Here is a 57,354-nt window from a genome sequence, read left to right as displayed (position 1 = left end):
AATCGTGCGTGTTCCTGAATACGCAGATTTCACCCCGCCTGCTGAATTGACTCATCGCTGATAGAGATGTGCAATTAAAAACATTAGTAAAACCTGTAACTCCTTCATTTGAAAACAGTCAGCTTTTTTAACTCACACTTTCATAGTAATAATTTTGATCAAGATCAATATATGTCAGACATTCAATTAAATTAACTACAAATCAGTGCATTACATTTAAATAAAAAGATTAGATGACTAATGATTTCAGAATAAACCATAATAAATAAATTAATTAGCTGCTCATCAAATCATAAATAAGATTAAAGGTTCACTTCCTCCTGACGATATAAAGATCATCTTTAGCATTATTTAACTTTTTTACGTTTTCCTCTGCTTCTGAATCTCATTAAAGGTGAACCTCATGGGTCTTACTCAACGCATCTCCGATATTAAAATCGGGAAAAAACTGGGCGCCGGTTTTATCGTCGTCATAGCCGCCTCCCTTGCCATTACCTTTATGGCTTTTGATTGTTTTCGCAGTATCAAAGACAACTCAGCCCGGCGCACAATCACAGTAGAAATGGTTAACACCTTAAGCAAAGCACGTCTTAACCGTACGCTTTACCAGTACACCAAAGATCCTAAATTTGCGTCACAGAACGTTCAGGCCCTGAAGGATTTAGAAGCACTTTATAAACGGCTGGATGGATTCAAATGGGATGAGACTGGTCAGCAGAAAGTCACCCTGATGGGACAGCTGCTCAACGACTATAAGAACCAGCGTGAGAAATTTGTGGCATCTGCGGAAACGACCTCCGCCGCTCTCAATGCGATTAAACCCGGTGCCCTGATCGGTTTTGCACATCAGTTTGAATCGCTCGATATGGCTCAGTCACCGGATGCGGCCCTGCCCGTCATGCATCTGGCTGCCGCCCTGTTTGATGCCGCCAATGTTGAAAAAGCATTTCTGGATAAACCCACAGAGGCCAGCAGAGATGCGGTCCTGGAAGAATACACTGCGATTAATACGCTGAGTGAGCAGCTGGATATTTTTGCTCAGCCCACCATCAGTGATGCCACACGAAATTTACTAAACTCGCTTGCGCAGCAGCGCCAGGCTTTAACGCGCTATATTGATGCTTCAGAGAAAGAAAAAGGCGAATCTGCGGACCTTACTGCTGATGCTGAACGGCTCAATGCGGCAGTCTCTGATACCTTTGCTTTCCAGTCTCAGCTTTCTGCAGAGTTCATTAAACAGGCGGAGTGGCGTATTGCGTTTGCCGCGCTGATTTGTGTTTTTCTGAGCCTCCTGATTGCCTGGCGAATTACCCGCAGCATAACGCTGCCTCTGAAAGAGACGCTGAATGCCGCGCAGCGTATCGCCAGCGGTGATTTAACAACCTCGCTGAAAACCACGCGTGGCGATGAGTTAGGTCAGTTGATGCAGGCCGTGGATGCGATGAACATCAGCCTGCAGAACATCATCACCAACGTGCGTGATGGTGTCAGCAGCGTGGCGCGCGCTTCGGCAGAAATTGCCGCAGGCAACACCGACCTGTCATCGCGCACTGAACAGCAGTCTGCCGCTGTGGTTCAGACGGCTGCCAGTATGGAAGAGCTCTCCTCGACGGTGAAACAGAATGCGGAGAACGCCCACCATGCAAGTCAGCTGGCGACCGATGCCTCGGTGAATGCCGGACGCGGTGGTGAAATTATCCGGGATGTTATCGTCACCATGGACAGCATCAGCCAGAGTTCAGGGAAAATTGGCGAAATCATTCACGTCATCAATAGCATCTCTTTCCAGACTAACATCCTGGCACTCAACGCTGCCGTGGAAGCAGCACGCGCAGGTGAACAGGGTCGCGGGTTTGCGGTGGTTGCGGGTGAAGTGAGAAATCTGGCCCAGCGCAGCTCACTGGCCGCTAAAGAGATTGAAACGCTGATTCGCGAGTCACTTGACCGGGTGCAGGATGGCTCTGCGTTTGTTGAACGCGCCGGTACCACGATGAATGACATCGTCCGCTCAGTCAGTCAGGTTAAAGACATTATGGGTGAGATTGCTGCCGCATCTGACGAGCAAAACCGCGGTATTTCTCAGATTGCCACGGCCATGGCCGAAATGGATACCACCACGCAACAGAACGCCGCGCTGGTTGAAGAGTCTTCCGCTGCAGCCAGCTCTCTGGAGTCGCAGGCAGATGAACTGGAAAAAACAGTGGCTGTGTTCCGTCTCTCTGCCGTGCAAACCCGGACTCCGGTCCTGACGCCACGTTTAGTGCCTGCTGTGCCTGTGGCGGCATCCTCAGACGCCAGCTGGGAGAGTTTTTAACCCGTAGCAACGCGTCAATCTGACCTGCACGTTAATTCAGCCAGCCTTGTCACAACGAGGCTGGCTGAAATAGTCATTATCTTCAGACAACCAGACAGTCGATATACAGAAAGGCTACCGCAACGGCTGCCGCAGGCACGACGCGAGATCTTGAATATGAAGACAGCGATACAATCTGGCTGGATGGCCGGAGCGATGTGGCTCTCGCCTGATTTGTATCAGACTGGCAGTTTGCAGGCAGAAAGGGATCTGGCAGGTTGTAGTAGAAAGGGATGATGTCGCGAACAAAGGTGCAGTTTTCGAGGGCAGGAGAAGTGTCGTCCATGACATTATCTCCGGCCGGTATACGCTCTCGCGCAACCGTTGAGGTTGTCCGCTTCGTCGTTTTCCGGCCGGAGCCGGACTACGTCCACTGGCGTCAGTTCTATCGGGGCTAGTTCAGCTCTTCGTTCAGGCCTGCAAGCGTTCGCAGGTACGGCACCTGCTGCTGGGCAACCGCTGGTGACGTAAAACTACTCAGCCAGCTTCTGGCTTTGTCGATTTTCTCCAGTCGATCAGCGTTGCTCTCAGATTTCGCCATCAAACCCAGCTGAGTAAAGAGTGATGCGATACTGATTTCTTTCTCACCCAGGGCAAGGCTTAGTGCCGCTTCGCCAATAATTACGTGGCCTTTCTCGTCGTTTTGAATTAACACAGAAAATCCTCCATTTGGTACGAATTGATGACAACCTCACCAGAGACTATAGTCGTTAAGGCGAGACTTGCCCGAATAAATCACTAAAAATCGTGCAAGTTGCTGTTCAAATGTACTAAAAGTTTTTTTCCGGATTGTTCTGTTTGTCTCTGTCACCGTTCCTGCCAGACTGACTGCCCTTATCAGCACTGGATGCAGCCATGAAACTTTCTGTTCTTCTCACGTTGTTAGCCGCGACGGTATGCTCAGTATTTGTTGCTCAGGCGGGGTTCGGAACGCATCAGGCCAGCCAGTCGCTCGCCACACAAAGCGGTGAAACCATCACGGGAGAATAAAGGCCCGGCGAAGTCTGTCGTCGTCGTCAGTGACCGGGCAATAGGTTATGATCTCCAGCCCTTTGTCTGCCGGTTGCACCATGTCTGCCATTATCGATACGTTTATCGCCCCACCCTGCTTTGATGAGATCACATTTCTCTTTCAGGATGCACATCTGCTGGTGATCAATAAACCCGGCGGATTGCTGAGCCTGTCAGGTAAAAATCCTCAAAATCTTGATTCGGTGCATCACCGGCTGGTCGGCCTTTTCCCTGGCTGCACGCTGGTGCATCGGCTCGACTTCGGCACATCCGGCCTGATGGTTGTTGCACGAAACAAGGCGATTAACGCTGCTCTGTGCCAGCAGTTCAGCCAGCGTAGCGTGAACAAAACCTACCAGGCCCTGCTGTGCGGCCATCTGTCCGATGATGAGGGAGTCATTGATGCTGCCATCGCGAAAGATCCGGCGTTGTTTCCCCGAATGACGATATGCACCATCAGGGGCAAACCCGCACGCTCACGCTACCGGGTCACTGAACGCGGTTATTATCAGGGAAGTGAAGGAGACGCGTTGCCGGTCACACGGGTTGAACTGACGCCCGAAACCGGACGCACCCACCAGCTGCGTATTCACTGTCAGCAGCTGGGGCACCCGATTCTGGGCTGTGATCTTTACGGTGGTCTGTTGATGCCGGGCGCCGAAAAGGCAGAGAGACTGATGCTGCACGCCAGTGGGCTGACGTTTATTCATCCTGTGAGCGGCGAGGTAATGCAACTCTCTGCCGCCAGCCCGTTCTAAATGGGTCAGAACACAATTACCACATCAAATCATCAGGCACTTTGAAATCAGCATAAGGATCATCTTCGTCCTGTGCTTCTTCGCTTAATGCGCTGTTTAAAACGATGGCGCTGGCATCACGCTGCGCAATTTTATCCGCTACGCTGGCCGGGATGATAGCGTACCGGCTCTCACCACTGGCGTCAGCAGCCAGGCGAGCAATGGCGAGACGACCATTAATCAGCTGCGTCTGCGTCGGCTTGTCCACCATGATCTTTTTAATCAGGTTATTGTCGGTAAAGTTGAAGGTGATGTTGCCTTTTGCCACATCAATTTTGTTCATCTCAATCAACTGCTTGACCTGGGCTTTGTACTCTTTCGACAGCACAGCCAGCTTCTGCTGTTCGTTCAGCTGCTTATCCCGCTCAAGCTGCGCCTTTTTGTTGTCTTCCACCGCGGCTCTGGCTTCGCGCGCCTGAACACGGGATTTTTTAGCTGTGCGCTGAACCTTGTCCATTTTTTTGCTGGATACCAATCCCGCTTTCAGCATCTGCTCTTGCAAGGTGAGTTTTGTCATTGTGGTCTCTGAGTCGTCTCTGAAGCTGTGAAATTCTATCCGGGATTATACCTGCAATCGTCCGGCGTGTGCCAGGTTGCCGCATCTGCTGCGCCTGCGGTTGCAGGCAGCCACTCAACACTGTGCTAACATTCCCCGGTCAGAATCACTTTATTGAGCACCATGTCAGAACTAACAAAACGTAAAAATGACCCTGAAGGGCTGAAAAAACGCATCATTGCCGGCGCACTAAAGACGTTTGCAGAATTTGGTATGCAGGGTGCGCGGCTGGAGCAGATTGCTGAGCATGCGCAGACCACGAAACGCATGGTGGTCTATCACTTTGGCAGTAAAGAACAGCTTTATATCGACGTGCTGGAACAGGTTTATCAGCAGATACGTCAGCATGAAACGGGCCTTAACCTGGCGGCGATGGAGCCAGAGCTGGCCATGACCCGGCTGGTGGAAGCCAGTTTCGATTACCATGTCGAACATCCCGATTTTATCCGTCTGGTCTGCAGTGAAAACCTGCTGCGCGGTCGCTATATTTCCCAGTCGGCGCAGATAAAAGCACTGAACCGCAGCGCGCTGGATCTGCTGGATGATATCCTGGCACGTGGTCAGCAACAGGGCGTGTTTACATCCGGCGTGCAGACCATTGATGTTCATCGCCTGATCAGCAGCATCTGCGTTCACCACGTTTCGAACCGTTATACTTTCAACGCCCTGTTTAGCCCTGATAACAGCGAGGCGGAGAGTATTCGCCGCAATCGTCAGCTGGCTGTCACCGCAACGTTACGTTACATCCGTAAATAATTACCGGCATTCCTGACTGCATTTGGCAATAGTCTACGCTTAGTGATACTTGTCTTTTAAATGCAATAATAAGGAATGCTGTTGTGACCAGAGACGCACGCCTCTATCCGCTTCGTCAGACCCATATTAAACCCGATGATGATGCACTGTGGAACTGGGCGCAGAACGCGCAGATCGGTCGTCGTCAGCAGGTTCAGCGTCCCGCCAGTGAAGCGGAATTACAGACACTTCTTCGGGAGTCACGCGGTCAGATTCGGGTGATTGGCAGCAAGTTGTCGCCAGGCCGCATGCTGCACGTCGCTGATGATGATGTGCTGCTTGATCTCAGTGCACTGAGTGGCCAGCTCGCCAGCGATGAAGAGAGCGTGACCTTTGGTGGCGCGACCCCGCTTGAGCAGGTTTATCGCAGCCTGACCGAAATGAACCGCATGCTGGCGTCTTCACCAGGTGTTATTGCGATTCAGACGCTGGCCGGTGCGATGGCGACCGGCACGCACGGCCAGGGTTTGCAGCAGAGTTCGATCGCCGATGAGGCGCTGGCAATCCGGATGGTGCTGGCCGATGGCAGCGTGCGCGAATTTGTTCGTGGTGAAGCTGACTTCCCGGCCGCGCAGGTTTCTCTTGGGGCGCTGGGCATTGTTACTGCGGTAAAACTTCGTACGCAGCCGTTTCGCATTTTCACCTGCCACAAGAATGCCGTGTCCGCCGATACGCTTGAAGAGGATCTGTTGCGCTGGAACAACGACTATCCACTGAGTAAAGCGTGGTGGTTTGTTGACGACAACGTGATGCATGTCTGGAACGCCCATGAAGCGAGTGCCGAAGAGCGTGATCGCTATGAAGCACAGGGTCGTCAGGTGGTGGAACATGAGGGTGAGGTTGATGAGAGTCTTAATGACACTATCGACCAGACGCTGGCGCATATGCACCGCGATACTCAGATTGAGGGCAAAGGGGGAAAACAGTTCCGCACCGTTACCCGTTTTCGTGATTTCACTGATGTTACCGGTGACATCTACCAGCTCTTCTGCCGAGGCATTGCAGTTCCCCAGATCAATGTGGAAATCGGCGTACCGCTGGCAAAAACGCCGGCCATTATTCGCCGGATCAAGCAATGGTATGCCGAAAACCGTCCGCATATGCACTACCCGATTATCCTGCGCTGCACTGGCGCATCGTCAGCCTGGCTCAGCCCGGCAACTGACCAGCCCACCTGCTTTTTCGGCTTTGTCGTCTATTACGCCGATGATGGCTCGCTGTCTCAGGAAGGGCTGCACTTCCTGACTGAAGTGGAAAAATTGCTCGCCGAGGAGGGTGGACGCCCGCACTGGGGCAAGTATTACGACGAAGAACGCTACAACTGGCGTGAGATCTATCCGAAGTGGGACGCCTTCCGCGCCCTGCGCAGCCAGCTCGACCCGCAGGGCCGACTGGGTAACGACTACATCACGCCACTTTTTGACTGATTGAGGAAAGCTATGTTTGCCTGGGTAACGCTGTTAACACAACCCGATTATCTGGTGGGCGTGAAAGCGCTGCACCGTTCGCTGAAAGAGAGCCAGAGCCAGTGGCCGCTGGTGGTGATGACTACATCGGCGATTTCAGACGCTGACTGTCAGATTCTGCAAAATGAAGGCTGTGTGATTAAACCAGTCGATCCGCTCTATCCGCGTGACGATCTCGATCAGCATTACGCCTCGGCTCAGTTCGGTGAAGTCTGGACCAAGCTGCGCGCCTGGCAGCTCACCGATTATCAGCGCGTGGTGTTCCTGGATGCGGATATGCTGGTCCTTAAAAACATGGATGAGCTGTTTACGCTGGATCTGGGTGAAAACCCGCTGGCTGCCTGTCACGCCTGCCGCTGTAATCCCAACCAGATTGCCTCTTATCCGCCAGAATGGCAGCCAGAGCAGTGTCATTACACCTGGCAGGCGCGCGGTGAGCAGGCCCCGGAGAGCGTCGACTATTATCTGAACGGCGGTTTTCTGGTGCTAAAGCCTGACAACGCAATGTTCGACGCGCTGGAAAAACGTATTGCCGCCATTGATGATCTCAGCTCTTATCCTTTCTCTGAACAGGATCTGCTGAATGAAGTGTTCGCGGAACGCTGGAAACCGCTCTCTTATATCTACAATGCGTTAAAAACGCTGCCCTTCCAGCACCGTGGCCTCTGGCAGGATGATGAGGTGAAGAACCTGCACTATATTCTGGCGAAGCCGTGGAAACGCGATCTCAATCAGCCTGAGAGCCAGCGTGACCGGTTCTATGCGCTGGACAAGCTGTGGTGGGAAAAAAGCGGCTTGATCTGATTACGTCAGGGCGGTGAACCCAGGTTCCCGCCCTGCCCGACGGCATTCATTGCCGCAGCGGCAATTTCCTCTCACCTGTGACGCTACATTACACCTCGATCCAGCGGCGCTGCTCTGCGGAGTGCGCAATCGCTTCCAGGACTTTCTGCACCTGCAATCCCTCTGCGAAATCGGGCCACATGCGATCACCCGCTGCGATACCGTTGATCAGATCGCGGATCTCCACCGTTTTTTGATCGTTAAATCCGATGCCGTGCCCGGCTGAAACACAGAAGTTCGCGTAATCAGGATGAGCTGGCCCGGTGAGAAGTGTTTTGAAACCCTGCCGTCCGGCGGGATCGTCATGCAGATAAAGCTCAAGCTCCGCCATGCGCTCCTGGGTATACCGCAGTGTGCCTTTGGTGCCGGTGACGACGTAGGTCAGCCCCATTTTTGCGCCACAGGCGATGCGTGAGGTTTCAATCACGCCGTGTGCGCCATTAGAGAAGCGCAGCAGCGCGCTGGCCTGATCTTCGTTTTCAACCGGTAACTGCCGGGCAGAGTCTTTGGGATCGGGACGTGAGGTGATCACTGTCATCATGTCACCGCTGACCTCTGCAATGTCACCGACCAGGTAGTGCGCCATATTGACGATGTGCGCCGCCAGATCGCCGAGCGCACCCAGACCGGCCAGCGCTTTCTGGCAGTGCCAGTCGAGCGGGGTTTCCGGTCTGGCGAGGTAATCTTCGTTGTGGGTGCCGTAGAAATGCACCACGTCACCAATTTCGCCATTGGCAATGATCTCTTTTGCCAGCTGGCTGGTGGGGTTTTTCATATAGTTGAAGCCGACCAGCGTTTTTACCCCTGCGGCTTCAGCCGCCGCGACCATCTCCTGCGCGTCCGCCACGCTCAGCGACAGCGGCTTTTCTGAATAGACATGTTTGCCGTGGCGTATCGCCTCCAGCGCCATCTCTTTATGCAGGAAGTTAGGCGCGCAGATATCCACCACATCAATCGCCGGATCGCTGACCAGCGCGCGCCAGTCGCCGGTTGAACGCGCAAAACCAAAGGTTGCTGCCTGTCGGGCCGCCAGTTCAGGATTCACTTCGGCCAGCATCTCCCGCACAATTTCGCCTTTGAGCGCGAAGACGGTGGGTGCCTGGGCGTAGGCAATGGCGTGGCAACGCCCGATATAGCCGCTGCCGATCATGCCGATTCTGACTTTGTTCATGTCAACTCCGTATATTCTGTTCAGGATTGAAATGAAATCTACGTTTCGTTTCTGTTGCTGACAAAGCGTGAATAGAGACTTTGTGACGGCCGTAAAAAACTATCCGCTTAAATCACGCGCACAGCAGTCTGACAAGCGCTTTGCACCATCAGAACACCTCATAAACACCTCAGTTTTGCGTGCCTCTTTTTCCGCATGAATGCTCCTTGCAGCACGTACTGTCACGGCATAACACGCGATAGTGGCGACTATTTCAGCAGTTGCGCGAATTTATGAAAAAGAGCTTTGACATGCTCCGGCGTGGCCGTTACTATGCGCCCCGTTCAAACGATTCCTCTGTAGTTCAGTCGGTAGAACGGCGGACTGTTAATCCGTATGTCACTGGTTCGAGTCCAGTCAGAGGAGCCAAATTAGAAAAGCCTGCTTAGGAAACTAAGCGGGCTTTTTGTTATTCATCAACTGGCCCTGCAATTAACCCATATGCCGACATAGCTTGCTCCATCTGTTTATCGCTGCGGCGAATGGCGTATTGCCCAACAAACAGAGATTAATTTCAGCAATAAAACCAGCCCCATTTCCCCTGACGTTAGAGCCATCAGCGGTATCCGCTATTCATCACGTGGAATAAAAATGAGCATGCCTGAGATTGTGCCATTGCCTGGACAGGCCACCAGCTTAAGTAAGAAACATTAAACTCCGTCAATCAGGAAATCTATTGCCGCCTTTACCTGAGTGCGGTACTGCGAAGCATCACAAAACACCGCACCTAAGGCATGGACAGGGATACTTGCCAGCTCGTGGGTCATTACAGCGTATTCTTTGCCATCCGTCAGCCTGACGACGGGGACAAGGCGATCCGGTCGGCGGCCTGCCGGATACTTTTCAATAGGGAGCAATGGGATCACTATCCGACGATTTAATTGCCCAATAATATCGCTCGTGACATCCAGCAACAGCGGGTAAACGACGCTTTTCCCGGTATTACCGTATACAGTGAATTGCATAATTAAAACGTCCTGTATTCATCGCTGAAACACCCCTGCTCATCATGAAAACGATTTAATGCTGCGAGAGCCTCTCTGTTTTCTTCCTGCCATTTTTTCGCTTCATGAGAGCGAAGCTCTGCATCCAGGGCAGCTGTCAGGGTAGCACTCAGATTAATGCCCGCTTCACGCGCTCTTACCAGTAAGGCACGCTCTACTGTCATGGTCACGCTCTGCGTGTTGCGTTGTTTCGCGGTCATGGTTTCTCTCCTAAATGAAACACGTGCGCATTACACGGGGAAATACACTTATCATAACACCAAAAACAGGCTCTGTTACCGTTGCAGTTCTGCAAACATCACTGGTAATTGCCTCATCAGCGACCATATTTAAGGTAAGTACCCTGTTTTTGCCCTCTTTTCACACAACCTGAAAGCGAGCCGCACCCAAACAGGGCAGTTCATCCCCTTTTTCCCTGATTTTCAGCCCATTTGCACCCTGGCACACTTTATGCCTGATCGTCAGTGTTATTGAACGATTCAATTGCAGCCTGTCCTGTTTGTGAGGTGATGATGATCAAGATTGACCTTTCCGATTCACCCTTTTTTGATGAAATGTTGATGGCTGAAGGTAAACACCGCAGCCATTATCAGGACTACTGGCAGTGGTTACAGAAAGCCGATCAGCAGGCCGTCCAGCGCAAAAAAGAGGAAGCTGCGCTGTTGTTTCACCGGGTGGGGATTACCTTTAATGTTTATGGTGAAGACGATGGCGCGGAACGGCTGATCCCGTTCGACAGCGTGCCACGTATTATTCCGGCCAGCGAATGGCAGATGCTTGATCGCGGGATTCGTCAGCGGGTTCAGGCACTCAATGCGTTTCTGCATGATATTTATCACGACCAGAAGATCCTTAAAGCAGGGATCGTCCCCGCTGAACAGGTGCTGGCCAACGAGCAGTATCAGCCCTGCATGCAGGGTATCGACCTTCACCGTGATACTTACGCCCACATTGCCGGAACCGACATGGTGCGGGGAGGCGATGGCGAATATTACGTGCTGGAAGATAATCTTCGCACGCCCTCTGGTGTCTCTTACATGCTGGAAAACCGCAAAATGATGATGCGGTTATATCCCGAACTGTTTGCCGGGCAGCGTATCGCGCCGGTTTCCCGCTACCCTTCTCACTTACTGCAAACCCTGCGCGAAAGCACCACCGTCAACGATCCGACCGTTGTGGTACTGACACCTGGCCGCTTTAACAGCGCCTATTTCGAGCACAGCTTCCTCGCACAACAAATGGGTGTTGAATTGGTTGAAAGTGTCGATCTGTTCGTGAAAGACGGCGCGGTGTTCATGCGCACTACTGCAGGTCCCTGCAGAATTGACGTGATCTATCGGCGTATCGACGACGCCTTCCTCGACCCGCTGGCGTTTCGCGCCGATTCCATGCTCGGCGTTCCCGGCCTGCTGTCGGTCTACCGATCCGGTGGTGTGGTGCTGGCGAATGCGATAGGCACCGGCGTGGCAGATGATAAATCGATCTATCCGTACGTCCCGGAGATGATCCGTTACTACCTTGCTGAGGATCCCATTCTCAATAACGTGCCGACGTGGCAATGCCGCAAAGAGAGCGATCTCTCTTTCGTACTGGCAAACCTGGAAAAAATGGTGGTGAAAGAGGTTCATGGTGCAGGCGGTTACGGCATGCTGATTGGACCCAAGGCCAGCAAGGCGGAAATCGAACGCTTCCGCGAATTGTTGCGCACCCGCCCGGAAAATTACATCGCGCAGGAAACGCTGGCGCTTTCCACCTGCCCGACCTTTGTCGATAACGGGCTCGCACCGCGTCACATCGACCTGCGGCCCTTTGCGCTGACCGGCGCCGAAATTCGTCTGGTACCGGGTGGATTAACCCGTGTAGCACTGGAAGAAGGCTCACTGGTGGTGAATTCCTCTCAGGGCGGCGGAACTAAAGATACCTGGGTACTGGAAGAAAATGCGACGGAGGATGACGCATGCTAAGCAGAACAGCCAGCGAACTGTACTGGATGGCACGTTATCTGGAACGCGCCGAGACAATTGCACGCCTGCTGGACGTGACCAATAAGCTGTCGATGATGTCGATCCGTGATGTCCACGCACGCGATGAAAACAATGATTTGCTGGTCCCGCTGACCATGACCGGCACGCGGGAGCTGTTCGACGAGCACTATCCGCAGGCGTCGATGGGGAATCTGCTTAATTTCTTCGCACTGGACAGTTTCAACCACAGCAGCATTTTCAGTTGTCTGCAAATGGCCTGGAACAATGCGCATGCGGTGCGCGGCAGTCTTTCCTCTGAAGTCTGGGAAAGCATCAATGCCACGTGGATAGAGATGAAACTGATTCGCCGCCAGGGCGTCGGTTCTGCCGGTGCAGACGCGTTCTTTGACTGGGTCAAAGAGCGTTCACATCTGTTCCGTGGGGCGATGTTTGGCACCTTGCTGCGCAGTGATGCACAAAACTTCATCCGCCTCGGTACCCTGCTGGAACGCTCAGACAGCACCGCGCGCCTGCTGGATGCTAAAAATCAGCTGTTGAACGCCGATGAGGATCCGGTGCGTGAATACTACCGGATGGACACGCTATTGCGTGCAGTCAGCGCCCGCGAAGCGTTCCACACGCTTTATAAGCAACAAATCAGCCAGAGAGGTATCGCCGAGCTGTTGATACTGCGCCGCGAGCTACCGCGTTCTCTGCTTTCCTGCATCGAACTTATGGCCCAGGAGCTGGATGAGATCGGTGGCAGCGCGGGTAATCAGCCCCGTCGTCGCGTTCATACCCTTTACGCTCAGCTGCGCTTCACTGAAATGGACGAAATTGTTGAGATGGGTCTCAGTCCCTGGCTGATGCAGTTTCTGGATCAGACCAATGCCATCGCTGAGTGCATTCATCAAACCTATCTGGAGGCTCAATAATGAAACTGAATGTCACGCATCAGACGCACTACAGCTATGCGCAACAGGTTAAACACAGCACGCAATATCTTCGCCTTACGCCACAGGATTCCAGTCATCAGAAGATATTGTCGTGGGATCTGACCTTGCCGGAATACGCCACCCGCACGCTGGATGCTTATGGCAATATCCTGCATGTTCTGACACTCGACCAGCCCCATCAGGCCATTACCATTGTCGCCAACGGCGTGGTGGAGATTGAAGATAATACGGAAGACGATAATTGCGGGCATCTCTCACCACTGGTGTTTCTGCGCACCAGCCCGCTGACGCTGGCCGATGGCGCGATCCGCGATTTCGCCAGTCGTTACTACCGGCCGCAGGCACAGCATGAGAGTCTGTGCAATCTGATGGGCGAACTGCTGCTGAAAATGCCCTATAACCCCGGCAGCACCACGGTAAAAGACAGCGCTTCCCAGGCCTTTTCCGCCCAAACCGGCGTATGTCAGGACCACACGCATGTTTTCCTGGCCTGCTGCCGAAGCCTGGGTATCCCGGCGCGTTATGTCAGCGGTTATCTATACTCGGAAGACTCCGCACATGTGGCCATGCATGCCTGGGCGGAAGCCTGGCTGGATGACCGGTGGCAGAGCTTTGATGTCACCAATAACACCTGCCAACCGAATCAGCATTTGAAACTGGCTATCGGCATAGATTATCTTGATGCATGCCCGGTCCGCGGTATCCGGTTAGGTGGAGGAAGCGAAGACATGCGCACTGTTGCCGCCGTTGCCATGCTCGACGTTCCGCAATGATCCTGAATACCTGAGGAAGCCATTTTATGACTTACTGTGTGGCCATGCGCTTGTCCTCTGGCCTGGTGTTTGTTTCAGATTCACGCACCAATGCCGGAGTGGACCATATTTCCACCTTCCGTAAACTGCATGTGTTTCATCAAAGCGATGAACGGGTGCTGGTGATTCAGAGTGCCGGAAATCTGGCGACCACACAGAGCATTATCAGTCTGCTGCATCGTCGCTGCGCAGACGATGAGCGGGAAAACCTGCTGAACGTGACGTCCCTGTATGATGCCGCCAGTTTGCTGGGTGAAACGGTGCGAGAAGTGATCGCCCGGGACAGCGGCGCAAATCAGGGCGGCAATACAGATTTCAGCTGCAACCTGTTGCTCGGCGGACAGATTAACGGGGAAGGTCTGCGGCTGTTCCACATCTATCCGCAGGGGAACTTCATCGAAGCCACACACGACACGCCCTATTTCCAGATTGGTGAGAGTAAGTATGGTAAGCCGATTATCGATCGCGTACTGAACTACGACACCGCACTGGATCAGGCGATGCAATGTGCACTGATTTCGATGGACTCCACACTGCGCAGTAATCTTTCCGTGGGCCTGCCGCTGGATGTGATGACCTACCCCAAAGACAGCTTTAGTGCCGCGCAGCAGCACCGGATTACCGAAACGCACCCCTATTTCGACATGATCCGCAAAGGCTGGGGCGAAGGCCTGCTGAGCATTTTTGCGCAGTTGCCGCCGCTGAAACTGGACGAGTAATTATCTGCCACACCAGGTCTGAGTAAAAAGGATCGCCTCAGAGCTGCCATCAGAAGCATAGCGCGCAAAAAAAACTGCACCCTACTCAGTTGGATTACCAACTTTTGGGGTGCAGTCACTTGTCAGCGTTTTACCGCGTTAACACCAGTCAGATATCAAACCGATCCAGATTCATCACTTTGGTCCAGGCGGCCACAAAGTCTTTGACGAATTTTTCACGGGCATCACTGCTGGCATAGACTTCCGCCGAGGCACGTAACACCGCGTTAGAACCGAATACCAGGTCGGCGCGGGTGGCGGTGAAACGGGTTTCCCCATTAACACGATCACGTCCGGTAAAGTGCTCGTTGCTGCTATCAGTCGCTTTCCATTCGGTACGCATATCCAGCAGATTGACGAAGAAATCTGTGTTCAGCGATCCCACATGGTGCGTGAAGATACCGTGCTGGCTGCCATCAAAGTTAGCACCCAGTGCACGCATCCCGCCCACCAGCACCGTTAACTCCGGTACAGTCAGCGTCAGCTGTTGCGCTTTATCGATCAGCAGACTTTCAGTCGTGGTTTTACCAAAGCCCGTGCCGTAGTTGCGGAAACCATCAGCACGCGCTTTCAGCAGATCGAACGACTCGATGTCGGTCTGATCCTGACGCGCATCAACGCGGCCCGGCGTGAACGGAACCTCAATCGCGACGCCAGCCGCTTTCGCCGCCTGCTCAACGCCCACAACACCCGCCAGCACGATCACATCTGCCAGTGAAGCCTTGTGTGCTTCGCGCTGGATCGCTTCCAGCGTCGGCAACACGCGTGCCGCGATGGCATTGACCTGCCATTCACGTTGCGGCAGCAGCGCCAGTCGGGCACCGTTGGCACCACCACGCTTGTCGCCACCACGGAAGGTGGATGCCGAGGCCCACGCAACTGACACCAGCTCGCTGACGCTGAGACCGGATGCTGCAATCTTCTCTTTCAGCTGGGCGATATCTGCCACGGTTGGATGATAAACCGGTGCAGGCAGCGGATCCTGCCAGATCAGATCTTCCTGTGGCACTTCCGGACCGATGTAACGCGCTTTTGGCCCCATATCACGGTGCGTCAGCTTAAACCAGGCACGGGCAAAGGCTTCATTGAACGCCTGCGGATCGTTGTGGAATCGACGCGAAATTTTTTCAAATTCCGGGTCAAAGCGCAGCGTCAGGTCAGTGACCAGCATGGTCGGTTTGTGTTTCTTCGTGGAATCAAACGCATCCGGGATGATTTCCGGTGCATCAGCCGCTTCAAACTGAATAGCGCCCGCCGGACTGCGCGTCTGGACCCACTCATATTTGAACAGGTTCTCGAAGAAGTAGTTGCTCCACTGGGTAGGCGTCTGAGACCAGATGACTTCCAGGCCAGAGGTAATCGCATCTGCACCGACACCCGTGCCGTGGCTGTTAACCCAGCCCAGGCCCTGCGCTTCAATGGGCGCGGTTTCGGGATCGACACCGACGTGGCTGGCGGGTGCGGCACCGTGGGTTTTACCCAGCGTATGACCACCTGCAATCAGCGCGACGATCTCTTCGTCGTTCATGCCCATGTTGCCGAAGGTGGCACGAATAGCCGGGGCCGCAGAAGCAGGATCACCGCTGTGTTCCGGACCTTCCGGGTTCACGTAGATCAGACCCATTTCAGTGGCGCCCAGTGGTGACTGCGCCAGAGATTCCGGATGACGGTGTTCCAGCCAGGCCGCTTCTTCGCCCCAGTTCACATCCATATCCGGTTCCCAGACATCGTCACGGCCGGCACCAAAGCCAAAGGTGCGGAACCCGGAGTTTTCCAGCGCAACGTTACCCGCCAGAATATAGAGGTCGGCCCAGGAGATTTTCTGACCATATTTCTGTTTGATTGGCCACAGTAAACGGCGCGCTTTATCCAGGCTGACGTTATCAGGCCAGGAGTTTAACGGGGCGAAACGTTGCTGACCACGGCCCGAACCACCGCGTCCGTCCACGGAGCGATAGGTTCCGGCGCTGTGCCAGGCCATGCGAATAAACAGACCGATATAGCTGCCCCAGTCAGCGGGCCACCAGGATTGTGATTCGGTGAGCAACCCTTTGATGTCAGCTTTCAGTGCAGAGTAATCTAATTTGGCAAATTCTTTACGGTAATCGAAGGATTGATCAAGCGGGTTCGAACGGGATGAGTGCTGGTTCAGCAGGTCAACCCGGAGTTGATTCGGCCACCAGTCACGGTTAGTTGTTCCGCCACCCGGCGCCTGATTTGACTGAGGTGGTTTGCCCGCGTGAAAAGGACATTTGCCCTCAGGCGCTTCGCGATCGGCTTCGACAATAGGCTTTGCATCTTTTGCATCTTCATCAACGGAATTGCTCATGGTCACACCTCTTTTTTGTATTTTCATCGCTACTCTATAGAGGATTTTCAGGATCGCACACCTGTCTCATCCTATATGTTTGATAGCTTTTACCTTTTTATGCACCTTCTTCAAAAGCTTAAGACAATGAACCGACGGCCGCCGCTGTGCTTAAAAAAAGCAGCGAAGCGGCAACCGCCACCCTGAGACTATTCCGACAGCGCCGGTTTCACAACTGCCGTTTTACTGTCTGGCAGACGAATACGGAACCAGATCGCATACATCGCGGGCAGGAAAACCAGCGTGATTAAGGTACCGCCCAGCGTGCCGCCAATCAGCGTGTAGGCCAGCGTTCCCCAGAACACCGAGTGGGTGAGTGGAATAAACGCCAGCACCGCTGCCATCGCCGTCAGTAACACGGGACGCGCACGCTGTACGGTCGCTTCTACCACCGCAGCAAAAGGTGCCAGCCCCTGCTGTTCGTTGTGGTGGATCTGCCCTATCAGGATCAGCGTGTTACGCATCAGGATGCCTGACAGGGCAATCAGCCCGACCAGCGCATTGATACCAAACGGCTGACCGAACAGCAGCAGCGTCGGCACAACACCTATCAGCCCGAGAGGTGCGGTGAGAAATACCATCACCATCGCCGACAGAGAACGCACCTGCAAAATGATGATTAAAAGTGTGATCGCAATCATGATCGGGAACAGCGGTGCCATCGCCTGTGTCGCTTTACCGGACTCCTCTATCGCACCGGCCAGTTCAATGCGGTAGCCCGCAGGCAGCGTTGCGATGATCGGTTGCAGGGTTTTATTCAGCGCCGTGGAGACATCCGGCGGCTGCAGGGAATCGGCGATATCACCCCGGACGGTAATAGTGGGCGTACGGTCGCGCCGCCTCAGCAGGGGATCTTCCATTTTCACCTGCACCTCACCAATCTGCGACAAGGGGATACGTTGCCCCGCCGCACCTGCCAGCGTGAAGTCAGCAATCTTAGCCGGATCGAGCCGGATATCTCCGGCAGCACGGCCCACGACCTGGACCGCGCGGATATCTTCCCGCACGGTGGTGACCGGCACGCCCGTCAACAGAAACTGCAACTGTCGGGCGACTTCACTGGAGGTCAGGCCCACGGCCTGCAGTCGGTTTTGATCCAGCGAGAAATGCAGTGTCGGCACGGGTGCGCCCCAGTCGGTGTTCACCGTCCTCATCATCGGGCTGGCACGCAGTACGGCTTCCACCTGATTAGCGATAACATGCAGGCGTACCGGGTCCGGCCCCATCACGCGCCACGCCACTGGATAAGGTGAATAAGGGCCAAATACCAGTTGCGTCACGCGAACCTGCGCTTCAGGCACCAGGCCGCGGGCGATTGCGGTGCGAAGCTGCGTTTTTAACGTCTCGCGTGCATCCTGACTGTCGGTCAGTATGACCAGCTTGGCAAAGGCAGGATCGGGCAGTTCGGGCGCCATCGCCAGGTAAAAACGCGGCGGTCCCTGACCAATGTAGGTGGTGACGATTTTTGCCTCACGCTGCTGTTTAAGCCAGGTCTCAATCTTTTTAGCCGCAGCCGCTGTCTGTTCAATGGCGCTGCCGTAGGGAAGCTGAACTTCAACCAGCACTTCAGGCCGATCTGAGGTCGGGAAAAACTGCTTTTTCACCAGCGTCATTCCGAGCACAGCGGTGATAAACAGGGCAATGACCACGCCTGCTACCCAGCCTTTACGAGCAATCACGCTGGTCAGTAGCTGGCGAAAGCGATTGTAGTTACGGGTGTTGTAGATGGCTGCGTGACCGCCTTCCACCGTTTTGATGTCAGGCAGCAGCTTTACCCCGAGGTAAGGCGTAAATACCACGGCCACAATCCAGGAGGCGATCAGGGCGATGCCCACTATCCAGAACATATTGCTGGTGTATTCACCCGCCGTGGACTGTGCAAAACCATTGGGCATAAAGCCCACGGCGGTGACCAGGGTTCCGGCCAGCATCGGTGCCGCCGTATGACTCCAGGCATACGCAGACGCCTTGATGCGGTCGTAGCCCTCCTCCATCTTCACGACCATCATCTCAATGGCAATAATGGCATCATCCACCAGCAAGCCCAGCGCCAGAATCAACGATCCCAGCGTGATGCGGTCAAAGTTTTTGCCGGAGGCTTCCATCACCACAAATACTACCGCCAGGGTGAGCGGAACGGCCGCCGCCACCACTACTCCGACACGCCAGCCCATGCTGACGAAGCAGACCACCATCACCACCAGTAATGCCACGACGAACTTAATCATAAATTCATCGACCGCTGAGCGGATATTCACGGACTGATCGGTGACCTGAGTCAGTGACATCCCTAACGGCATCGCCTGATTAATGCTGACGGTTTCAGCAGCCAGAGCCTTGCCCAACGCCAGACCGTTCCAGCCATCACGCATCACAATACCGAGCAGCAATGCGGGTTCACCCTGATGACGAACCTTAAACGTGGCGGGATCTTCATATCCCCGCGTCACGGTAGCCACGTCTGCCAGCTTGAGGCTTCTCCCCTGCGCCACAATCGGTGTCTCACGAATTTTTTCCAGCTTATCAAAAGCGCCCTCAAGCCGGATAAACACCTGGGGTCCCTGAGTATCGATCGAGCCCGCAGGCGTCAGGACATTCTGGTCGTTCAGTGCCGCAAAAATTTCCTGTGGGGTAATACCGAGCGTCGCCAGCCGATCGTGTGAAAACGAAACATAGATGCGCTCACTCTGCTCGCCGATGATATTGACCTTTTTCACACCCGGCAGATGCAGCAGTTGCTGACGCAGTGATTCCGCCTCACGCACCAGCAGGCGCTGCGGTTCCCCTTTTGCCTTCAGCGCCAGCAGCGCAAAGGTCACGTCAGAGAACTCGTCGTTGATCATCGGCCCGATGACTCCGGCGGGCAGATTTCTGCTCTCATCGCCCAGCTTCTTACGAGCCTGGTAAAACTCCTCCTGAACCTGGGAGGGCGGCGTTTTGTCCTGCAGGGAGAGCATGGTGAACGCCAGGCCAGGCCGCGTATAGGTTTCGCTGCGGTCATACCACCGCAGCTCCTGCAGCCGCTTCTCCAGCGGTTCGGCCACCTGATCCTGCATCTCCTGCGCCGTCGCACCTGGCCACGCGGAGATAATCGTCATCTGTTTTACGGTGAACGGCGGATCTTCTGCCCGGCCCAGTTCGAAAAATGACAGGATGCCCGCCACGGTAATCAGGATGATCAGAAACAGCGTGATGGCGCGTTCGCGCACGGCCAGTGCTGACAGATTAAAGCGTCCGTGGCTCATGGCTGGCTCCCTGTCATTGCTGCGTCATCAGATCGCACGCGCTCGCCCTGCTGCAACAGATGTGCCCCAAGAGCCACGATCCGATCGCCTGCATTGAGCTGCCCCGTCACAGTCGCCGCCTCGTCACTGATCGCGATCACTGTTACCGGCCGCCAGGTAACAGTGGCAGGCAGACCCGTAATATCCCAGACGCCTGGACCTTTACCGGCATCATAGATCGCAGCCAGCGGCACCTTCAGCTGCGGTTGCACGGGTTTATTGGTTAACGAAATTGTGACGGTAGCACCCAGTGGCGCGCTGGCCAGTGCGCCCTCCAGCACATATCTCGCCTCATAGGTGCGCGTCATCGGATCGGCTGCATCCGCCAGTTGCCGAAGCCGGGCTGACACGGGCGCACTACCCGCACCATAGAGCGTTGCCTGCGCCTCGCTGCCCACTGCGGGACGAAGCGTCTCTGGCAACTGTACGCTCGCCTCACGCTGCCCGGCTCTGGCCAGTCTGACAACCGCCTCACCGGCGCTCACCACCTGGCCCGGCTCCGCCAGTGTTGCCATCACCACACCGTCGTCATCCGCCAGTAACAGCGCATATCCACTGGCATTAGTCGCCACGCTGGCCTGCGCCTGCGCGGCTTTCAGATCGGCCAGCGCGGTGGCCGCAGCGGCCCGAATCTGGTCATAGGCCGACACGGAAACCGCGCCGGTTGCCACCAGTGTGCGGTAACGCGCTTCATCGGCACGGGTCTGTCTGACGCGTGCCTGCGCAGCGGCAACACTCTGCTGTGCGGCCTGGGCCTGCAGTCGCAGATCGACCGGGTCAAGTCGCATCAGCGGCTGACCACGCTTCACACGCTGGCCGCTGTCCACCAGCCTTTCGAGGATTTTGCCCGATATCCGAAAACCGAGGTCGCTCTGAACCCGGGCAACCACGATGCCGCTGAATGCGCGACTGTCATCAGCAGCGCTGAGAACTTTCGTGACCCTGACCAGCGGCGGCTGGGTGCGCGGATCCTCTTTGGACGCGTTGTCCCGGCAGCCCACCAGCGCCAGTGGCAGCAGACAAACAACCAGGGTGGCGGGAATGAACCTGAGCATAGATGACCTTCAACAGTAAGCAGGAGAGTGCCGCCATTTTGTAATCATGTGACCAATGTTGTCAATGGTCACTAATTACGGAAAGGCATTATCCGTTGCGCCGACCTTTAAAGAGCAATGAGCAGCAAAGGCTTAAGCAGAAGATTTGCTGAAACGCTGACTAAGTGGATGCGGCTCCCTTCCGGCGCAGGCGTGACTAAAATAGGGAAAAGTCACCACTCCAGAAATCGCAGGTATTAACTAAGAAAGGGTGAGTGAGTGAGAAGTGCCCTGTCAGGTCGGGAGACCTGCCAGCGATAAACGCAGAGGGAAAAAGCTAAAGAATCAGAAAGTGATGACACGCACAGGCTGCAGAGATATTACAACGAACGCGCATCATTTGTGGGCAAGGTAAACCAGATAGCGCCCTGCTTATCCAGGGCGCTGGGTCACTTAACGCCAGCCGAGTTCCGGGGCGACATACTTCAGAATCGCCTCAATCACATGGGCGTTGTAGGCGACACCGAGCTGGTTAGGCACGGTGAGCAGCAGCGTATCCGCTTCGGCAATGGCTTCATCCTGTGCCAGCTGCTTAATGAGCACTTCAGGCTCTGCGGCGTAGCTGCGGCCAAAGATGGCTCGGGTTTTCTCATCCAGAAAACCGACCGAATCCTGGTCGTTACCACTGCGGCCGAAATAGGCGCGGTCCATATCATTCACCAGCGCAAAGATACTGCGGCTGACAGAGACGCGTGGCGCATGCTGATGCCCGGCTGCTTTCCAGGCCTCACGATAGGCGCGAATCTGTTTTGCCTGCTGAATGTGGAACGGCTCGCCCGTTTCATCATCTTTCAGGGTTGAGCTTTGCAGGTTCATGCCCATTTTTGCTGCCCACTCTGCGGTGGCATTGGAACCGGAGCCCCACCAGATACGGTCGCGCAACCCTTCAGAAAGCGGCTCAGGGCGCAGCAGGCCTGGCGGATTCGGGAACATCGGCTGCGGATTCGGCTTCGCAAAGCCTTCGCCGCGCAGCACCTCCAGGAACTCTTCGGTATGACGACGTCCCATATCCGCATCGCTTTCACCCGCTTTGGGTTCAAAGCCAAAGTAGCGCCAGCCATCAATGACCTGCTCCGGTGAACCGCGGCTCAGACCCAGTTGCAGACGACCATTGGAGATCAGGTCTGCTGAACTGGCGTCTTCCACCATGTAGAGTGGGTTTTCATAGCGCATGTCGATGACGCCGGTGCCAATCTCAATCTTTTTGGTGCGCGCGGCCACGGCAGCCAGCAGCGGAAACGGCGAGCTCAGCTGGCGGGCAAAATGGTGCACGCGGAAGTAAGCGCCATCTGCGCCCAGTTCTTCGGCGGCGACCGCCAGGTCGATCGACTGCAATAAGACATCCTGCGCGGTGCGGGTGGCAGACTGCGACGACGGCGTCCAGTGACCAAAAGATAAGAAGCCAATATTTTTCATCTGTAGTTCTCCTGACAGGCGTTAAACGCCTGTGAGCATAAGGCGATATTCGATAGGGAAAGGTTACGCCCTCCGCGCCGCCACTGATAGTCAATATCTTTCAGCGCTATATTCAGGATTTTCGACATAGCCTGCAGCGTATCCACGTTACTTTTGACCAACCTGGCTTTCACTCTTCGGGTTTCTGCGGGTTTCTGCGGGTTTCTGCTGTCAGGCACTGGCGCACCCAATAGATTGCCGGGGCGCCGGTTGCTGCTGAATCTGAACTACCCTTGAGTGCATTACGCGCCACCGGAAAACACAGCGGAGAACACACATGAATACCCTGCTCGCTTTGCCGATGTATGCGATTCATCCGCCTGCTACACAGGCGCTGATGCAGGCGATGGTTACCCTGCTGGCGCAGCAGGGTATGGCCGCGCAACCGGTCTGGCCTGAGGATTTGCTGACACACTGGCAGAATGATCGGTTGCTGCTGAGCCAGACCTGCGGCTATCCGCTGGTCAGTCAGTTGCCTGCAGTGCAACTGGTCGGTGCATTTCACTATCGGGCACCGGGCTGCAACGGTTACGCATATCGTAGCTGGCTGGTGGCGCGGGACAAAGAGGCAACGCTCGCCGATTTTTACGGTCAGCGGGCCGTGGCAAACAGCCTGTACTCGCACTCCGGCTATAACACACTGCGGTTTGTCGCAGCGCTTCAGGGCGTGACGTTTTCGCAGCTGCTGCTGAGCGGCGGGCACCGTCAGTCGCTGGCGGCACTGCGTGATTCACAGGCGGATATCGCGGCGATCGACTGCGTCAGCTGGGCGCTGCTGGCACGTCATGCGCCTGAGGAATTGCGCGGCCTGCATATCATCGGAGAGTCGCCAGCCGCACCCGGATTACCGCTGATCACAGCAGCCTCAACGTCAGCGGCCCAGCTGGAGACGTTACGTACAATACTGCTTCAGCTGGTGAGCGACCCTGCGTTTCGCGCCGTCTGCGACGATAATCTGATCGGCGGATTCAGCCCGGTGCATCGGGACAATTATCAGGTCGTGGTGGCATGGGAGCAGCAGGCCGCCGCACTGGGCGTCACCCGGCTGTAACGTATCATGCTGGCTTAATCGTTTAACCGGAACAGAGGGAGACTCTGCGTTGCCGCCTCCCTGCCGCCGCTTTCCCGACCTGGCATTTTATGCTCCACAATGCGCTCTGACCTTGCTAAGACTGGTAAGCCCGGCTGCGGCGTTCTAAGGTAGAGGTTTTCAGTAAAGGGAGAGTGGGATGCGTATTCTGATGGCAGGTGCCGGGGCGACCGGTGGATATTTTGGCGCACGACTGATTCAGGCAGGTCAGGATGTCACGTTTCTGGTACGTGAACGGCGTTATCAGCAGCTTCAGACCCACGGTCTGGTATTACAGACGCCGCAGGGCACTGAAAAGTTTCAGACGCAGCTGACACAGGCCAGCACGCTGAAAAGCCACTATGACCTGATTATCGTGACGGTGAAGAGCTTTGCCCTTGAGCAGGTCATGGATGACATTGCGCCTGCGGTCGGCCCGGAAACCCTGATCATGCCGATTCTCAACGGAATGCGGCACATCGCAACACTACAACAGCGTTTCGGCGAAGATAAGGTGATTGGCGGCCTGTGTAAAATCAATGCCACGCTGGGTGACAAGGGTGAAGTGATCCAGATGACGCCGCTGCATCAGCTCTTATACGGTGCGCTGGACGGTAAAAACGACGCGCGGCTGCAGCGGGTTGATGCCGCACTGCGCGACTGTCAGGTTGATACCCTGTTCAGTGACAACATCATGGATGAACTGTGGGAAAAGTGGCTGCTACTGAGCACGCTGGGCGCGGTCTGCTGCCTGGCACGCGGCAATACCCAGCAAATTCTCACCTCGCGCGGCGGTGAAGCGCTGTTACAGGGAATTTTCACCGAGATTCTGTCCGTCATCTCTGCCGAAGGCTATCAGCCGCGCCCGGCGGTCACCGCCCGCATTTTTGAGCTGCTGAACAATCCGGCGACGCCCATGACCTCCTCTATGTATCGCGATCTCACCCAGGGCTTTGATATCGAAGCGGATCAGGTGATAGGCGATCTGCTGCTACGGGCGAAACGAAATGGCCTCGCGACGCCGCTGTTGAACGCAGTGGATGTGAATCTGCAGGTCTATCTGCAGCAGCGTTAACCAGGGCCGAGTGCACTGACCGGGTACGGCAATGGCCTCCGGCAGTGTGGCGGTGAAAGTGTGGTCAGCAGCAGCAGCAGCGCAGCAGGAAAATTTGCTACACTCGTCGCTTCATATTTTGGAGAGTTCAATGACTTCCCGCTCCGTGACCCTCGATGATGTCGCTCAACTGGCCGGCGTCTCATATCAAACCGTTTCACGTGTTTTAAATCGTTCTGAACAGGTGTCAGCCCGCACGCGGGAAAGGGTTGAGGTGGCAATGCAGCAGCTCAATTATGTGCCTAATCGCGTGGCGCAGCAGCTCGCGGGCAAGGCGACGCGCACGCTCGGCCTGGCTACCAGCGATCTGGCCCTGATGGCACCGGCGCAGATCGCCTCGGCGATTCAGCAGCGTGCTGCGAGGGCGGGATATCATCTGGTGATCGCGATGGACAGCGGTAACGATGCGGCCGCCACCGTGAATGAACTGCTGGCACAGCGGGTCGATGGGCTGCTGATCAATCTGCCGCTGGAGGCGGATGAGGCGCAGCAGATCCAGTTGCTGTGTGGCAGTAAACCGGTAATCTTTCTGGATGTTGAACCCAGGGCCGCGGTGGCGCAGTGTCAGTACCCGAATGAGTCCGGCGCGCGTGCTGCCGTTGAACATCTCGTGGCGCTGGGTCATCGCCAGATTGGCCTGCTAAATGGACCGCAGCGCTCGGTGTCAGCCCGTCAGCGTGAAAACGCATGGCGTCAGGCGCTGGCCGATCATCAGTTAACGCCGCACTGTTCACTGCGGGGCGACTGGAGCGCACAGTCCGGCTACCAGGCGCTGCTGGCGCAGTTGCCCGACGATCTGCCACAGGCGCTGCTGGTCGCGAACGATCAGATGGCGCTGGGTGCGATGCGGGCGCTGCATCAGTATGGCGTGGCGATTCCTGGTGAGATATCGGTGATTGGTTATGACGATACTGCCGAGAGCGCATGGTATCAGCCGCCGCTGACCACGGTGCGACAGGATTTACACTTTCTTGGCGCACAGAGCGTCGAGCGGATGCTGGCCCGGCTTCAGGGTGAAGAAGCTTCACACATCGCGCTGGAAACCACGCTGGTGATCCGCGAGACCACCGCCCCGCCCGCTGATAAGCAGGTCGATTTAGTGGCGCTGTCACAGCAGCTACAGGGGATTGCGCGAAGACTGGCGGGTAAATAAATCTGCGGTTATGCGGGCAATAAAAAACCCGCTCCACCAGAGTGGAAGCGGGTTCGCATGGGAGCTAAGTCGCATTAGCGCTCAGCTATATGCCCTTATGCTTTCGGGTGTTCGCCCACGCCCATCGCTTTGATCTTTTTAGACAGCTCGCGACGCTCTTTCGACAGGTCAGCGTTTTTGATGATGTACTCATCGACGCGATCTTCGTAATCCACACGCATGCTGGCGATGATTTCCTGAATAGCCTCAACGCTCATGCCCGGTTTGATATATTCGCTCAGGTTGTCGAGCAGCAGAACGCGCTTCTGGTTGTCGCGAATTTTCTTCTCGTTGTCGACGATTTCACGCTGCAGTTTGTTTTTGCGGCGGAACATACGCACGAACTCCAGTACGTCCTGAAATGACTGCTTGGCATTTTCCATGATGGCACCTTTCTTTGAGCCTGCTGACGCAGGGAGAGAGTCAAAACGATCAGCTTAGCGGCTAGCCCGCCAGGTAAGCAATTTTCACAGCTAAATTCAGACTGGCTCTTATCTTAGCGCAAAGAAACCCGGTTTCACATTAAGTCATTGTCTGAGGTGATTATTTGCGCAGCGCCATTCGCATCAGATCGGTCATCCGCTCCAGCTGTTTCGCCAGTTCCAGCGTCAGCCAGACGTAGCCGTAGATGGGCGTCTCTTCCAGACCATCGCTGCCCGCGTCGGCGATCAGCCGCCGCAGTTCGCCGCTGATTTCGGTCAGCTCATGGCTGTTGGCAATCACCTCTTCCGTTTCTCCCTCAATCGCCATTACCGACAGCGCCCGCAGCGTGTTCTCGGTCATCTGCTGGGTGCGGCGAAGTGCGGGTGCGTTAAGCATAATCAGATGGCTTTCACGCGATGCCCACCAGGCATTAATCTGCATCTCAATGGTGTTAACCATATTACGGTTAATGGTCTGAATGGCTTCAAGCACCGACTTCGGGATACGCGTCTCTTTACTCGACGGCTCCAGCAGCGCACGCATCTTAATAACGCTGCTCAGCAATTTGCTCAGCGGCTTGTTGAGACGCGGCTTTTCAACCAGGTTGGGCGAGAAACCGGCGTGATAGATCTTCGCCATTTCCGCCAGCGCGTCAGAGAGCTGAATGCGCCAGTGGGTATACGCACGCTGCGCCCAGATTGCGGTAAACAGCAGCGCCATCAGCGATCCCAGAATCACATCACCGCCGCGCCACAGTGCCATGGTGAAATCGCCGGTTGGCGCACCCACCACCACACTCAGCGTAATCCCGATCAACAGCGCCATGTAGGGATGTTTGCCCAGCGTCAGGTAGCCGCTGATCACCATGATGATGCCACACCAGGCCAGCATCACCGGCATTGAGATCAGCTCCAGCTTCAGGGCAATCAGACCGGAGATGGAGCCCGCCACCGTGCCGCTGATGCGCTGCAGCGCGCGCGGAAAGACATTTCCCCAGGTGGAGATCGGTCCCATCACCACCACCAGCGTAATCAGCGGCCAGGTGCCTTCAGGTATCCCGGTTGCCCGGACAAAGATGAAGCAGAGCAAAAAGGCGATGGCAATGCGCACGCCGTGAACGGAGCGGTAATGGCGATAAAACCAGAACTCCAGTTTTGATATGGGCTTATCAGGACGCAAGGTGGCTTTCCGGTTGCGGGAACATAATGTGGCTATCTTAACTCTGAACGCGGCTCAGGCTTAGCGCGGGCGGGATATTTCAAACAGTTTTGACGTTCGCTTACAATTATCAACATCCGTCTCACATACCTGCCCGGAAGTTAAAAACAACTGGCTACGGCTTTGTAACTTTTATCGACACACAGTCACAGGGCATCAATGTGAAAACGGGCAGCCCGCAGGCTACCCGTTTTAGTGCTGACAATCGGCTAATCAGAACTTCTGCTTCAGATAATCCGTCACGCGGGTAATGACTCCGGCCGGTTCAACCGCACTGAGCGCCACCAGCGGATAGTGGGCAATCTGCTGATCTTTATCGATCACCTGAATTTCACCCACCACTTCATTGGCTTTCAGCGGGGCTTCCAGATCTTTGCGATTAATGACGTACTTCGCCTTCACGTTCTGCACTTCACTGCGCGGCAGCGACAGATACACATCTTCTGCGGTTCCGACATCGACCTGATGAGGATTACCGTACCAGACATTTTCAGTGCCAATCTTCTTACCGGCGTGGAACAGCTGAACAGTATCAAAGGTGTTCTGGCCCCAGACCAGCAATTTACGCGCCTGCTCTTCACGGCCTTTTGAACTTTTACCCCCCATCACAACGGCGATGAGGCGATGCTTGCCCACCACATTCGAGGCAATAATGTTAAAGCCTGCCGTCTCAGTGTGACCGGTTTTCAGTCCATCAACGTGAAGATTATTGTCCCACAGCAGGCCATTACGGTTGTTTTGAGTAATGCCGTTCCAGGTCAGGGTTTTCTCACTGTACATGGCATAAAAGTCCGGCTCACCATCAATAATGGCGCGTGACAGTTTTGCCATATCAAGCGCACTGGAGAACTGACCGGGTGCATCCAGTCCATGCACTGTTTCAAAATGGGTATTCTGCAGACCCAGTTTTTCGACATAGTGGTTCATCATGCCGACAAAGTTTGCTTCGCTGCCCGCCACGTAATCCGCCAGCGCAACGCAGGCGTCGTTACCGGAATCGATGATGACGCCACGGCTTAAGTCCCGGACGCTCAGTTTATCGCCTGGCTTCAGGAACATCAGCGATGAGCCTTTAAACACCGGATTACCCGCTCCCCAGGCATCTTTACCCACCGTGACCATATCGTCGCGGCTGATTTTTTTCTGGTCGATGGCGCGATCCACCACGTAACCGGTCATCAGCTTGGTCAGGCTGGCGGGATTGCGGCGTTCATCGGGATTACCCGCCGTCAGGACCTGCCCGGTTGTGGCATCCATCAGCACCCAGGAAGCGGCATCAATCGCCGGAGGCGTCACAGGAAAGGGGATCGCATCAGCCTGTGCCAGCGAGGCCCAAAATAGAGTAGCGGTAACGGTGAACAGCAGACGCCTTTTCAACACTTCATCCTTAATTACACGGGAGAGAAAATTTCTAAAACGAAACGGAAACAGCCGCACGTTTTACGGCAAAAGCGTTGTGAAGGTTTGAATAAATTGAAAAAAAGTATGAACTGATGACGGGGTTTGACCTGTCAGGTGTCGGATTTCTGCCCGTGATCCGCGTCATCCCACAGGTAAAGTGCAGATTTCATAGGGCGACCTGCACCGCGAGCGCCGGGCATGACGCAGTAAGAACAGGCGAAACAGCGTCCGGTCTGGGAGCGTGGCCAACGACACCAACAGGGTCTTATTGGTCTGGTGCTGCGGTTCTTGCTGCGGTGCAGCTAAAAAACAATGTGAAGCGGGTTAAACCCTTAACTTCTGGCATGCCGGATTATGGTTTACCATACAGGTAAAGCCCCATCGGCTGTATTGGGCCACTATAATGGCACGACACGGCTGAACCACAATCAGCACACCAGACACAACGAACATAATTCAGCCTGCTGTGCGCAGACAAATTCAGAGCGAACAGAGAGCCGTTTTCTCGCTTTCTGTTTATAAAGTCAGTGAACGCAATGAACGGATATGAAATTTGAATAACGACCGCGTACAGCCTACTTTCCTCTTCCACGATTATGAAACCTTCGGCACCAGCCCCTCTCGCGACCGGCCCGCCCAGTTTGCCGGCCTGCGCACCGACAGCGAGTTTAATCCGGTTGGCGAACCTGACGTGTTCTACTGCCGTCCGCCTGACGACTACCTGCCACAACCTGAAGCCGTGATGATTACCGGCATTACCCCACAGATTGCGATGAGTCGCGGCATGATCGAAGCCGAGTTTGCCGAACGCATTCATACGCTGTTCACCACCGAACAAACCTGTGTGGTGGGCTACAACAACGTGCGTTTCGATGATGAAGTGACACGCAATATCTTCTATCGTAACTTTTATGACCCTTATGGCTGGGCCTGGCAAAACGGCAACTCACGCTGGGACCTCCTGGACGTGATGCGTGCCTGCTATGCATTACGCCCTGACGGGATTATCTGGCCGGAGAATGAAGAAGGCTTTCCCAGCTTCCGGCTGGAGCATCTGACCAAAGCCAATGGCGTGGCCCATGAAAATGCCCACGATGCGATGTCTGATGTGTACGCCACGCTGGCGATGGCGAAGCTGGTAAAAGAGAAGCAGCCAAAACTGTTTGAGTTTTTGTTTACTCATCGAAACAAAAACAAGCTGATGAACCTGATCGACATCCCCCAGATGAAGCCGCTGGTTCATGTCTCCGGCATGTTCGGTGCCGCGCGCGGTAACACCAGCTGGATCGTGCCGCTGGCCTGGCATCCCGATAACCGCAATGCCCTGATCGTCGTGGATCTGGCGGGTGACATGTCGCCACTGTTGCAACTGGATGCCGACACGCTTCGTGAGCGTCTTTATACGCCGAAAAACGACCTCGGCGATCTGCCACCGGTGCCGGTAAAACTGGTGCACATTAACAAGTGTCCGGTGCTGGCTCCTGCCAGTACACTGCGTCCGGAAGATGCGGCCCGTCTGGGCATTGACCGTCAGCACTGTCTGGCGAATCTGGCGCTGCTGCGTCAGCAGCCCGACGTGCGGGAAAAACTGGTCACGCTGTTTGCGGAAGCGGAGCCGTTTACGCCGTCAGATGATGTAGACACGCAACTTTATGATGGCTTCTTCAGTGATGCCGACCGCGCCGGGATGAATATCATTCGTCAGACCGCGCCCGCGAATCTGCCCGCGCTCGACCTGAGCTTTGAAAGTGCACGGGTGGCAAAACTGCTGTTCCGCTACCGGGCGCGTAACTTCCCCGGCACGCTGGATGATGCCGAGCAGCAACGCTGGTTGCAGCATCGCCGTGAAGTGCTGAATGCTGAGCGGGTACAGGCGTTTATGCAGGAGCTGGAGGGACTGGCCAATCTGCATGAAGCGGATGCAGAAAAGGTAGGGCAGCTGAAAGCGCTCTATCTTTATGCGCAGGAACTGGTTTCCTGACGTACTGAGACACTCAGACCCGGCATCACCTGCCGGGTCTGAGTGTCTGATATTGTTGAATCAGAGTACGGTCCACGCCAGCCAGGTCAGCGCAAAACCGCTTAATCCCATTATTGTCGTCAGCACGGTCCAGGTGCGTAAACCATCGGCGACGGATAATCCAAGATAACGGGTCACCACCCAGAATCCCGCATCGTTGACATGCGACAGTCCCAGGCCGCCAAAACAGGCTGCGAGGGTGACCAGTACCCGCTGCATATCCGTCACGCCAGTTACCGCCTGCGTCAGCAAACCACTGGTGGTCAGGATGGCAACTGTTGCTGAACCCTGTGATGCACGCAGTGCCAGCGACAGGATAAACGCAGCCGGGACCAGCGGCAGATTCAGCGTTTCAAGCGTGACCGCCAGCGCTTTACCCACGCCCGACTCCACCAGCACTTTACCGAATGCCCCACCCGCACCGGCCACCAGAATCACGCTGGCTGAGGTGGGAATGGCGCGACCAGTCAGATCTTCCAGCTTGTCTTTGCTCCAGCCCCGTCGCACGCCCAGCAGCCACGCCGCCAGACCTAAGGCAATCAGCAGAGCAATCGGCGGCGTGCCAATCACGGTCATCACATTTCGCAGCAGGCTCCCTTCTGTCAGGAGTGTGTGGGACAGCGTTCCCAGCACAATTAACACAATCGGAACCACAATCAGACCGCAGATGGTCAGCGCGCCGGGCGGTGCTGGCTCATTTTTCTTTTCCTGTCCCTCCGGCTTCGCCATCTGCAACTGTTCCAGCACCTCCACCGACAGAGGGTAATGGCGACGGTTCATGACCTTCGCCACGTAGTAGCCGATGATGCCGACCGGCACTGAAATCGCAATACCCAGCATCATCAGCCAACCCATATCGGTGTGCAGGATGCCCGCCGCAGCGGCTGCGCCCGGATGGGTCGGCAGCGCCACGTGCACTGTCAGCATCACACCCGCCATCGGCAGACCAAATTTCAAAGGTGAGACGCGTGCCACCTTAGTGAAGCCATAAATCAGCGGGATGACGATAATAAAGCCCACTTCGAAAAACACCGGAATGCCCAGGATAAAGGCCGCCATGGTCAGGGCCGCGACGGTTCGCTTTAGCCCCAGCGTTTTACTGAAGCGTTGCGCCAGCGATTCAGCACCGCCCGAGGCTTCAATAATCGCCCCAAGCATGGCACCCAAAACGATAATGATGGTGATATGACCGAGCAGCCCACCCATCCCGGTGATAATCGTCTCCATGATTTTTTCAGCCGGAATGCCGGTCGCGATAGCCACCAGCAGACTGACAATTAACAGGGCGACAAACGGATGAACTTTGGCTTTGATGACCAGCAGCAGCAGGATCACGATGCTGGCGGTCGCTATGGCTAACAGCAGTGCGGTGGACATAGTAAACCTCAGAAATTGTTATATTTTTTGGGTTATCGGCGTACAGAAATAGCAGGTGCAGGGCCAGAAAAAAGGCAAGCCTCTTCCTACCGGTGCCGAAACACCGGTTTTAAAGCACGTTAAATCAGGTTCTTATCTTCCAGGGTTTAAACCAGCCAAGCCCTTCGGTCGTTTTTCCGCGCGGGATGTACTCGCAGCCGATCCAGCCGGCATAGCCAACCTCATCCAGCAGCGCGAAGAGGTACGGATAATTAATTTCACCCTCATCCGGCTCATGGCGATCCGGTGCCGACGCAATCTGTACGTGACGATAGCGTCCGGCATAGTGGCGAATCAGATGGCTGAGGTTGCCGTCCACCCGTTGTGCATGGAACAGGTCGAGCTGAGTAAACACATTGGGCCGGTCGATCTGTTCAGCCATCTCCAGCGTTTGATACTGACTGGCGTAGAGATAGTTGGGTTTAGTTGTCGGGTTGAGCGCTTCTATCAGCAGGGTGATGCCGTGCGGCGCAAAGCACTCAGCCGCATAACGCATATTGCTGATAAAGGTCTCGACGTAGCGCTGGCGGTCGGCACCAGGCGGCACCGTCGCGGCCATGATATGAACCTGCGGGCAGTTCAGCGCAATCGCATAACGCAGGGCGCGATCGATATCCGCCTTAGCTTCCGCTTCCCGTCCGGGAATGGCAGAGACGCCCCACTCACCCGCCGCAATGTTGCCGGGAGCCGTATTGAACAGCACAAGCTCCAGATGATTATCATCAAGCCACTGTTTTATCTGCGTGGCGGGATAGTCATAAGGAAACAGAAACTCGACCGCCGTGAAACCGGCTTCTGCCGCTGCCGCAAAGCGTTCAGCAAAGGGGTATTCTGTAAACTGCGTCGAAAGGTTAGCAGCAAACTTCGGCATCATCGGCTCCTTAATTCCGCCACTTCGGCATCATTGAGATAACGAATCGGGCGATCGCCCAGGGTAAAGATCAGCCGGGCAGTCTCTTCCAGCTCTTCGGTGTTGTCTGCCGCTTCCTGTAGTGACTTGCCCACCACCACCGGACCGTGATTCGCCAGCAGAAAGGCACGGTAGCGCGGAGCCAGCGTTGCCAGATCCTCGGCCAGTCGTTCATCGCCCGGCTTGTAGTAAGGCACGACCGGCACATCACCCACGCGCATCACGACATAAGGCGTAAACGGGCGAATGCAGTTTTTCTTGTCCAGACCCTGTAAACACGACAGCGCTGTGAGGTAGTGGCTATGCAGATGCACCACTGCCCTGCAGTCGGGATTATTCAGGTAGAGCGCGCGATGAAACGCGATTTCCTTGGAGGGTTTATCACCGGAGAGCCATTCCCCCTCAGGCGTGACTTTTGACAGCCGATCACCCTGTAATTCCCCGAGGCAGGAACCGGTGGGTGTCGCCAGCAGATTGCCATCGGCCAGCAACATAGAGAGGTTACCTGCGGAGCCGGTGGCATAGCCACGCTGAAAGAACGACGCGCCAAGACGCACCATCTCGTCACGCGCCTGCTGCTCCGCGAAAGAGAAAGATTCAGACATAAGTAAACTCCGTTTGCGCGCGGCGGAAAAAGTCTTCATCGCCAAAATTGCCTGATTTCAGGGCCAGTGAGAGCGGCTGATGGATATCGCGAACCCAGGGTACGCCAGGTGAAATGGTCGGGCCGATGTGAAAGGCCGTTACGCCCAGGCTCTGCGCAACCACACCGGAGGTTTCACCGCCCGCTACGATAAAGCGCTGCCAGCCGCGCTGCTTCAGCTCACGGGTGACGGCGGCGAACAGCTGCTCAACGGCTTCACTGCTGCGCTGCGCACCATAGCGCTGCTGAATGACCTGCAACTGTTGCGCGTCCGCAGTGGCAAACAGCAGCGGTGCCAGCGCCTGATGGCGATGTGCTTCTACCCAGTCGCACAGCTGTCGGGCATACCCTTCAGCATCTTCCAGGCAGTGTTCAATCTCAACTTCGCAGGCCGGTGCCAGCTGGCGATACGCGGCAACCTGCCGGATGGTCATCTGCGAGCAGGAGCCGGAAAGTACCACGGCGCGATCGCCCTGCGGACGACCAGCCTGCTCCGCCTCAGCGTCGGTCTCAGCCGTCGCCCACTGCCGTGCCAGACCGATAGCCAGCCCCGAACCGCCGGTGACCAGCCGCATATCGCTTAGTGCCGCGCCCAGCGTCACAAGATGATCCTGATGCAGAGCATCGGTCACGACGTAGTTGATCCCCTGCGCCGCCAGCTGGCCCAGCGCCTGACGCACTGACTCTGCGCCCTGTTCGACCTTCGCCGCTGCGATCAGCCCGGCTTTTCCCGACGCCTGCGACGTCATCAGACGCAGCAGGTTGCTGTCGTGCATCGGTGTGACCGGATGATGACGCATCCCGGAATCTGACAGCAGCTGATCACCGACAAACAGATAGCCCTGGTAGACAGTGCGGCCATTGACAGGCAGCGCCGGACAGATGACCGTCTGCGTTTCACCCAGTGCGTTCAGCAGCGCATCGGTCACCGGACCGATATTGCCCTGCGCTGTGCTGTCGAAAGTAGAGCAATATTTGAAGTAGAAGCGCTCGCAGCCCTGTTGCTGCAGCCAGGCCAGCGCCGCCAGCGACTGGGCAACCGCCTGCTCTGCCGGACAAGAGCGGCTTTTCAGGCTGACCACTATCGCCTGCGCCCCGGTGATTTCTTCGCTGGCGGGAATGCCGTTGAACTGAATAGTGCTCAGGCCGTTCTGCACCAGAAAACTGGCGATGTCCGTTGCACCAGTGAAATCGTCCGCTATGACCCCAAGACGCATCAGTTTTTCTCCCCGGCCTGTGGCAGCGTGATGCCGCTGAAGATTTTAATTACCGCGCTGTCATCTTCGCGGCCATATCCCGCGTTGCTGGCTTCGGTGAACATGTTGAGGGCGGTTGAGGCCAGCGGCAGCGGGAAGTGCAGCGATTTGGCAGTATCGGCGACCAGGTTAAGATCTTTCACAAAGATATCGACGGCTGATTTCGGGCTGTAATCCCCGTCTACTACATGCTTCATACGGTCCCCGAACATCCACGAATTGCCCGCCGCATTGGTGACGACTTCATACATGGTGTCCAGCGGGATACCGGCCCGCGCCGCCAGCGCCATCGCTTCTGCACCCACTGCGATATGAACACCCGCCAGCAGCTGATGGATAATTTTGACGGTAGACCCAAGGCCGATTTCACTGCCCACGCGGTACACTTTGGCCGCGACCGCATCCAGCACCGGCTGCAGGTACGCAAAGGCTGCGTCGCTGCCTGAGGCCATCACGGTCATTTCACCGCTGGCCGCTTTGGCGGCACCGCCGGAAACCGGGGCATCCAGCATCAGCAACTGGTGTTCGGCCAGCCGCTGTTCAATCTGCTGCGCATCGTGCGCGGAAAGCGTGGATGAAACCATGACTGCGGTGCCGGGACGCAGTTTTGCAGCCAGGCCCGCTTCACCGAACAGAATGGCGTTTACCTGCTGCGCGTTCACCACCAGCAGCAATACGGCATCAAGTTGGTCTGCAAAGGCAGAGGCGGATGGCTGCGCATCACGTGCGCCGGCCTGACGTAAGCTCTCCAGCGCAGCGGGGTTTAAATCGACACCCCAGGTGTTTAAACCGGCACGCAGACAGGATTTCGCGGCACCCATGCCCATAGAACCTAACCCGATAACACAGATATTTTCAGCTGGCACGTTACGCCTCCACTGTTAAATTAAGTGATTATTTGTTTGTTACTGTTAATCCTGCCAGCTTACTCCCGGTAAAAATGTGTTATCCCTCACAAAAAAACATCACACTTGTGAACAGGAACAATTTTTAACATGGCATATTTATCCGCAATCTGGCTCTTAAAGGGCGTTAAAGCACGCTATCATGGGGTGCATGCTGCTATTTTTTGTTCTGGATAAGCGGCAGATACTTTATAGTGTGAAAAAATGATAATTATCAGGGAGCAGATATGATTCCGGTTGAACGTCATCAACAGATTCTGGCGCTGGTCGCCGATCGTGGCGTGGTCAGCATTGCAGAACTCACTGAGCGGCTGGGTGTGTCACACATGACCATACGTCGTGATGTGCAGAAACTGGAAGAACAAGGTGCGGTGTTGTCCGTTTCCGGCGGCGTACGCTCGGCCGATCGGCTGGCGGCTGAACCCTCACATCTGACGAAAAGCGCCCTCTACAACGAAGAAAAGTGCGCTATCGGCCACACCGCGGCCGGGCACATTCCGCGTAACAGCTGCATCTATCTGGATGCCGGCACCACGACATTAGCGCTGGCACGAGAGCTGGTGGATCGGGATGATGTGCTGGTGGTGACCAATGATTTTATGGTGGCGAATCTGCTGATGGAAGCGAGTCAGTGCCGGGTTATTCACACTGGCGGCACCGTATGCCGGGAGAACCGCTCCTGTGTCGGCGAGTCGGCGGCACGAAGCCTCCGTCATCTGGCTATCGATATTGCCTTTATTTCCGCCTCCTGCTGGGGGCCGCGCGGCTTGTTTACGCCGGATGAAGATAAAGTGATGGTGAAACAGGCGGTGAGTGAGGTGAGCAGTAAGCGGGTGCTGCTGAGTGACAGTTCGAAGTACAACAGGATTGCGACGTTTCTGGCGTTACCGCTGGAGAGGTTTGATGTGGTTATAACCGATAAAAAACTGAGTAATGCAGGACGGGAGTTGTTAAGTATGGGTAACTGGGAGCTGGTGCTGGCCAGTTAAACCGTTGCCGCCTTCCCGCAAGATCGGAAAGGCGGCAACGTTAGCGCGATTAGACTTCTTCGCTGAACTGCGGCACCGGATTACGGAAGCTGCGGGTCACAAAGGCCAGGTAGATAATCCCGATGGCGGCCCAGATCAGGCCCAGCTCCATAGAACTCTCTTCCAGGTTTACCCACAGCGCACCGACCGTCAGTGCACCCAGCAGCGGCAGCAGCAGATACTGAACGTGATCTTTCAGCGTGCGGTTACGCTTCTCACGGACCCAGAACTGCGCGATCACCGACAGGTTAACGAAGGTAAACGCCACCAGCGCACCAAAGTTAATCAGCGCGGTAGCCGTAACCAGATCAAAGTTAATCGCCATCAGCGCAATCGCACCGACCAGCAGCACGTTGAGCGACGGGGTACGCCATTTTGGATGGATGTAACCGAAGAAACGCTCCGGGAACACGCCATCGCGGCCCATTACATACATCAGACGCGACACGCCTGCGTGCGCTGCCATACCGGATGCCAGCACCGTGACCACCGAGAAGATCAGGATGCCAACCTGCAACGCTTTACCGGCGACAAACAGCATGATTTCAGGCTGTGAGGAGTCCGGGTGCTGGAAGCGGGTGATGTCCGGGAAATAAAGCTGCAGGAAGTAAGACGCAGCGATAAAGATCACACCACCAATCAGCGCAGTCAGGAAAATGGCGCGAGGAATTGTGCGTTCTGCATCTTTGGTCTCTTCCGACAGCGAACTGATGCCATCAAAGCCGAGGAACGAGAAGCAGAGTATGGTCGCACCGGTAATCATCGGCACCACATGGGCATTCTCAGACCAGAACGGACGGCTGCTTACCAGCGTACCGGAACCGACGCCGCTGGCCACACCGTAGATCACCATCGCAGTGATCCCGACCATGACAACCACCTGCAGCACCACAATCACGCTGTTGAAGTTCGCAACAGTTTTGATGCCCTTGAGGTTAGAGAGCGTCATAAACCCAACCAGCAGCACAACAAAAATCCACGACGGAATGCCCGGCACCAGCGATTCGAAATAGTTTTTAGCCAGCAGGATGTTGATCATCGGCATGAACAGGTAGTCCAGCAGAGATGACCAGCCGACCATAAAGCCGACGTGCGGACTGATTGCCTTCTGAGCATAGGTATAAGCGGAGCCCGCAGAGGGGAAGCGGCGTACCAGCTTACCGTAACTCACAGCAGTAAACAGAATCGCAACCAGCGCGAAAGCATAAGCGGTGGCGACGTGACCGTCGGTCAGCCCGGAAACGATGCCAAAGGTATCGAACAGGGTCATAGGCTGCATGTAGGCTAAGCCCATCATGACGACCGGAAGTAACGTGAGTGTTTTTTTGAGTTGCGCACGCTGCGGTGCGGCGGAGGTATTAAGCGACATGCTTCAGTCCCCCATGTGCAACAACCTGGCTGGGCTGGGTCACAGGGCAACTGCGCATTAAGCGACAGGGAGAAAGGTTAGCGGTTGACGCGGCGCCGTAGTCATCACGAAAACGCGTACCAGCGTTAGCTGGCAGAGTGTAAAACATCCCCATCTTTGTAATCCTCAATCTCACGCTTACGCGTGTTTTCAGTGTTTATCTATCCGGGTGCGTGCCCGGCCTCGGTTAAGTCAGCAAAAACGCTCTATTAAAACCTGATGCAAAAAAAATAACCGGCGCGTGAAGCGTCGGTTATCATCTGATTTTGCAGGCCGCGTATTCTGCCCCAACCCGTGGCAGAAATACAAGCCATCGGGGCATCATATGCAAAAATAACGCACGGAAGTGCGGGTAAACCGGCGTTTCAGGCGTTTTTCAGCATCCAGTCAATTTCCGTAGAGGTAATCAGCCGTTCAAACTGCATCAGTTCATAATTTTTGCAGCTGTGCCAGACACTGGCAAAACGTTCGCCCAGTAACTTCTGCAACGGATAACTGTTGTCAAATTCATACAGTGCATCGCTCTGACGAATCGGCAGTGCCAGCCCCTCGGCATGATGACCGTTGCCAGTGACCGGATGCGGCAACGGCAACTGAGTATCGAGTCCATGGAGCATCCCGGCCAGGATAGCCGACACCACCAGATAAGGGTTAGCATCGGCACCGGCCACGCGATACTCGATACGATGGTTATCAATATCGCCACAGGGAACGCGCAGCGCAACCGTCCGGTTGTTATGGCCCCATGAGGCCTGTAACGGCACATAGGCATCCGGAACAAAGCGGCGATAGGCATTCACGTTAGGTGCCAGCAGCGCCATTGACGCGGGCATCAGGTCGATCATGCCGGCCAGCGCGCGTTTCATCAGTGGCGAATCACTGCCGTCATCGCAGGCGAAAGCATTGTGATCGGCCGCATCCAGCATGCTGATATGCACATGCATGCCGCTGCCCGCATATTCCTCATACGGCTTGGCCATAAATGTTGCGGTCATACCGTGATTTTCCGCCACCTGACGAATCAGACGCTTGAGCTGCACCGCATGGTCGCAGGCGCGCAGCACGTCGCGCGTGTGGTGAAGGTTAATTTCAAACTGTCCGGGCGAGGCCTCCGCCAGCGCGCCATCGGCCGGTATGCCCTGCTGACGCGCCAGATCGTCAATGTCGCGCAGCACATCGGCGAAGTGATCGAGGTTATCTACCGAGTAGACCTGGCTCTGCATATTGCGTTCATCACTACCAGGCGAACACGGCGGCTGGATAAAGCCTTCTGCATCACGCTTTTTGTCCACCAGATAGAACTCCAGCTCTACCGCTACCACCGGAAACAGCCCTCGGTTACGCAGCTGTTGCCACAGCCGGTTAAGGACATTTCGGGGTTCAACGTCAAAGGGAGTGCCATCTTGGTTGCACATGGTTAACAACAGCTGCGCAATGTGTTGAGGGTCAGACGCGGAGGGAACTAACGTACCGGTGACGGGCAGACAGAGGTTATCAGGTTCGCCCAGTGACTGCCCGAGTCCCGCTTCTTCCACCGTGTTGCCGAGGATATCCATGGCAAACACCGAGGCGGGGAAATAACACCCTTTTTCCAGTTTAGACAGCGCAGAGACCGGAATGCGCTTGCCGCGGAACACACCATTTAGATCATTTAACAGGATGTCGACATACTGCGTTTCAGGATGGCGCTCCAGCCAGGTTCTCACCTCAAGCTGGAACGCGCTGGTTCGTTTCTCTTCACTGTGAAGCATGAAGTCTTCCACTTCTACCAGGTTAGTCATGATCTCACCCGCCCCTATTAGGTTTGCGTAATGCTCAAAATAACAGCCACACCACTAACATAGCGCCAACATAAAAAGTGTGCAAATGTAACAATTCTGTTTGAAGAACAAACAGCAGGTTGTTAGATTGAAAAAATATTGCACACTTAGTCACCAGACGTGCCTTTTCGGTAGATATTTCGAACAGCGATGCGAGGACGGGAGATGGGCATTATTTTTGACAAGCCGTTGATTGGCGTAGTGATGTGTCAGAAAGATTTGGGCGGCCATCTGACCCAGACGGTTCACAACAAATATATCGACGCGATTGTTCTTGCGGGCGGTGTGCCGCTGGCACTTCCCCACAGTCTGATGAATGCCCCTCATCTATTAGAAAACGCTATGGCTGTTCTGGATGGCCTGCTGCTAACCGGCAGCCCGAGTAATATCGAACCCTGGCATTATGGCGAGCCGGGCGAAGAGCCCCATGCCGATCCAGGTCGGGACCATCTTGCCTTTCAGCTAATCACCTGGGCAACCAGCCATAAAATGCCGATATTCGGCATCTGCCGTGGCATGCAGGAGCTGGTGGTGGCGAATGGCGGCGCGCTGTGGAGAGAAGTGAGCGGGCAGCCGCCGTTTCAGCGTCATCATGAAGATGAGACGCTGCCACTGGATCAACAGTATGCACCGGCACATCAGGTCACTATCGAACCGGATGGCGTGCTGGCAACATTACTCGACAGTGATAGCCCACTGAGGGTCAATTCACTGCATCATCAGGGCGTACGCGAACCGGGCCCGCAACTGCGCGTTGAAGCGCGCGCGCCGGATGGCCTGATTGAGGCCGTCAGTCTGCGTCATCATCCCTTCGCCCTGGCGGTACAGTGGCATCCCGAGTGGCAGCCAGAAAGCACGGCGGGATCACAGGCGCTGTTCAGCGGCTTTATTCAGGCCGCCATTCGCTATCACAGGGGAAAAGCAGATGAGTGATGCCACGCTGGCACCGGGACGACGACTGGCGCAGATTCGCCAGACGCTGGGGCTGTCGCAACGTCGGGTTGCCGAACAGGCCGGGCTGACTCACAGCGCCATCAGTACCATTGAGCAGGATAAAGTCAGCCCGGCAGTCAGCACGCTGCAGAAGCTGCTGAAGGTTTATGGGCTATCGCTGTCAGAATTCTTTTCGGAACCCAAACCGGACGCAGAACCCAAAGTGATTGTCCGTCCCGGCGACCTGGTGGAGATTGGCAGCCAGGGTGTTTCGCTGAAGCTGATCGACAACGGTGGTGCGCAGCGCTCGCTGGGCATGCTGCTGGAAACGTATCAACCCGGCGCCAGTACCGGCGAGAAGCTGCGTCATCCGGGCGAGGAAACCGGCACGCTGCTGGAAGGCGAAATTACGCTGGTGATTAACGGACAAGCGTTTCATCTCTCCGCCGGAGAGAGCTACGTGATTGATACCGGCTTACCGCACAGCTTTACCAACAGTGCAGACTTCCCGTGCCGCATTGTCAGTGCCCACACGCCAGCAAATTTCTAGGCGCATTCCGGAGGTTGTTATGAATTATGTGGAGAGTTATTACGTTGCGACCGCCAATACGCATGCGCCCTGGCCGACGCTGCAGGAGAGCATTCAGTGTGACGTCTGCATTATTGGCGGTGGTTTCACCGGTCTTTCGGCGGCACTGCATCTGACCGAGGTGGGTTACGACGTGGTCGTGCTGGAAGCAGCACGCGTCGGCTTTGGTGCCAGCGGTCGTAATGGCGGTCAGGTGGTGAACTCCTACAGCCGCGACGTAGATGTGATTGAACAGCGCTACGGCAAAGAGAGCGCCCGCATGCTGGGCGGCATGATGTTTGAAGGCGCTGAGATTATCCGCGACCGCATCAAGCGGTATGCAATTGAGTGTGACTACCGTCCTGGCGGCATCTTTGCGGCCCTGAATACGCGCCAGATGGCGCATCTGCAGAAACAGAAAGCGTTATGGCAGCAGTATGGCAATTACGATCTGGAGCTGCTGGACGAACGCACCATTCGCCGCGAAGTCGCCACCGAACGCTACGTCGGCGGACTGCTGGATCGGCGTGGCGGTCATCTGCATCCGCTGAACCTGGCACTGGGTGAAGCAGAAGCCATCCGGCGACATGGCGGGCGCATCTATGAACAATCTGCGGCAACCAATGTGGTTTACGGCACACCTAATCGGGTGAAAACGGCTCACGGCGAGGTGAGCGCAACGTTTGTGATCTTCGCCGGTAACGCCTATCTGTCACCGCAACTGGAGCCGCGCCTGAGCAGGAAAAGCATGCCGTGTGGATCGCAGATTGTCGCGACCGAGCCGCTGACACCCGACAAGGCGTTATCGCTGATGCCGAACAACTACTGTGTGGAAGATTGTAACTACCTGCTGGATTACTTCCGACTGACCGCAGATAACCGGCTACTTTATGGCGGCGGTGTGGTCTATGGCGCACGTGAACCGGCGGATATCGAAGCGTTAATACGACCCAAACTGGCGCGCACGTTCCCGCAGTTGCAGAATGTGAAGCTGGACTTCAGCTGGAGCGGCAATTTCCTGCTGACGCTGTCGCGCATGCCGCAGTTTGGCCGGCTGGAGAACAATGTCTATTTCATGCAGGGTGACAGCGGCCATGGTGTGACCAGCACGCATCTCTCCGGCAAGCTAATCAGCGAAGTGTTACGCGGCGACGCCGAACGGTTCGATGCTTTTGCCCGCCTGCCTCACCTGCCCTTCCCCGGCGGACGGCGGTTTAAAGTGCCGCTGACGGCGATGGGCGCAGTGTGGTACGCGCTGAGGGACCGGCTGGGAGTATGAGGTTAAGGGCCAGACTTTGCTGTCTGGCCTGCTTATTACCGGCCTGCCTGCGAGCACAATCTGCCCTGTTCTTGAACCCCTTAAGTATGTTGTAACTATATAGCACGGGCACTCATGCCATTCAGCGGGGGCATCCTGCCCCCACAATATCGTCATCAACGTATCACTCCAGTGGCATCTTCACAGGATCGTCATAGCGGTACTCAAAACCGAGTTCGCTACAGATGCGCGATCCATCAATCAGCTTGCCGCTGTCTTTTACGGCCTCTGGCGCGAACTGCGGCGGCTGCAGGCCAAGCTGGCGCGTGACGGCAGGATAAAAGGTGTCACGCGTCGGGTGTTTTGGCGCACTCAGGTTATAAATACGGCCGCCTTTGGGCAACTGCAGCAGCAGCGTAATCGCCTCGACCACATCATCCAGATGCACCAGATTCACGCCCTGCGAACCATTCGCCACATCCTGCTTACCCGCCAGGAAGCGGCCTGGATGGCGTTTTGGCCCGACCAGACCGGAAAGCCGCAGAATATCCACGCTGGTCCCAGGCAGATCGTGCAGCCAGCTTTCCAGTTTCACCAGCGTCTTTCCGGCTACCGTTTCTGCAGCCAGCGGGCTGTTTTCCCGCTTAACACCGGAGCTGCCGCCATAAACCGATGTTGAGCTGGTAAAGATGATGCGCGGCACTTTGTACACCAGCGCGGTATCGACCACATTCTGCACCGCCTGAAGATAGGCCTCGCCACCTTCTGCGGTACGGCTGGCGGGTAGCGTGACGATCAGTGCATCTACGTTGAACAGCGGCTCGATATCGGCGGCATCACAGAGCAATTCCGGCGTCAGTTCCAGCTGGAACGCCTCAATGCCGCAGCGACGAGCGGCTTCAACACCGTCTGGCGTGGTTTTGCTGCCGGTAACCTGCCAGCCTCGCGCGGTTAACGCCGTGGCCAGCGGCATACCTAACCAGCCCAGTCCCACAATCGCGACCTTCTTCATTTTGACTCCTGGCGTGAAACATCAACCCTGACTTCACCGTAGTTTGCGCCCGGATTGCAAACCAGAACAACCTGTTTCAGTGCTTTCCGAATTACCTGTTTAAAAAAGTGTTGCCAAGCGCAGCCATCTTAGTTAGGTTAAACCCCACAAATGAATACTCATTCATCGACGAGATTATTATGACACGCGTTCAGTTCAACCATCATCACCACCATCATCCTGACTAGTCTTTCAGGCGATTGGTGCTGGAAGACTTTCAAGATCTTCCAGTGGTGTGAACGCAAGAGAACCCCCGGAAGATCGTCTTCCGGGGGTTTTTTTATGGGCTGACGTAACCACACATTCAGGACAGGAAAAGGACAGGAACCATGTTAGATAACACCCGTTTACGCATAGCTATGCAGAAATCTGGCCGTTTAAGTGATGATTCACGCGAACTGCTGGCGCGCTGCGGCGTTAAAATCAACCTTCAGCAACAGCGCCTGATTGCGTTTGCGGAGAACATGCCGATCGACATCCTGCGTGTGCGCGATGACGATATCCCTGGCCTGGTGATGGATGGCGTGGTCGATTTAGGCATCATCGGTGAGAACGTGCTGGAAGAAGAACTGCTCTCACGTCGTGCTCAGGGTGAAGATCCGCGCTATTTCACGCTGCGCCGCCTGGATTTCGGCGGCTGCCGCTTGTCACTGGCGATGGCGACTGACGCCGAGTACACCGGCCCGGAATGCCTCGATAAGTCCCGCATCGCCACCTCTTATCCTCACCTGCTCAAACAATACCTCGACAAAAAAGGTGTCAGCTTCAAAACCTGTTTACTGAACGGTTCCGTGGAAGTGGCGACCCGTGCGGGTCTGGCGGATGCCATCTGCGATCTGGTCTCCACTGGTGCAACCCTGGAAGCCAACGGCCTGCGCGAAGTTGAAGTCATCTATCGTTCCAAAGCCGTATTGATTCAGCGTGACGGCGAGATGCCTGCCGCCAAGCAGGAGCTGATCGATAAGATGATGACCCGTATTCAGGGCGTGATTAAAGCGCGTGAATCGAAGTACATCATGCTGCACGCGCCGAGTGAGCGTCTGGAAGAAGTGATTAGCCTGCTGCCTGGCGCAGAGCGTCCGACCGTTCTGCCACTGGCAGGTGATGTCAGCCGCGTAGCGATGCACATGGTCAGCAGCGAAACCCTGTTCTGGGAAACGATGGAAAAACTGAAAGCACTGGGTGCCAGTTCCATTCTGGTGCTGCCTATTGAGAAGATGATGGAGTAAGCCATGGCCTTTTCTACCCCGATTGAGTGGCAGCAGTGCACCCCCGAACAGCAGCAGGCGCTGCTGTTACGTCCCGCCATCGCCGCCTCTGAAAACGTCACGCTGACGGTGCGCAACGTGCTGGAGCAGGTAAAGCTGAACGGCGATGACGCTCTGCGTGAGTTCAGCACCCGCTTTGATAAAGCGCAGGTGGAAAACCTGCGCGTGACGCCGCAGCAGATAGCAGAAGCCAGCGCCCGTTTAAGTGACAAACTGAAGCAGGCGATGGCCGTCGCGGTGGGGAATATCGAAACCTTCCACAACGCGCAGATTCTGCCGCCGGTGGATGTTGAAACACAGCCTGGCGTGCGCTGCCAGCAGATCACTCGCCCGGTGAAATCGGTCGGACTCTATATTCCTGGTGGTTCCGCCCCGCTCTTCTCTACCGTGCTGATGCTGGCGACACCTGCCCGTATCGCCGGTTGTGGCCGAGTAGTGCTCTGTTCGCCGCCGCCGATTGCCGATGAGATTCTTTATGCCGCGCAACTGTGTGGCGTAGAAGAGGTGTTCCAGGTGGGTGGCGCGCAGGCTATCGCCGCGCTGGCCTTCGGTACGGAAACCGTGCCGCGCGTCGACAAGATTTTTGGTCCTGGCAATGCCTGGGTCACAGAAGCGAAACGTCAGGTGAGTCAGCGTCTTGATGGCGCAGCGATTGATATGCCAGCCGGGCCTTCAGAAGTGCTGGTGATTGCTGATGAAGGTGCCACCCCCGCGTTTGTTGCGTCTGATCTGCTCTCACAGGCCGAACATGGCCCTGACTCGCAGGTGATTCTGCTGACGCCGTCACGTAATCTGGCCGAAGCGGTCGCGGAAGCGGTTGAGCAGCAGCTGGCGCAGTTGCCGCGTGCGGCCACGGCGCGTCAGGCGCTGGAGAGCAGCCGCCTGATCGTGGCGCGCGACCTTGAGCAATGCGTTGAGATTTCCAATGTTTACGGCCCGGAGCACCTGATTCTGCAGACCCGCCAGCCGCGCGATCTGGTGGAGTCCATCACCAGCGCCGGTTCGGTATTTTTAGGCGACTGGTCACCGGAGTCCGCAGGCGATTACGCCTCAGGCACCAATCACGTGTTACCGACCTACGGTTATACTTCGACCTGTTCCAGCCTGGGCCTGGCTGATTTTCAGAAACGCATGACGGTGCAGGAGCTGACGCCTCAGGGCTTCCTGAATCTGGCCGCGACCATTGAAACCCTGGCCGCCGCCGAGCAGCTGGATGCCCACAAAAATGCCGTCACCCTGCGCGTTGCCGCACTAAAGGAGCAAGCATGAGTCAGGATATTGAGCAGCTGGCGCGCGCCAATGTACGCGCTCTGACGCCTTATATGTCGGCGCGTCGTCTGGGTGGCAATGGCGATGTCTGGCTTAACGCCAACGAGTTTCCGTTGCCGGTGCCGTTTGAACTGTCACAGCAGACGCTGAACCGCTATCCCGAGTGTCAGCCGAAAATCGTGATTGAGCGCTATGCAGCCTACGCAGGTTTAACGCCAGAGCAGGTGCTGGTGAGCCGTGGGGCGGATGAAGCGATTGAACTGATCATGCGCGCTTTTTGTGAGCCGGGGCAGGATGCGATTCTGTTCTGTCCACCGACTTATGGCATGTACAGCGTCAGCGCCGAAACCATCGGCATTGAATACCGTACCGTCCCGGCGCTCAGCGACTGGCAGCTGAATCTTCCTGCTATCGCGGAACAGCTGGACGGCGTGAAAGTCGTTTATCTTTGCAGCCCGAACAACCCGACCGGCAACCTGATTAATCAGGATGATATCCGTCAATTGCTCACGATGACTGCCGGTAAAGCGCTGGTAGTGGCCGATGAGGCCTATATTGAATTTTGTCCTCAGGCGACGCTGACTGGCTGGCTGAAAGATTATCCGCATCTGGTGATCCTGCGTACACTCTCGAAAGCCTTTGCGCTGGCTGGCCTGCGTTGCGGCTTTGCGCTGGCCAATAAGCCCGTTATCGACCTGCTGATGAAAGTGATTGCGCCCTACCCGCTGGCCACACCGGTGGCCGATGTGGCCGGTCAGGCATTGAGTGAACAGGGTATTGCGCTGATGCGTGAACATGTTGCGGAGCTGAATGCAAACCGCAGCTGGCTTCTGGCCGAACTGCCTCAGCTGGCCTGCGTTGAGCAGGTTTTCCCCAGCGAGACTAACTATGTTCTGGCGCGCTTTACCGATTCACCAAAAGTCTTCAAAACCTTATGGGATCAGGGCATTATCCTGCGTGATCAGAACAAAAATCCGGGCCTGTCGGGATGTCTGCGCATCTCCATCGGCACGCGTGAAGAGTGCGCACGAGTGATCGCCGCGCTGCAAGCCTTTTCTGTGGAGCAAGCATGAGCCAGAAGACCCTTTTTATTGACCGCGACGGTACATTGATCTCTGAGCCGCCTGAAGATTTTCAGGTGGATCGTCTGGATAAGCTGGCATTTGAGCCAGACGTTATCCCGGCGCTGCTGGCGCTGCAGGCCGCCGGTTATCGCCTGGTGATGATTACCAACCAGGATGGTCTTGGCACCGCCCGTTTTCCGCAGGCCGATTTCGACGGTCCGCACAATCTGATGATGCAGGTTCTGACCTCGCAGGGCATCGCGTTTGATGATGTGCTGATCTGCCCGCACATGCCGGATGATCACTGCGACTGCCGCAAGCCAAAAACCAAAATGGTTGAAGCCTGGCTGGCTGAAGGTGCGCTGGATACTGCCAGCAGCTATGTGATTGGCGATCGTCTGACCGATGTGCAGCTGGCAGAGAACATGGGCATTCAGGCTATCCGCTACGGCGCTGATGGCCAGAGCTGGCAGACCATCCAGCAGCGTCTGACCCAGCGCGATCGCCATGCGCTGGTGCAACGTAACACCAAAGAAACCCAGGTGCGGGTTGAACTGTGGCTGGACCGCGAAGGCGGCAGCAAGATTAACACCGGCGTGGGTTTCTTCGACCACATGCTGGACCAGATTGCGGTGCACGGCGGCTTCCGCATGAACATCGAAGTGAAAGGCGATCTCTATATTGACGATCACCACACGGTGGAAGATACCGGTCTGGCGCTGGGCGAAGCACTGCTGAAAGCGCTGGGCGACAAACGCGGCATTGGCCGTTTTGGCTTTGTGCTGCCAATGGACGAATGCCTGGCGCGCTGCGCGCTGGATATCTCCGGCCGTCCGCACATCGAGTTTAAAGCGGAGTTCAACTATCAGCGCGTGGGCGACCTCAGCACCGAGATGGTCGAGCACTTCTTCAGCTCGCTCTCCTACGCCATGATGAGCACTCTTCATCTGAAAACCAAAGGCAAGAACGACCATCACCGCGTCGAAAGCCTGTTTAAAGCCTTTGGTCGTACGCTGCGCCAGGCGATCCGCGTTGAGGGTAATACCCTGCCGAGCTCGAAGGGAGTGCTGTGATGAACGTGGTGATCATGGATACCGGTTGCGCCAACCTTTCATCGGTGAAGTGGGCAATTGAACGTCTGGGCTATACCCCGGAAGTGAGCCGCGATCCCGATGTGGTGCTGCGCGCCGACAAACTGTTTCTGCCGGGCGTAGGCACCGCACAGGCGGCAATGAATCAGCTGGAAGAGCGTGATCTGATCGATCTGGTGAAAGCCTGTACCCAGCCGGTGCTGGGGATCTGTCTGGGTATGCAGCTACTGGGACGCGGCAGCGATGAAAACGGTGGCGTGCCGACGCTGGGCATTATCGATGAGCCGGTGTCGTTAATGGACACGCACGGCCTGCCGCTGCCGCACATGGGCTGGAACCAGATTACCGCGCAGGCGGGCAATCATCTGTTCCGCGGCATCGACGAAGGCTGCTACTTCTACTTCGTCCACAGCTATGCCATGCCGGTCAATGCCAGCACCATCGCCCAGTGTCACTACGGTGAAGCTTTCACCGCAGCGGTACAGAAAGATAACTTCTTCGGCGTCCAGTTCCACCCGGAACGCTCGGGCAAAGCCGGCGCGCAGCTGCTGAAAAACTTCCTGGAGATGTAATGATTATCCCCGCGTTAGATTTAATTGACGGCAAAGTGGTTCGTCTGCATCAGGGCGATTATGGTCAGCAGCGCGATTACGGCAGCGATCCGCTGCCACGTCTGCAGGATTACGTAAGCCAGGGCGCGACCATACTGCATCTGGTGGATTTAACCGGCGCGAAAGATCCGGCGAAACGCCAGATTGCGCTGCTGAAAACCCTGCTGGACGGCGTTGATGTGACGGTGCAGGTCGGTGGCGGCATTCGCAGTCGTGACGATGTGCACGCGCTGCTGGAAGCCGGAGCCAGTCGTGTGGTGGTCGGTTCCACCGCCGTGAAGCAGCCTGAAGAGGTAAAGCGCTGGTTTGCGGAGTTTGGCGCCGAGGCGATTGTGCTCGCGTTAGATGTCCGCATTGATGCCAGTAACCGCAAAGAAGTGGCGATCAGTGGCTGGCAGGAAGCGGCGGGCGTGACGCTGGAAGAGGTGATTACCGATTTTCAGCAGGTGGGTCTGAAGCACGTGCTGTGCACCGATATCTCTCGCGATGGCACCCTGAGCGGCTCCAACGTTGCGCTCTATCAGGAAATCACAGCGCGCTTCCCGACGATTGCTTTCCAGTCCTCGGGTGGCATTGGCGACCTCAATGATATCGCCGCCCTGCGCGGTAGCGGTGTTCAGGGCGTAATTGTCGGACGTGCGCTGCTGGAAGATAAATTCACTGTTTCGGAGGCGATTGCATGCTGGCAAAACGGATAATTCCCTGCCTGGACGTACGTGACGGCCAGGTGGTCAAAGGCGTACAGTTTCGCAATCACGAGATCATCGGCGACATCGTGCCGCTGGCGCAGCGCTACGCCGCTGAAGGTGCCGATGAACTGGTGTTCTATGACATCACCGCCTCATCTGATGGCCGCGTCGTCGACAAAAGCTGGGTGTCGCGCGTGGCTGAGGTGATTGATATTCCGTTCTGCGTAGCAGGCGGGATTAAAACCCCGGAAGACGCGGCGCGCATTCTGGAGTTTGGTGCGGATAAGATTTCGATTAACTCACCAGCGCTGGCCGATCCCTCGCTGATCACCCGCCTCGCTGACCGTTTCGGTGTTCAGTGTATTGTGGTCGGCATTGATACCTGGTTTGATGAAGCCAGCGGTAAGTATCAGGTGAATCAGTACACCGGTGACGAGGCGCGTACCCGCGTGACACAGTGGGAAACACTGGAGTGGGTGCAGGAAGTCCAGAAACTGGGCGCAGGCGAAATCGTGCTGAACATGATGAACCAGGATGGCGTGCGTAACGGCTATGACCTGGTGCAGCTGAAGAAAATGCGTGAAGTCTGCAACGTGCCCCTGATTGCCTCTGGCGGTGCAGGCACGATGCAGCACTTCCTCGACGCGTTTACTGAGGCGAATGTGGATGGTGCTTTAGCGGCCTCAGTATTCCATAAGCAGATTATTAATATTGGTGAGCTGAAAAGCTTCCTGATCGACAACGGAGTGGAGATTCGCGCGTGCTAACCGAACAACAACTGTCCCAGCTCGACTGGGACAAAACTCAGGGCATGATGCCGGTCATCGTTCAGCATAACGTCTCAGGCGAAGTGCTGATGCACGGCTACATGAACCCAGAGGCGCTGGAAAAAACGCTGGCAGAAGGTAATGTCACCTTTTTCTCCCGCACCAAAAACCGGTTGTGGACCAAAGGCGAGACCTCCGGCCATTTTCTGCAGGTCGTAAGCATTACGCCTGACTGCGACAATGACACGCTGCTGGTGCTGGCAAACCCGATTGGCCCGACCTGCCATCTGGGCACCACCAGCTGCTTCTCGCCGGCTGTGCCTGAGTGGACTTTCCTCTATCAGCTGGAAGAACTGCTGGCATCACGCAAAACGGCCGATCCTGAAAGCTCCTACACTGCCCGACTTTACGCCAGCGGCACCAAGCGCATTGCGCAGAAAGTGGGCGAAGAAGGGGTTGAGACCGCGCTGGCGGCGACCGTCAACGATCGGGATGAGCTGACCAATGAAGCGTCTGACCTGGTCTATCACCTGATGGTGTTGTTACAGGATCAGGATCTGGACTTCAGTGCCGTGATTAACAACCTGCGCGCCCGCCATAAGTAATTGTGCAATATACTGCTCAGAATTTCGTTTTTATGCGGATTCTGAGCAGAATCCTTCTCAATCCTCACCCCCATCCCACACAATAATGGCGACTCAAACCTCGGGGAGAGAACCGTGACGACCCATGAAAAATTAATCGCCCTGCTCGACCAGCACCAGGCTCGCTATCGTCTGATGGAGCATGAGGCAACAGGCAAATGTGAAGCCGTTGCGGCGATACGCGGCACCGAAATCGGCCAGGGCGCGAAAGCGCTGGTCTGTCATGTAAAAGGCAATGGCGTGAAACAGCATGTGCTGGCGGTGTTACCGGCCGATCAGCAGGCCGACCTGAGTAAAGTCGCAGCGGCGGTCGGTGGACGGCGCGCCTCACTCGCCAGCCCGGCAGAGACCGAACTGCTGACCGGTTGCGTATTCGGAGCTATTCCGCCGTTCAGCTTTCATCCTGACCTCAGACTGGTCGTTGACCCCACGCTGTTTGAACGTTTTCCGGAGATCGCGTTTAACGCCGGTCTGCTGGAGCGCTCAGTGATCCTGAACACCGAAGATTACCGGTCGCTGTGCGCGGCTGACGTCGTGAAGATAACGCAGTAATTGCCATCCCGTCAGCCCGGCGATACTCTGCATAAACATTCATCACGACAGAATAAGAGCAAAATCATGAACATTTTCACTCAACGCCTGCGCCAGACGCTGGCAGTGGCGGTTATGGCTGGCTGCGCGTTTGGCGCGCAGGCGAAAATCGAACAGGTGCGTTTCGCAGTCGACCCGACCTATCCACCGTTTGAATCGAAAACACCACAGGGCAAGCTGGTCGGCTTTGATATCGATCTGGGCAATGCGCTCTGTACCCAGATGCAGGCGAAATGCGTCTGGGTTGAGAGCCAGTTTGACGGCATGATCCCGGCGCTGAAAGCGCGTAAATTCGATGCCATTCTCTCTGACATGGGCATTACCGAAGAGCGCCTTAAACAGATCAATTTCACCGTGCCGCTCTATGACACCCACACCCAGCTAATCGCCCGTAAGGGTTCTGGCATACTGCCAACGGTTGAATCCCTGAAAGGCAAAACAGTCGGCGTGGAACAGGGAACGGTACAGGAGCGCTATGCGCTGGCGAAATGGCAGCCCCATGGTGTGACCGTGGTGCCTTATGGCGATCAGGCACAGGTTGAAAGCGATCTGGTTTCAGGACGGCTGGATGCGGTATTCACTGATGCGGCACAGGCGGCAATTGGCTTCCTGAAGCATCCGCAGGGTAAAGACTTTGAGCTGGCTGGCCCGATTATTCAGGATCCCATTATCGGCCCTGGCACAGCAATCGGCCTGCGCAAAGGCGATGAGGAGCTGAAAACGGCACTGGATAATGCCTTTGCAGAAATCAAAAAGAACGGCACGTTTGACCAGATTCAGAAGCGCTATTTCGCTACGGATATCTCTATCCAGCAGTAACCTCGCGGTCGCCCTTTTTCGTCCTCACCGCGATCCGGCACTATACTTTAACTTTTTCAGGACGGCGCGCTGTCGTCCTTTGCCGATTAAAGGACATTAACACGGTATGCATCAACAACATCATCCACTGTTAAGCGCCTCTTTAGGCACCCAGCGTGAAATCATCAGTTTTCATTTTGCTCCGGACCACGAGCGTCAGGTCTATATCCAGGCTGCACTGCATGGTGACGAACTGCCCGGTATGGCGGTGGCATGGTTTCTGAAACAAAGACTGCAGTCGCTGGAGTCCGCCGGACAGCTCAAAGCCGCGTTTACCCTGGTGCCGGTTGCTAATCCCCTGGCGCTGGGACAGCACTGGCACGGCACCCATCTGGGTCGTTTCCATACGCTCTCTGGTCAGGACTTTAATCGCCGTTTCCCGTCACTGGGTACCACGCTGGCGGCCGGACTGGCGGATAGTCTGACGCAGAGTGAATCGCAGAACCGAAGCCTGATTCGCGACGCGATCGATCGTCACTATCGCGATACCGTGCCAAAAACGGAGCTGGATGCGCAGCGTTATACGCTGATGCGAATGGCCAGCCAGACAGACCTGATGATTGACCTGCACTGTGACTGGGAAGCCGTGCCGCATCTCTACACCACGCCGCATGCCTGGCCGGACATTGAGCCGCTGGCGCGCTGGTTAGGCAGTGAAGTGCAGCTGCTGGCGCAGATCTCTGGCGGTGAACCGTTTGATGAAGCCTGCTGCGAACCCTGGCTGACGCTGGCAGAACGCTTTGGCAAAGATTACCCGATGCCGCGTGGATTACTGCCGGTGACGCTGGAGTTGCGTGGCGTGCGTGATGTGTCGCCTGAACAGGCGGAGAAAGATGCAGATGCGATTATTTCGGCACTGCAGGAAGGCGGTTATATCGGCTACAGCGAGCCATCAATTTCCGTGGAAGTGGCTGCACCTGTAATCGGTGGCGATGAACTGGTTCCGGCAAGCGCGGGCGGTGACGATATCGTGGCAATCAATGACGGACCGATTGGTTTAAACGTGCCTGACGTTGCTGAAGCGCCGAGAGAGACTGGCGTGATCAAAGAACGTCACAGCGAAGGATCGGCGGCGGCCTCCCCTGCCCTGAAAAATCTTCCTACGCCGTTAGCAGGTTGCGAATATATTCATTCGCCTGTGTCAGGTCTGATTCTGCATCGTAAACCGCTGGGCGCACAGATTCGGCCAGGAGAAGTGGTCGCGGAGATTGTCGATCCGATTACTGACCATATCACGCCACTGGTGGCAGAGCATGGCGGTATCCTCTATGCGAGGCACTGGGTAAGGTTTGCGACGGCAGGCATGCTGGTGGTGCGGCTGGCGGGTGAGAAGGAGATTCGTAGCGGGGATTTACTGGTGGGGTAATAATTAAGCATCCAAATAAAATTAAAATTAGCAAATATAAAAAAGGGCCATAGCCCTTTTTATCCTAGAAGAACAGATCAGTTGCTAAGTTTTGACGTTTACGGTTTTATAAGCGCCAATTGTAATCCAAAACCTTTTCAACTGTTTTTGTACAAGTGGATCAAGATACTTAACAAAAACATATGCAATTAAAAAAACCAGAACAACAGAAATTAAAGCCATGGAATAATAACCAATATATTCTTTAGATAAAGGATATTTACCCCACCACCTTCGTTCAAAGATAGCGTGTGACCAAAAACCTAAATCTGCGTGGAGCAAATATAAAGGATAAGTCATTGCACCCAAAAACTTTACAGCAGGATAATATGTACCTAAAGAACTAATGTTTGAGCCTATCCATACCATAACGATCAAGAAGAAACATGTAAAAAGAATTGAGGCATGATCAAAATGCACGCCAAAACTGTCAATCCATAGTTGATTCTTAAGCATGTTATTATAAATAAGAACACTTGAAAGCAACATAATTAACATATGAACAGGATTAATGTTTGATGTTCTAACTTCAAAAAGCATAACCCCTAAAATAAAATGACCGGCATATTGAGTAATTAAAATATTTGAAATTATTGTGTTTTTTAAAATAAAGCAATTTAGAAAGGAAATAAAAAGCCAAAAAAAACAAATCGATATTCTTTTCTCATCCCATAATTTCAAGCTCATTAATATTGCCACTAAAATATAAAATGTTACTTCGATGGCTATGGTCCAGTAAACCGCACTAAAATACTCTTTTCCAAATAGTCTCGGAAAAAAAGACAAACTATATAATAGTGAAACGAGTCTCTCTTTAGCATCAATCATCGGCAGACTTATACTAAAGAAAAATAAAATAAATGCACAAGCAATAAATAGCGGGACAATTCTGTTAAATCGCGCTATCAGAAAATCCTTGGCAGTCCGATTTTCTGAAGAAAGTGTTATTACAAAACCACTAATCAAGAAAAAGAGGTCAACTCCATATTCTCCAAAAGAAAAAGCCTCTACCATATAAATTCTGGGTATGTATCCCTGCAATGGAGCAATGAATAAATAGTGATAAAACATTACCATAAGGAAAGCTATAAATCTTAAACCATCTAAAGCCTCTATTCTATGCTTAGTATTTTTCATAAGTGATACAGAAATAGGATACGTTTTAAAAATATAAATTATATTAATAGTTATGTAAAGCAACTAATGGAATAAAAAACCCGCGTAAGAGTACACGGGTTTGCTAGAACCAAAGACTAATTATTAGGTTAATCTAACCACTCGGTGTGGAACACGCCATCTTTATCAATGCGCTTATAGGTATGCGCACCAAAGTAGTCACGCTGCGCCTGAATCAGGTTGGCAGGCAGCACTTCTGAACGGTAGCTATCGTAGTAAGCAATCGCCGCAGAGAAGGTTGGCGTCGGGATGCCGTTCTGAATCGCGTAAGAAACTACATCACGCAGCGCCTGCTGATACTGATCCGCGATATCTTTGAAGTATGGCGCCAGCAACAGGTTAGCGATGCCTGCATCTGCTTCATAAGCATCAGTGATTTTCTGCAGGAACTGAGCACGGATGATGCAACCCGCGCGGAAGATCTTAGCGATTTCACCGTAGTGCAGGTCCCAGTTGTTCTCTTCTGACGCAGCACGCAGCTGTGAGAAGCCCTGCGCATAAGAGACAATTTTACCCAGGTACAATGCACGACGAACTTTCTTGATGAACTCTGCTTTGTCACCCGTGAAAGCTTTAGCTTGTGGACCGCTCAGTACTTTAGAGGCCGCAACACGCTGCGTTTTCAGTGACGAAAGGTAACGGGCAAAGACAGACTCGGTGATCAGTGACAGAGGTTCGCCAAGATCCAGTGAGCTCTGGCTGGTCCATTTACCGGTGCCTTTGTTCGCTGCTTCATCCAGAATCACATCAACCAGGTATTTACCTTCTTCGTCTTTCTTAGTGAAGATATCTTTGGTGATGTCGATCAGGTAGCTGCTCAGCTCGCCGTTGTTCCACTCGGTGAAGGTTTCAGCCAGCTCTTCGTTGTTCAGGCCCAGAGCGCCTTTCAGCAGAGCATAAGCTTCTGCGATCAGCTGCATGTCGCCATACTCTATGCCGTTGTGAACCATCTTCACATAGTGACCCGCGCCGTCCGGACCGATGTAAGCCACACAGGCTTCGCCATCTTCAGCACGTGCCGCAATCTTATCCAGAATCGGTGCAACCAGCTCGTATGCTTCTTTCTGACCGCCAGGCATGATGGATGGGCCTTTCAGTGCGCCCTCTTCACCGCCGGAAACGCCAGTGCCGATGAAGTTGAAGCCCTGATCAGAAAGCTCTTTGTTACGACGAATGGTGTCTTTATAGAAGGTGTTACCGCCATCGATCAGGATGTCGCCTTTATCCAGGTGTGGAGTCAGTGAGGCGATAGTCTTATCGGTCGCTTCACCTGCCTGAACCATCAGCAGGATACGACGAGGTTTTTCCAGCGATTCGACAAACTCTTCAACGGTGTAAAAAGGAGCAAGCTTCTTGCCCTGGTTCTCAGCGATGACTTCATCAGTCTTTTCGCGTGAACGGTTGAAGATAGAAACAGTGTAACCGCGGCTCTCAATGTTAAGAGCTAGGTTGCGGCCCATCACTGCCATACCTACAACGCCGATCTGTTGCTTGGACATTATTTACTCCTGTCTAATGAATCATACATATATCTTTAACATTTAGTCAATTAAATCTCAATG

General features: G+C 55.1%; 53 protein-coding genes, 1 tRNA gene and 1 other annotated feature. Of the genes, 31 read left to right on the top strand and 23 right to left on the bottom strand.

The window, feature by feature from the left end; all coding sequences use genetic code 11:
• The first annotated feature begins 403 nt into the window (after positions 1–403).
• Positions 404–2,314 (top strand): methyl-accepting chemotaxis protein, encoded by a 1,911-nt coding sequence (locus IAI47_RS07295; protein ID WP_008926022.1) that lies wholly within the window; start codon positions 404–406, stop codon positions 2,312–2,314.
• An 82-nt stretch (positions 2,315–2,396) separates the two neighbouring features.
• Here IAI47_RS07295 and IAI47_RS07290 read toward each other — a convergent pair whose 3' ends face one another.
• A complete protein-coding gene (locus tag IAI47_RS07290) occupies positions 2,397–2,639 on the bottom strand; it encodes a hypothetical protein (protein ID WP_008926023.1) in 243 nt (80 codons plus the stop codon).
• A gap of 108 nt (positions 2,640–2,747) precedes the next feature.
• Positions 2,748–3,008 (bottom strand): hypothetical protein, encoded by a 261-nt coding sequence (locus IAI47_RS07285; RefSeq protein WP_008926024.1) that lies wholly within the window; start codon positions 3,006–3,008, stop codon positions 2,748–2,750.
• Positions 3,009–3,208: 200 nt separating this feature from the next.
• Between IAI47_RS07285 and IAI47_RS21995 the strand changes: the two genes are divergently transcribed.
• Complete coding sequence (locus tag IAI47_RS21995) at positions 3,209–3,343, top strand: hypothetical protein (protein ID WP_255348850.1); 135 nt, start codon at positions 3,209–3,211, stop codon at positions 3,341–3,343.
• 80 nt (positions 3,344–3,423) lie between these two features.
• On the top strand, positions 3,424–4,122 hold the full coding sequence (locus IAI47_RS07280) for an RluA family pseudouridine synthase (RefSeq protein ID WP_008926025.1): 699 nt from the start codon (positions 3,424–3,426) through the stop codon (positions 4,120–4,122).
• A 16-nt stretch (positions 4,123–4,138) separates the two neighbouring features.
• On the opposite strand, the gene IAI47_RS07275 is transcribed toward IAI47_RS07280, so the two are convergent.
• Entirely contained in the window at positions 4,139–4,678 is a 540-nt protein-coding gene (locus IAI47_RS07275) for a DUF2058 domain-containing protein (protein WP_008926026.1), read from the bottom strand.
• Positions 4,679–4,840: 162 nt separating this feature from the next.
• Here IAI47_RS07275 and IAI47_RS07270 point away from each other — a divergent pair, with 162 nt between their 5' ends.
• The 3 genes from IAI47_RS07270 (at position 4,841) to IAI47_RS07260 (ending at position 7,782) form a co-directional block, all read left to right on the top strand.
• Positions 4,841–5,473, top strand: a complete 633-nt coding sequence (locus tag IAI47_RS07270) for a TetR family transcriptional regulator (protein ID WP_008926027.1) — start codon at positions 4,841–4,843, stop codon at positions 5,471–5,473.
• An 83-nt stretch (positions 5,474–5,556) separates the two neighbouring features.
• Positions 5,557–6,939 carry a D-arabinono-1,4-lactone oxidase gene (locus IAI47_RS07265; protein ID WP_008926028.1) on the top strand — a complete coding sequence of 461 codons (1,383 nt, stop codon included), beginning with the start codon at positions 5,557–5,559 and terminating at the stop codon, positions 6,937–6,939.
• Between the two features lie 12 nt (positions 6,940–6,951).
• Positions 6,952–7,782 carry a glycosyltransferase family 8 protein gene (locus IAI47_RS07260; protein ID WP_008926029.1) on the top strand — a complete coding sequence of 277 codons (831 nt, stop codon included), beginning with the start codon at positions 6,952–6,954 and terminating at the stop codon, positions 7,780–7,782.
• Between the two features lie 88 nt (positions 7,783–7,870).
• Here the strand turns inward: IAI47_RS07260 and IAI47_RS07255 are convergent, their stop codons facing one another.
• On the bottom strand, positions 7,871–8,992 hold the full coding sequence (locus IAI47_RS07255; protein ID WP_008926030.1) for a Gfo/Idh/MocA family protein: 1,122 nt from the start codon (positions 8,990–8,992) through the stop codon (positions 7,871–7,873).
• 332 nt (positions 8,993–9,324) lie between these two features.
• On the opposite strand from IAI47_RS07255, the gene IAI47_RS07250 reads away from it, so the two are divergent.
• Positions 9,325–9,400, top strand: a tRNA-Asn gene (locus IAI47_RS07250).
• A gap of 281 nt (positions 9,401–9,681) precedes the next feature.
• On the opposite strand, the gene IAI47_RS07245 is transcribed toward IAI47_RS07250, so the two are convergent.
• On the bottom strand, positions 9,682–9,996 hold the full coding sequence (locus tag IAI47_RS07245) for a CcdB family protein (RefSeq protein WP_008926031.1): 315 nt from the start codon (positions 9,994–9,996) through the stop codon (positions 9,682–9,684).
• Positions 9,997–9,998: 2 nt separating this feature from the next.
• Positions 9,999–10,235 carry a type II toxin-antitoxin system CcdA family antitoxin gene (locus IAI47_RS07240; protein ID WP_008926032.1) on the bottom strand — a complete coding sequence of 79 codons (237 nt, stop codon included), beginning with the start codon at positions 10,233–10,235 and terminating at the stop codon, positions 9,999–10,001.
• Positions 10,236–10,547: 312 nt separating this feature from the next.
• On the opposite strand from IAI47_RS07240, the gene IAI47_RS07235 reads away from it, so the two are divergent.
• Genes IAI47_RS07235 through IAI47_RS07220 form a run of 4 tightly spaced genes read left to right on the top strand, consistent with a single transcriptional unit; the run spans position 10,548 to position 14,486 of the window.
• Positions 10,548–11,999: a circularly permuted type 2 ATP-grasp protein gene (locus IAI47_RS07235; protein ID WP_008926033.1), complete on the top strand. Its 1,452-nt coding sequence runs from the start codon at positions 10,548–10,550 to the stop codon at positions 11,997–11,999.
• On the top strand, positions 11,993–12,934 hold the full coding sequence (locus tag IAI47_RS07230; protein ID WP_008926034.1) for an alpha-E domain-containing protein: 942 nt from the start codon (positions 11,993–11,995) through the stop codon (positions 12,932–12,934). The genes IAI47_RS07235 and IAI47_RS07230 overlap by 7 nt, the downstream gene beginning before the upstream one ends.
• Entirely contained in the window at positions 12,934–13,728 is a 795-nt protein-coding gene (locus IAI47_RS07225; protein ID WP_004571352.1) for a transglutaminase family protein, read from the top strand. The genes IAI47_RS07230 and IAI47_RS07225 overlap by 1 nt, the downstream gene beginning before the upstream one ends.
• A 26-nt stretch (positions 13,729–13,754) precedes the next feature.
• Positions 13,755–14,486 carry a proteasome-type protease gene (locus tag IAI47_RS07220; protein WP_008926035.1) on the top strand — a complete coding sequence of 244 codons (732 nt, stop codon included), beginning with the start codon at positions 13,755–13,757 and terminating at the stop codon, positions 14,484–14,486.
• 148 nt (positions 14,487–14,634) lie between these two features.
• On the opposite strand, the gene katG is transcribed toward IAI47_RS07220, so the two are convergent.
• From katG to IAI47_RS07200, 4 genes are all read right to left on the bottom strand, one after another.
• Positions 14,635–16,854 (bottom strand): catalase/peroxidase HPI, encoded by a 2,220-nt coding sequence (katG, locus tag IAI47_RS07215; protein WP_008926036.1) that lies wholly within the window; start codon positions 16,852–16,854, stop codon positions 14,635–14,637.
• Between the two features lie 188 nt (positions 16,855–17,042).
• Entirely contained in the window at positions 17,043–20,138 is a 3,096-nt protein-coding gene (locus IAI47_RS07210) for an efflux RND transporter permease subunit (protein ID WP_008926037.1), read from the bottom strand.
• The gene (locus tag IAI47_RS07205; protein ID WP_008926038.1) at positions 20,135–21,232 is read right to left on the bottom strand and encodes an efflux RND transporter periplasmic adaptor subunit; all 1,098 of its coding nucleotides are present in this window, start codon (positions 21,230–21,232) and stop codon (positions 20,135–20,137) included. The genes IAI47_RS07210 and IAI47_RS07205 overlap by 4 nt, the downstream gene beginning before the upstream one ends.
• A gap of 432 nt (positions 21,233–21,664) precedes the next feature.
• A complete protein-coding gene (locus tag IAI47_RS07200) occupies positions 21,665–22,687 on the bottom strand; it encodes an LLM class flavin-dependent oxidoreductase (RefSeq protein ID WP_004571347.1) in 1,023 nt (340 codons plus the stop codon).
• 316 nt (positions 22,688–23,003) lie between these two features.
• On the opposite strand from IAI47_RS07200, the gene IAI47_RS07195 reads away from it, so the two are divergent.
• The 3 genes from IAI47_RS07195 to IAI47_RS07185 all read left to right on the top strand — a co-directional run bounded on the left by IAI47_RS07195 (position 23,004) and on the right by IAI47_RS07185 (position 26,062).
• Positions 23,004–23,777 (top strand): phosphate/phosphite/phosphonate ABC transporter substrate-binding protein, encoded by a 774-nt coding sequence (locus tag IAI47_RS07195; RefSeq protein ID WP_008926039.1) that lies wholly within the window; start codon positions 23,004–23,006, stop codon positions 23,775–23,777.
• 178 nt (positions 23,778–23,955) lie between these two features.
• Positions 23,956–24,870: a ketopantoate reductase family protein gene (locus tag IAI47_RS07190; RefSeq protein ID WP_008926040.1), complete on the top strand. Its 915-nt coding sequence runs from the start codon at positions 23,956–23,958 to the stop codon at positions 24,868–24,870.
• A gap of 130 nt (positions 24,871–25,000) precedes the next feature.
• The gene (locus tag IAI47_RS07185) at positions 25,001–26,062 is read left to right on the top strand and encodes a LacI family DNA-binding transcriptional regulator (protein ID WP_008926041.1); all 1,062 of its coding nucleotides are present in this window, start codon (positions 25,001–25,003) and stop codon (positions 26,060–26,062) included.
• A gap of 95 nt (positions 26,063–26,157) precedes the next feature.
• Here IAI47_RS07185 and tmaR read toward each other — a convergent pair whose 3' ends face one another.
• The 3 genes from tmaR to dacD form a co-directional block, all read right to left on the bottom strand.
• Entirely contained in the window at positions 26,158–26,484 is a 327-nt protein-coding gene (tmaR, locus tag IAI47_RS07180; protein ID WP_004571340.1) for a PTS system regulator TmaR, read from the bottom strand.
• A gap of 160 nt (positions 26,485–26,644) precedes the next feature.
• Positions 26,645–27,703, bottom strand: a complete 1,059-nt coding sequence (locus IAI47_RS07175) for an FUSC family protein (RefSeq protein WP_008926042.1) — start codon at positions 27,701–27,703, stop codon at positions 26,645–26,647.
• Positions 27,704–27,955: 252 nt separating this feature from the next.
• Positions 27,956–29,119 (bottom strand): serine-type D-Ala-D-Ala carboxypeptidase DacD, encoded by a 1,164-nt coding sequence (dacD, locus tag IAI47_RS07170; protein WP_008926043.1) that lies wholly within the window; start codon positions 29,117–29,119, stop codon positions 27,956–27,958.
• Positions 29,120–29,696: 577 nt separating this feature from the next.
• On the opposite strand from dacD, the gene sbcB reads away from it, so the two are divergent.
• On the top strand, positions 29,697–31,124 hold the full coding sequence (sbcB, locus tag IAI47_RS07165) for an exodeoxyribonuclease I (RefSeq protein ID WP_008926044.1): 1,428 nt from the start codon (positions 29,697–29,699) through the stop codon (positions 31,122–31,124).
• Positions 31,125–31,184: 60 nt separating this feature from the next.
• Here sbcB and IAI47_RS07160 read toward each other — a convergent pair whose 3' ends face one another.
• The 5 genes from IAI47_RS07160 to ltnD all read right to left on the bottom strand — a co-directional run bounded on the left by IAI47_RS07160 (position 31,185) and on the right by ltnD (position 36,254).
• Entirely contained in the window at positions 31,185–32,540 is a 1,356-nt protein-coding gene (locus IAI47_RS07160; protein ID WP_008926045.1) for a GntP family transporter, read from the bottom strand.
• A gap of 124 nt (positions 32,541–32,664) precedes the next feature.
• Positions 32,665–33,450: an HPr family phosphocarrier protein gene (locus IAI47_RS07155; RefSeq protein ID WP_008926046.1), complete on the bottom strand. Its 786-nt coding sequence runs from the start codon at positions 33,448–33,450 to the stop codon at positions 32,665–32,667.
• On the bottom strand, positions 33,450–34,094 hold the full coding sequence (locus IAI47_RS07150; RefSeq protein ID WP_008926047.1) for an aldolase: 645 nt from the start codon (positions 34,092–34,094) through the stop codon (positions 33,450–33,452). The genes IAI47_RS07155 and IAI47_RS07150 overlap by 1 nt, the downstream gene beginning before the upstream one ends.
• Positions 34,087–35,349 (bottom strand): 3-oxo-tetronate kinase, encoded by a 1,263-nt coding sequence (gene otnK / locus IAI47_RS07145; RefSeq protein WP_008926048.1) that lies wholly within the window; start codon positions 35,347–35,349, stop codon positions 34,087–34,089. Before otnK ends, IAI47_RS07150 begins: the two co-directional genes overlap by 8 nt.
• Positions 35,349–36,254, bottom strand: a complete 906-nt coding sequence (ltnD, locus tag IAI47_RS07140) for an L-threonate dehydrogenase (RefSeq protein WP_008926049.1) — start codon at positions 36,252–36,254, stop codon at positions 35,349–35,351. The genes otnK and ltnD overlap by 1 nt, the downstream gene beginning before the upstream one ends.
• Positions 36,255–36,520: 266 nt before the next feature.
• Here ltnD and ygbI point away from each other — a divergent pair, with 266 nt between their 5' ends.
• Positions 36,521–37,282: a DNA-binding transcriptional repressor YgbI gene (gene ygbI, locus IAI47_RS07135; protein WP_008926050.1), complete on the top strand. Its 762-nt coding sequence runs from the start codon at positions 36,521–36,523 to the stop codon at positions 37,280–37,282.
• Between the two features lie 49 nt (positions 37,283–37,331).
• Here the strand turns inward: ygbI and IAI47_RS07130 are convergent, their stop codons facing one another.
• Together IAI47_RS07130 and IAI47_RS07125 are read right to left on the bottom strand one after the other, a co-directional pair.
• Positions 37,332–38,690, bottom strand: coding sequence for an APC family permease (locus IAI47_RS07130; RefSeq protein ID WP_008926051.1), 1,359 nt, complete (start codon positions 38,688–38,690; stop codon positions 37,332–37,334).
• 404 nt (positions 38,691–39,094) lie between these two features.
• Positions 39,095–40,510, bottom strand: a complete 1,416-nt coding sequence (locus IAI47_RS07125; RefSeq protein WP_008926053.1) for a glutamine synthetase family protein — start codon at positions 40,508–40,510, stop codon at positions 39,095–39,097.
• Positions 40,511–40,714: 204 nt separating this feature from the next.
• Here IAI47_RS07125 and puuD point away from each other — a divergent pair, with 204 nt between their 5' ends.
• The 3 genes from puuD to IAI47_RS07110 are packed head-to-tail and all read left to right on the top strand — an operon-like array spanning position 40,715 to position 43,329.
• Complete coding sequence (gene puuD / locus IAI47_RS07120; RefSeq protein ID WP_004571328.1) at positions 40,715–41,482, top strand: gamma-glutamyl-gamma-aminobutyrate hydrolase; 768 nt, start codon at positions 40,715–40,717, stop codon at positions 41,480–41,482.
• Entirely contained in the window at positions 41,475–42,032 is a 558-nt protein-coding gene (gene puuR / locus IAI47_RS07115; protein WP_008926054.1) for an HTH-type transcriptional regulator PuuR, read from the top strand. Before puuD ends, puuR begins: the two co-directional genes overlap by 8 nt.
• Positions 42,033–42,051: 19 nt before the next feature.
• On the top strand, positions 42,052–43,329 hold the full coding sequence (locus tag IAI47_RS07110; RefSeq protein WP_008926055.1) for an FAD-binding oxidoreductase: 1,278 nt from the start codon (positions 42,052–42,054) through the stop codon (positions 43,327–43,329).
• A 163-nt stretch (positions 43,330–43,492) separates the two neighbouring features.
• On the opposite strand, the gene IAI47_RS07105 is transcribed toward IAI47_RS07110, so the two are convergent.
• Positions 43,493–44,320, bottom strand: coding sequence for an SDR family oxidoreductase (locus tag IAI47_RS07105; RefSeq protein WP_008926057.1), 828 nt, complete (start codon positions 44,318–44,320; stop codon positions 43,493–43,495).
• A 179-nt stretch (positions 44,321–44,499) separates the two neighbouring features.
• On the opposite strand from IAI47_RS07105, the gene hisL reads away from it, so the two are divergent.
• The 12 genes from hisL to IAI47_RS07045 all read left to right on the top strand — a co-directional run bounded on the left by hisL (position 44,500) and on the right by IAI47_RS07045 (position 54,577).
• Complete coding sequence (gene hisL / locus IAI47_RS07100; protein WP_100396937.1) at positions 44,500–44,547, top strand: his operon leader peptide; 48 nt, start codon at positions 44,500–44,502, stop codon at positions 44,545–44,547.
• Positions 44,523–44,643 (top strand) — a sequence feature (His leader region). (Overlaps the previous gene by 25 nt.)
• A 45-nt stretch (positions 44,644–44,688) precedes the next feature.
• Complete coding sequence (gene hisG / locus IAI47_RS07095) at positions 44,689–45,588, top strand: ATP phosphoribosyltransferase (protein ID WP_004571317.1); 900 nt, start codon at positions 44,689–44,691, stop codon at positions 45,586–45,588.
• 3 nt (positions 45,589–45,591) lie between these two features.
• Positions 45,592–46,896: a histidinol dehydrogenase gene (gene hisD, locus IAI47_RS07090; protein WP_008926058.1), complete on the top strand. Its 1,305-nt coding sequence runs from the start codon at positions 45,592–45,594 to the stop codon at positions 46,894–46,896.
• Positions 46,893–47,969, top strand: coding sequence for a histidinol-phosphate transaminase (gene hisC / locus IAI47_RS07085; RefSeq protein WP_008926059.1), 1,077 nt, complete (start codon positions 46,893–46,895; stop codon positions 47,967–47,969). Before hisD ends, hisC begins: the two co-directional genes overlap by 4 nt.
• The gene (gene hisB / locus IAI47_RS07080; RefSeq protein WP_008926060.1) at positions 47,966–49,033 is read left to right on the top strand and encodes a bifunctional histidinol-phosphatase/imidazoleglycerol-phosphate dehydratase HisB; all 1,068 of its coding nucleotides are present in this window, start codon (positions 47,966–47,968) and stop codon (positions 49,031–49,033) included. Before hisC ends, hisB begins: the two co-directional genes overlap by 4 nt.
• On the top strand, positions 49,033–49,623 hold the full coding sequence (gene hisH, locus IAI47_RS07075) for an imidazole glycerol phosphate synthase subunit HisH (RefSeq protein ID WP_008926061.1): 591 nt from the start codon (positions 49,033–49,035) through the stop codon (positions 49,621–49,623). Before hisB ends, hisH begins: the two co-directional genes overlap by 1 nt.
• Positions 49,623–50,360, top strand: coding sequence for a 1-(5-phosphoribosyl)-5-[(5-phosphoribosylamino)methylideneamino]imidazole-4-carboxamide isomerase (gene hisA / locus IAI47_RS07070; protein WP_008926062.1), 738 nt, complete (start codon positions 49,623–49,625; stop codon positions 50,358–50,360). The genes hisH and hisA overlap by 1 nt, the downstream gene beginning before the upstream one ends.
• Positions 50,342–51,118, top strand: a complete 777-nt coding sequence (gene hisF, locus IAI47_RS07065; protein WP_004571310.1) for an imidazole glycerol phosphate synthase subunit HisF — start codon at positions 50,342–50,344, stop codon at positions 51,116–51,118. Before hisA ends, hisF begins: the two co-directional genes overlap by 19 nt.
• Positions 51,112–51,723: a bifunctional phosphoribosyl-AMP cyclohydrolase/phosphoribosyl-ATP diphosphatase HisIE gene (gene hisIE, locus IAI47_RS07060; RefSeq protein WP_004571309.1), complete on the top strand. Its 612-nt coding sequence runs from the start codon at positions 51,112–51,114 to the stop codon at positions 51,721–51,723. Before hisF ends, hisIE begins: the two co-directional genes overlap by 7 nt.
• A 114-nt stretch (positions 51,724–51,837) precedes the next feature.
• Positions 51,838–52,314: a YbaK/prolyl-tRNA synthetase associated domain-containing protein gene (locus IAI47_RS07055; protein ID WP_008926063.1), complete on the top strand. Its 477-nt coding sequence runs from the start codon at positions 51,838–51,840 to the stop codon at positions 52,312–52,314.
• A gap of 66 nt (positions 52,315–52,380) precedes the next feature.
• A complete protein-coding gene (locus tag IAI47_RS07050) occupies positions 52,381–53,172 on the top strand; it encodes an ABC transporter substrate-binding protein (protein ID WP_008926064.1) in 792 nt (263 codons plus the stop codon).
• 106 nt (positions 53,173–53,278) lie between these two features.
• Complete coding sequence (locus IAI47_RS07045; RefSeq protein ID WP_008926065.1) at positions 53,279–54,577, top strand: succinylglutamate desuccinylase/aspartoacylase family protein; 1,299 nt, start codon at positions 53,279–53,281, stop codon at positions 54,575–54,577.
• Positions 54,578–54,661: 84 nt separating this feature from the next.
• Here IAI47_RS07045 and IAI47_RS07040 read toward each other — a convergent pair whose 3' ends face one another.
• Positions 54,662–55,753: an acyltransferase gene (locus IAI47_RS07040; RefSeq protein WP_008926066.1), complete on the bottom strand. Its 1,092-nt coding sequence runs from the start codon at positions 55,751–55,753 to the stop codon at positions 54,662–54,664.
• Between the two features lie 128 nt (positions 55,754–55,881).
• Positions 55,882–57,291, bottom strand: a complete 1,410-nt coding sequence (gene gndA / locus IAI47_RS07035; protein ID WP_008926067.1) for an NADP-dependent phosphogluconate dehydrogenase — start codon at positions 57,289–57,291, stop codon at positions 55,882–55,884.
• Between the last annotated feature and the right edge of the window lie 63 nt (positions 57,292–57,354).

The organism is Pantoea sp. MT58 (assembly GCF_014495885.1).
Lineage (GTDB): Bacteria > Pseudomonadota > Gammaproteobacteria > Enterobacterales > Enterobacteriaceae > Pantoea > Pantoea eucalypti.
This window is presented reverse-complemented; position numbering and strand designations above follow the sequence as displayed.

What these genes read in the sequence shown, in the direction of transcription:
- IAI47_RS07295 (WP_008926022.1), top strand. Translation starts at nt 404, where the DNA reads ATGGGTCTTACTCAACGCATCTCCGATATTAAAATCGGGAAAAAACTG.
- IAI47_RS07290 (WP_008926023.1), bottom strand. Translation starts at nt 2,639, where the DNA reads ATGGACGACACTTCTCCTGCCCTCGAAAACTGCACCTTTGTTCGCGAC.
- IAI47_RS21995 (WP_255348850.1), top strand. Translation starts at nt 3,209, where the DNA reads ATGAAACTTTCTGTTCTTCTCACGTTGTTAGCCGCGACGGTATGCTCA.
- IAI47_RS07280 (WP_008926025.1), top strand. Translation starts at nt 3,424, where the DNA reads ATGTCTGCCATTATCGATACGTTTATCGCCCCACCCTGCTTTGATGAG.
- IAI47_RS07275 (WP_008926026.1), bottom strand. Translation starts at nt 4,678, where the DNA reads ATGACAAAACTCACCTTGCAAGAGCAGATGCTGAAAGCGGGATTGGTA.
- IAI47_RS07270 (WP_008926027.1), top strand. Translation starts at nt 4,841, where the DNA reads ATGTCAGAACTAACAAAACGTAAAAATGACCCTGAAGGGCTGAAAAAA.
- IAI47_RS07260 (WP_008926029.1), top strand. Translation starts at nt 6,952, where the DNA reads ATGTTTGCCTGGGTAACGCTGTTAACACAACCCGATTATCTGGTGGGC.
- IAI47_RS07255 (WP_008926030.1), bottom strand. Translation starts at nt 8,992, where the DNA reads ATGAACAAAGTCAGAATCGGCATGATCGGCAGCGGCTATATCGGGCGT.
- IAI47_RS07245 (WP_008926031.1), bottom strand. Translation starts at nt 9,996, where the DNA reads ATGCAATTCACTGTATACGGTAATACCGGGAAAAGCGTCGTTTACCCG.
- IAI47_RS07240 (WP_008926032.1), bottom strand. Translation starts at nt 10,235, where the DNA reads ATGACCGCGAAACAACGCAACACGCAGAGCGTGACCATGACAGTAGAG.
- IAI47_RS07235 (WP_008926033.1), top strand. Translation starts at nt 10,548, where the DNA reads ATGATCAAGATTGACCTTTCCGATTCACCCTTTTTTGATGAAATGTTG.
- IAI47_RS07230 (WP_008926034.1), top strand. Translation starts at nt 11,993, where the DNA reads ATGCTAAGCAGAACAGCCAGCGAACTGTACTGGATGGCACGTTATCTG.
- IAI47_RS07225 (WP_004571352.1), top strand. Translation starts at nt 12,934, where the DNA reads ATGAAACTGAATGTCACGCATCAGACGCACTACAGCTATGCGCAACAG.
- IAI47_RS07220 (WP_008926035.1), top strand. Translation starts at nt 13,755, where the DNA reads ATGACTTACTGTGTGGCCATGCGCTTGTCCTCTGGCCTGGTGTTTGTT.
- katG (WP_008926036.1), bottom strand. Translation starts at nt 16,854, where the DNA reads ATGAGCAATTCCGTTGATGAAGATGCAAAAGATGCAAAGCCTATTGTC.
- IAI47_RS07210 (WP_008926037.1), bottom strand. Translation starts at nt 20,138, where the DNA reads ATGAGCCACGGACGCTTTAATCTGTCAGCACTGGCCGTGCGCGAACGC.
- IAI47_RS07205 (WP_008926038.1), bottom strand. Translation starts at nt 21,232, where the DNA reads ATGCTCAGGTTCATTCCCGCCACCCTGGTTGTTTGTCTGCTGCCACTG.
- IAI47_RS07200 (WP_004571347.1), bottom strand. Translation starts at nt 22,687, where the DNA reads ATGAAAAATATTGGCTTCTTATCTTTTGGTCACTGGACGCCGTCGTCG.
- IAI47_RS07195 (WP_008926039.1), top strand. Translation starts at nt 23,004, where the DNA reads ATGAATACCCTGCTCGCTTTGCCGATGTATGCGATTCATCCGCCTGCT.
- IAI47_RS07190 (WP_008926040.1), top strand. Translation starts at nt 23,956, where the DNA reads ATGCGTATTCTGATGGCAGGTGCCGGGGCGACCGGTGGATATTTTGGC.
- IAI47_RS07185 (WP_008926041.1), top strand. Translation starts at nt 25,001, where the DNA reads ATGACTTCCCGCTCCGTGACCCTCGATGATGTCGCTCAACTGGCCGGC.
- tmaR (WP_004571340.1), bottom strand. Translation starts at nt 26,484, where the DNA reads ATGGAAAATGCCAAGCAGTCATTTCAGGACGTACTGGAGTTCGTGCGT.
- IAI47_RS07160 (WP_008926045.1), bottom strand. Translation starts at nt 32,540, where the DNA reads ATGTCCACCGCACTGCTGTTAGCCATAGCGACCGCCAGCATCGTGATC.
- IAI47_RS07155 (WP_008926046.1), bottom strand. Translation starts at nt 33,450, where the DNA reads ATGCCGAAGTTTGCTGCTAACCTTTCGACGCAGTTTACAGAATACCCC.
- IAI47_RS07150 (WP_008926047.1), bottom strand. Translation starts at nt 34,094, where the DNA reads ATGTCTGAATCTTTCTCTTTCGCGGAGCAGCAGGCGCGTGACGAGATG.
- otnK (WP_008926048.1), bottom strand. Translation starts at nt 35,349, where the DNA reads ATGCGTCTTGGGGTCATAGCGGACGATTTCACTGGTGCAACGGACATC.
- ygbI (WP_008926050.1), top strand. Translation starts at nt 36,521, where the DNA reads ATGATTCCGGTTGAACGTCATCAACAGATTCTGGCGCTGGTCGCCGAT.
- IAI47_RS07130 (WP_008926051.1), bottom strand. Translation starts at nt 38,690, where the DNA reads ATGTCGCTTAATACCTCCGCCGCACCGCAGCGTGCGCAACTCAAAAAA.
- IAI47_RS07125 (WP_008926053.1), bottom strand. Translation starts at nt 40,510, where the DNA reads ATGACTAACCTGGTAGAAGTGGAAGACTTCATGCTTCACAGTGAAGAG.
- puuD (WP_004571328.1), top strand. Translation starts at nt 40,715, where the DNA reads ATGGGCATTATTTTTGACAAGCCGTTGATTGGCGTAGTGATGTGTCAG.
- puuR (WP_008926054.1), top strand. Translation starts at nt 41,475, where the DNA reads ATGAGTGATGCCACGCTGGCACCGGGACGACGACTGGCGCAGATTCGC.
- IAI47_RS07110 (WP_008926055.1), top strand. Translation starts at nt 42,052, where the DNA reads ATGAATTATGTGGAGAGTTATTACGTTGCGACCGCCAATACGCATGCG.
- IAI47_RS07105 (WP_008926057.1), bottom strand. Translation starts at nt 44,320, where the DNA reads ATGAAGAAGGTCGCGATTGTGGGACTGGGCTGGTTAGGTATGCCGCTG.
- hisG (WP_004571317.1), top strand. Translation starts at nt 44,689, where the DNA reads ATGTTAGATAACACCCGTTTACGCATAGCTATGCAGAAATCTGGCCGT.
- hisD (WP_008926058.1), top strand. Translation starts at nt 45,592, where the DNA reads ATGGCCTTTTCTACCCCGATTGAGTGGCAGCAGTGCACCCCCGAACAG.
- hisC (WP_008926059.1), top strand. Translation starts at nt 46,893, where the DNA reads ATGAGTCAGGATATTGAGCAGCTGGCGCGCGCCAATGTACGCGCTCTG.
- hisB (WP_008926060.1), top strand. Translation starts at nt 47,966, where the DNA reads ATGAGCCAGAAGACCCTTTTTATTGACCGCGACGGTACATTGATCTCT.
- hisH (WP_008926061.1), top strand. Translation starts at nt 49,033, where the DNA reads ATGAACGTGGTGATCATGGATACCGGTTGCGCCAACCTTTCATCGGTG.
- hisA (WP_008926062.1), top strand. Translation starts at nt 49,623, where the DNA reads ATGATTATCCCCGCGTTAGATTTAATTGACGGCAAAGTGGTTCGTCTG.
- hisF (WP_004571310.1), top strand. Translation starts at nt 50,342, where the DNA reads ATGCTGGCAAAACGGATAATTCCCTGCCTGGACGTACGTGACGGCCAG.
- IAI47_RS07050 (WP_008926064.1), top strand. Translation starts at nt 52,381, where the DNA reads ATGAACATTTTCACTCAACGCCTGCGCCAGACGCTGGCAGTGGCGGTT.
- IAI47_RS07045 (WP_008926065.1), top strand. Translation starts at nt 53,279, where the DNA reads ATGCATCAACAACATCATCCACTGTTAAGCGCCTCTTTAGGCACCCAG.
- IAI47_RS07040 (WP_008926066.1), bottom strand. Translation starts at nt 55,753, where the DNA reads ATGAAAAATACTAAGCATAGAATAGAGGCTTTAGATGGTTTAAGATTT.
- gndA (WP_008926067.1), bottom strand. Translation starts at nt 57,291, where the DNA reads ATGTCCAAGCAACAGATCGGCGTTGTAGGTATGGCAGTGATGGGCCGC.